Below are 57,671 nucleotides of genomic sequence, written 5' to 3'. Positions count from 1 at the left end.
ATTCATTTAATTTTGGTTCCTTAAGGTTTCTCCATTCGTTAACTAATAAAGCAACCTCATAAGGTTTTTCGGAGGCTATTCTAATATGTGACGATATTAATGACTTAAGTTTATCTTCAGCACTATAATTAGAATCTAGAACGTTGTCTATAGTTTTATGGAATTCGTTGGAGGTTCTAAATAAAAAACTTTCTAAAATTTCTTGTTTAGATTTAATGTAATTGTAGCTATTAGATACATCAAAATTTAAACGTTCTGCAATATCACGCATGGTGGTTGCTTTAAAACCCTTTTCATGAATTAATTTAAGGGATTCTTGTAAAAATTCTTCTTTTTTAGGGCTAACCTTCATTTTTCCTTTATATATGGTTAATCCGCTTAAGTAATAGCAGACTTATTGGATTGCAAATAACGCCAAAAAATACCTTTTGAGAAAGAAAATTTGGAAATACATGAACATTTGTTTATGTTTGTATGAACAAAAGTTTATAATTATGCCATTTTATCATCATTTAGGAAAAATTCCATCGAAGCGACACACCATATTTAAAAAGCCAAATGGAGATTTGTATTACGAACAGCTCTTTGGTACTATCGGCTTTGATGGTATGTCTTCTAATTTGTATCATGAGCACAGACCAACACAAGTAAAAGAAATAGGAAAACATTATAGTGTGGCGCCTAAAATTGCAAAGGCTAATAATATACAATCATATAAACTGCGTGGATTTGATGTAAAACCAGAGGAGGACTATTTAGAAAGTAGAAAAATTGTATTAACAAATAGTGATTGTAATATAATTTTAGCAGCTCCTAAACTTTCTCAGGAGCAATATTTTTATAAGAATACAGATGCAGATGAGGTATTGTTTATTCATAAAGGTACTGGTGTATTACGAACACATTTAGGAAATCTTACATTTAAATATGGAGATTATTTAGTAATTCCTAGAGGTGTAATTTATAAGATTGAATTTGATACTATGGATAACCGTTTATTCATTGTAGAATCATACCAACCTATTTATACTCCAAAACGATATAGAAATTGGTTTGGTCAACTATTGGAACATTCTCCATTTTGTGAAAGGGATATTCGCCGCCCTGAAGAATTAGAAACGCATAGCGAAAAAGGAGATTTCGTAATTAAAGTAAAAAAACAGAATGACATTTTTGAGATGGTGTATGCAACGCATCCTTTTGATGTGGTTGGTTATGATGGTTATAATTATCCTTATGCTTTTTCAATTCATGATTTTGAACCTATAACAGGTAGAATTCACCAACCACCACCAGTACATCAAACTTTTGAGACCAGTGCATTTGTAATCTGCAGTTTTGTACCTCGATTGTACGACTATCACCCAGAAAGTATTCCTGCTCCATACAATCATAGTAATATAGATAGTGACGAGGTTTTGTATTATGTAGATGGAGATTTTATGAGTAGAAATGATGTAGAAGCGGGTTATATTTCTTTGCATCCTGCAGGTATTCCACATGGCCCACATCCAGGTGCAGTGGAAAGGAGTATAGGAAAAACTAAAACGGAAGAATTGGCTGTTATGGTAGATACTTTTAAACCACTAGAAGTAACAGAAGAAGCTATACAAATAGGAGATGATAGCTATTACAAATCTTGGTTAGATTAAAAATATAAAAAAATGATATCACATAATACATCTTGGATTCCAATACCAGAAGACTCAGATTTTTCAATCTATAATATTCCTTTTGGCATTTTTTCAGACTCAGATACTACAAAAAGAGTAGGAGTAGCTATCGGAGAATTTATTATCGATTTATCCGTAGCATATGAATATGGAATATTCGACGATTTAAATATTGACAAGAGTGTTTTTAAAAGGGATTATTTGAATGATTTTATAAGCCTTGGAAAAAGAGTTACTTCTAAAGTTAGAATCATTATTCAAAAGGAGTTAATGAATGCTAACTCTGTTTTAAAAAACTACCCAACACCTTTAATTTCACAAGAGAATGCAATAATGCATTTGCCTGTTTACATTAGAGATTATACCGATTTTTATTCTAGCATAGAACACGCTACTAATGTTGGAAAAATGTTTCGCGACCCTGCTAATGCATTATTACCTAATTGGAAACATATTCCTGTAGGATATCATGGTAGAGCATCCTCAATTATTGTTAGTGGAGTAGATATTCATAGACCTAAAGGACAAGTATTACCTCCAGGAAAAAGCACTCCTATTTATACAGCTTCTAGTCGTATAGATTTTGAATTAGAAATGGGATATATCATTGGTAAGGAAACAGAGTTAGGTAAAAAACTAAATACTAAAAATGCAGAGAATTATATTTTCGGAAAAGTTCTCTTCAATGATTGGTCTGCCAGAGATATCCAAAAATGGGAATACATTCCATTAGGTCCTTTTTTGGCAAAAAACTTTGCCTCTTCTATATCCCCATGGGTAGTAACTATGGAAGCCTTAGAATATTTCAGAGTAGAAGGCCCCGAACAAGATGTTCCCGTACTACCTTATTTAGAATTTGAAGGCGCAAGAAATTATGACATTAAATTAGAAGTTGCTTTGCAACCCAAAGCGGAAGAAGAAACAATTATTAGTAAATCTAATTTTAAGTATATGTATTGGAATATGGCACAACAATTGGCACATCATACAATGAACGGCTGTAATTTAAATGTAGGAGATATGATGGGGTCGGGAACAATAAGTGGAAAGTCTCCAGATAGTTATGGTTCTATGTTAGAATTGTCTTGGGCAGGGGAAAAACCAATAAAGCTAAAAGGAGGAGATATACGAACTTTTATTAATGATAATGATACTGTAATTATGAGAGGCTATTGTATTAAAGATAATAAACGTATTGGTTTCGGAGAGGTAAGCACAAAATTATTACCAGCTAAAAGTAGATAAATAAAAGGCTATTAGGTTATAACTATTCATTTTTAAAAAGGAATTAATGATAAATAAAGAGGTAAAACATATAAAAGATGCGCTTAAAGGAATATCTAGCGGTATGACCTTTATGTTAGGTGGTTTTGGTCTTTGCGGAATTCCAGAAAATGCCATTGGAGCGTTAGCCAAAATGGATGTAAATGGACTTACATGTATCTCTAATAATGCAGGTGTCGATGATTTTGGCTTAGGTTTATTACTTCAGAAAAAGCAAATAAAAAAAATGGTTTCTTCTTATGTAGGAGAAAATGAGGAGTTCGAAAGGCAGATGTTAAGTGGAGAATTAGATGTAGAATTAATTCCTCAAGGAACATTAGCAGAAAGATGTAGAGCAGCGCAAGCGGGTTTTCCTGCAATTTTCACTCCAGCAGGGTATGGAACAGAGGTGGCAGAAGGAAAGGAAACTAGAGAATTTAATGGTAAGATGTATGTTTTAGAGCGTGGTTTTAAGGCAGATTTTTCTTTTGTAAAAGCCTGGAAAGGTGATGCTGCGGGTAATCTAATTTTTAAAGGAACAGCTCGCAATTTTAATCCATGTATGTGCGGTGCGGCAAAAATAACTGTGGCCGAAGTAGAAGAATTGGTTCCAGTAGGAACATTAGATCCTAATCAAATTCACATCCCAGGGATATTTGTACAGCGAATTTTTAAAGGTGAAAATTATGAAAAGAGAATTGAGCAACGAACTGTAAGAGAAAGAAATTAAAAATGGCACTAGATAAAAATGGAATAGCAAAACGAATAGCAAAGGAAGTCCAAAATGGATACTATGTTAATTTAGGCATAGGTATCCCAACTCTTGTTACAAATTATATACCTCAAGGAATAGAAGTGGAGTTTCAAAGTGAAAATGGTGTTCTAGGTATGGGGCCTTTTCCTATAGATGGAGAGGAAGATGCTGATATTATAAATGCGGGTAAACAAACCATTACTACACTTGCTGGTGCATCTTTTTTTGATTCAGCTACCAGTTTTTCGATGATAAGAGGACAGCATGTAGACTTAACCATTTTAGGGGCTATGGAAGTATCTCAAAGCGGAGATATTGCTAATTGGAAAATACCAGGAAAAATGGTAAAAGGAATGGGAGGTGCAATGGATTTGGTGGCGAGTGCTGAAAATATAATTGTAGCCATGATGCACACTAATAAAGCAGGACAATCTAAACTATTAAAAAAATGTAGTTTACCATTAACAGGAATTGGTTGTGTTAAAAAAGTAGTAACCAATCTTGCAGTATTAGAAATTGTAGAGGGTGGCTTTAAGCTATTAGAAAGAGCCCCAGGAATTAGTGTAGAAGTTATTAAAAGTGCTACAGAAGGAGATTTGATAGTAGAAGGGGAAATCCCAGAAATGAATTTATAATAATAGTTAAAAATAAGAAAATGGCAAAAGAATTCGCATCAAAAGCAGATTTAGGAGAAAAAGAAATCTCCTTTGTAGAATTAGGAAAAGGATGCTATGGATATACAGCAGAAGGAGATCCAAATAGTGGCGTAATTATAGGAGATGATTATGTAATGGTTATAGAAGCGCAAGCAACCCCTCGTATGGCGGAAGATGTAATGGCTAAAATACGTTCGGTGACAGATAAGCCTATAAAATATTTAGTTCTTACACATTACCATGCTGTACGTGTTTTAGGTGCGAGTGCTTATCCTGTAGACGAAATTATCATGTCTCAAAAAACCAAAGAAATGGTAGAAGAACGTGGAGCGCAAGACTGGAAAAGTGAGTTTGAACGTTTTCCAAGACTTTTTAGAGGGTTCGAGAGCATTCCAGGTCTTACCCATCCATCCATGATATTTGAAGACAAACTTACTATAGATCTAGGTAATAAGAAGGTAGAAATAATGCATGTTGGTGAAGGACATACAAGAGGAGATAGTATTGTTTGGGTTCCAGATGAAAAAGTAATGTTTGCAGGAGATTTAGTAGAATATGGAGCAACACCATATTGTGGAGATGCGCAACTTAAAAACTGGCCAACTACACTACAACGTTTAAGTGATTTTAAACCAAAAGCTATTGTACCTGGTAGAGGAGAAGCCTTAAAGAATGAAGTGGAATGCCTTGAAGCAATTCAAATGACATCTGAATATGTAACTATGCTCTATCAACAGGCATTGTTAAGTGTAGCTCGTGGCGAAACATTAAAAGAATGTTACGATACATTAATGAAAAATATGACCCCTCGTTTTGGAGATTGGGTAATTTTTGAACACTGTATGCCTTTTAATGTTACACGTGCTTATGATGAAGCTAGTGGTATTTCTCACCCAAGAATATGGACAGATGAAAGAGATGTTGCTATGTGGAATGAATTGAATTCTTAAAAATAAGATTATGAAGTGGATACTCCCAAAAACATATGTAAATCCAATATACCCGTTTAAAAGATCTACGGATCAAGATGCGAATTCGCCCATAAAACACTCTGTTGTAATTGTTGGTGCTGGTCCTACCGGATTAACTTCAGCTTTAGATTTAGCTAATAGAGGAATTCCATCCGTAATTATCAGTAGAGAAAAATCTGTAAGTATCGGTAGCAGGGCATTGTGTTTTTCAAAAAAAACTTTAGAAGTTGTAAATAGACTAAACCATAGTGCTTCTAAAAAAATGATTGAAAAGGGAGTAACATGGAATATAGGAAAGGTTTTTTATAAAGAGGATGAGGTATATAAGTTTAACTTATTGGCAGAAGAAGGGCATAAAATTCCAGCATTCATCAATCTACAACAGTATTATTTTGAAGAATATTTGGTAGATGAAATTCACAAAAACCCATTAATAGATATTAGATGGCAATCTAATCTAAAAGATGTATCGCAAGACAAAGACAAGGTTACTTTAGAAATTGAAACAGCAGAAGGTAATTATACTATAGAAGCAGATTACCTTCTTGCATGTGATGGCGTGCATAGTAAAACTCGTGATTGTTTAAACATCCCTTATGAAGGAGAATTATTTGAAGAAAACTTTCTTATTGCCGATGTTACTATGGAAAATGATTTCCCTACAGAACGTTGGTTTTGGTTTGACCCTCCTTTTAATAAAGGCTATTCTGCACTTTTACATAAAGAGCCAGATGGTGTATGGCGTATAGATTTACAATTAGGGCGCGATATTGACAAAGATGTAGAGCTTGACCCTGAAAAGATAAGAGCGCGTTTAAAGCAAATGTTGGGACCAGATTGTAAATTTGAATTGGAATGGACAAGCATCTATAATTTTAGATGTATGCGGATGAAAGAATTAGTACATAACCGTGTAATTTTTGCAGGAGATAGTGCGCACCAAGTATCTCCTTTTGGAGCTCGAGGAGCAAATGGAGGAATACAAGATGTGGACAATTTAATTTGGAAACTAGCTTATGTAATACAGGAAAAAGCTCCAAAATCATTATTAAATACATATCAAGAAGAAAGAAGCCCTGCAACAGATGAAAATATATATCATTCTTCTAATGCTACTGATTTTATTTCGCCTAAATCTGAAATAAGCACTCTATTTAGAAACCAAACGTTAAACCTTGCTAAAGAGCATAAATTTGCACAAAAATTAGTAAATAGTGGTAGACTATCTCATGCCTATAGATATTTAGATTCCTCTTTAATTACTTCAGATACAGAAGATTGGAATTGTAGTTTGCAACCTGGTTTTAATTTTAGCGATGTAAGCTTATCAAAAAATGGAAGTAAAATCAATCTTATTGATGTTCTAGGGTATGATTTTACATTATTGGTCTACGGAAACAAAAAAATTGACATCTCAAAAATTGATGGCGATTTTAGTATAAAAGTAATTTATATTACTAATGATGCGAACACCTCAGAGGCATATTTTGACGCTAATCAGGAATATAAAAAAAGGTATGATGCTAGTGAAGGGAGTTGGTATTTGTTACGCCCGGATCATTATATAGGAGGAAGAAGTAAGATTTTGGACTATTCTAAAATTAATGAAATAATTTTGAAGGCAACCCAAAATAGTTTGGATACCTCTAAGTCTGGTATTTCAGACAAAAGTCCTTTACATGTAAAAGATGAAATGTATAAGTCTTTAATAGAAGCACATGAAGGATTGTCTACAGAAGATAGCAATGCAATGAATGCTAGATTAATTCTCTTATTAATGCAAAATATAAATGATAAGGCACAATGGAATAAAACAATAGCTAATGCAGTATCTTCTATATAAAAACTAAAAAATTCTATTCTCATGGAATCAATTTCAAACACACCATCTACAAGTAATATTTTAATAAATAGTATTACTGGATTATTGTTAGTAATAGCAATAGCATTTATTATTGCAGCAATACCATCTGCAACAAATTATCAATGGATTGTTTTTTTCTTTTTGGCAGCGACTCCTTTCCAAGCAATAGTTGGTATTTTATGGCAAAACAATCTACCATTTATAAAGGGGTTAGATAAAATTCACCAAACTACAAAAGGTATAATACTAGTAATTTTTACTATGCTTTTTGGTCTACTAATAGGGGGGCTTACATTACTTATTATGGGAAAAGGTACTGGGATACTTACTCCACAACTAAATCATTTTTTAATTACCTCAATTATAATTACACTTTGGCTCATAATCATTGTTAACTTCTGGCCTTTTATTGGAAAAATAAAAAATATAACTATAGTTGGTTTTTGTACTTTAATCTTGGCTTTTGGAATAGCTTTTATCGTTTGGAAAATTTTCTTTAATTATGAAAGTATTTCCAATTTAGTACCTTGGTATGTAGAATCTTTAGATCCAAAAGGAGTTTTTGATTTTTCCACGACCATAGTATATATTATTACTTGCTGCCCTGTTCTGTTGTATTTAGCTTTATTCGATGATTGGTTTTTAGAAAAGTGGAGTGGTGCTATACAACCAGGAAAAGCTATCCTGAATACTAATATTATTTTGGGAATTTCTTATATATTTCAATTCTTTTTCACCAAGGTTATAGGTATGGACGTTATGGTATATATGGTAATGGTTCCAATAAGTATGGTATTTGGTGTTTTTTTGGTAAATAATAGTACACAATTTTTTCTTTTTAAAAATATTCGGCAACCATTAAAAGGAATTTATAAAATGATTGCAGCTACTATTTTTGGCTTATCCATGTATGTCCTTTATTTTAATATGGGTGCATGGATTACGGGCCAAGAAATGGCTTCTGGAGCAAACGGCAATTATCAATTAGATTTATGGGTTGCAGATACAATGTTGGGTATTTCTTTCCCGCTAATAATCGTTATTACTGGTTATTTTAACTATTGGCCTTTAAAATCAAAAATTAAATAACTATATTTAAGTATAAGGATATATGATGAAAGATCTTGATTTTCATATAAATACAAATATAGTTGCTTCCAAAGACGCTCTGTCTTATTGGAATGATCATGTGTGTAAAACCTTTATAATGTTAGATGTTTTTAATAATAACAACAAAGAAAATTTTTATGGTTCGTTAGATGTGCATCATTTGGATACCATTCAGGTATGTAAGATAAGTTCGCAGAACAATAGTGTGCAAAGAACGAAACAACAAATAGCAAAATCTACAGATGATTTTTTTATTGTAAACTTTCAGTTAAAAGGAGAATCTATAATTAGACAAGACAGGAGAGTTGTTCATTTAAGACCAAATGATTGGACTTTTACAGATAGTACTAGACCATATACTTTAGATTCAAAGCAAGATTTTGAGCAATTAGTTTTAAAAATTCCTAGAGCAATGATAACATATGGGACATCCTATATTACAGGAAACACAGCCATATTGCTTGATAATAAAGGGGGGTTAGGGAAAATAGTAAAAAACTTTATACTTACTTTAAATGATGAATTGTCAGAAATAAATGTGTTTACAAGAAAATATCTTGCGCACACTTTAATTCAATTATTAAATGATTTTTTAAATTCAAAATTTGTAACTAATAAAAATAACACCCCTTCTAAAGAAACCGCATTATTAAAAATTAAAGCCTTTGTAGAAGAAAATATTACTAATTCGGAGTTATCAATTCTGTTAATTGCGAAAACATTTAATTGCTCAAAGAGACAATTACACAATATATTTAGCGGACAAGATTTAACGCTAAATAATTTCATACGTGAATCTCGTTTACAAAAATGTAAAAACGATTTAGAAAATGTTAATTTATTAAAATTAACAATTAGTGAAATCTGTTATAAAAACGGATATAATGATATCAGTAATTTTGCAAAATCTTTTAAGCATAAGTTTGGTATTCCTCCAGGGGAATATAGAAACCTCTGTTTAGAGTCAAACAATCAAATTAAAACGCAATATATTTCTTAATTTATTTGTCTTTAATTAAAAATCCCGCTGTTTAGTTGCTAAATTCTTTTCTACTTCATTAATAACCAATATTTCGTGCACTATTAACCAATTCGCTATTGGTTTATTGTAGTTTCTTGTATATCAAATAATTAAAACATTTTTTTGATATGGAAAATACAAATTATAAAGTGGCTGTTGTGCAAGCTGCTCCCGTTTATCTTGATCTTAACGCAAGTGTAACAAAAGCAATTAAATTTATAGAAGAAGCAGCTGAAAATGGTGCAAAACTTATCACTTTTGGGGAGACTTGGCTACCAGGTTATCCATGGTGGATTTGGTTAGATGCTCCTGCAATGGGTATGCAATTTGTCCGTAGATATTTTGAGAGTTCTTTGGTTGTAGGGAGTGAACAGCATAAAAGAATAAATGAGGCTGCAAAAAAGAACAATATTTATGTTGGCTGTGGATTTAGTGAAAGAGATGGCGGTTCTCTTTATATATCTCAAATGCTAATTTCGGATGAAGGAGAAACTATTGCCATTCGAAGAAAATTAAAACCAACTCATGTAGAACGTACCGTCTTTGGTAGTGGAGATGGTAGTGATTTAAAAGTGCACGAAACCCAGATAGGTAGGTTAGGAGCATTAGCGTGTTGGGAACACCTTCAGCCACTTAGTAAATATGCCATGTATTCTCAAAATGAACAAGTACATTTTGCAGCTTGGCCAGGATTTTCATTATACTCAGGAAAAGCGCATGCATTAGGCCCAGAAGTAAATACAGCTGCAAGCCAAATATATGCGGTAGAGGGGTCTTGTTATGTATTGGCACCTACTGCAATAGTATCTCAAGAAATGCATGATATTTTATGTGACACCGATATTAAGAAAGAATTTTTGCCATTAGGAGGAGGTTATGCGAGGATTTTTGGCCCAGATGGATCACCATTAGCGGAACCTTTACCTCATGATCAGGAGGGAATCTTATATGCAGAAATTGATTTGGGAATGATTGCCCTTGCTAAAGGTGCAGCAGACCCAGCAGGTCATTATTCTAGACCAGATGTTACTCAATTACTTTTTAACCCTAAGCCGCAACGCCCTGTAGTTTATAGAGATGAATATAATGCGAACACATCTCATAAAACAGAAGAAAAAGAAATAGAACAAACTACTGAAAATCATGAAAAAGTATAAGAAAAATATGCCCAAAAATTGGGAACCTCCTGTTCCTGGTTGGAGTGCCGATATACAGTCAGATTGTAGTGAAGTTGTTATCGGATATTTTGGGTATCAAATAAAAAAGAATGAAAATTTACAGGCAACAAATTTTTTGGAATGGTATTCTAAACTCCTAAAAATAGACAATGCTCCTATACATACAGAAAGAGGGAGAGTAGTAGATAATGAAAATTATGTTAACGATTTTTTTATCTCTTACTGGGATTCTAAAGAAAGCTATGAAAAATGGAGAATATCATCTGCTTTTTTAGACTGGTGGGACTCACCTGATAGAGAAAAAGATGCTTATGGTTATTGGTGTGAACTCATGATTATACCATCAGAACGTTTTGAAACTTTATTTTCATCAGAAGACCAAGCAGGTGCGGCTAAAATGTTCAAAGGATTTAAAGGTCCCATAAAAGAACACAACTATTTTGGGGGTATGCGAGATAGATTGGAGATTTCTGAAGTAAATCTTTTAGAAGGTAATGAGAAAAATTTATCAAAAAAATCTAACATAGAAACTTTAGGAAAACGAGTGTATTTAAAAACACCAAAAAATCTTGCTATTATACGTTCTGCTCAAAACCTAACAGCTTGTAGTTCAGAAGAATTAAGTCGTTATAATACAGAGGTATACCCTCACTTACTTAAAGGAATGGATTTTATAGAAAATAACCCAGAAGAAACAGGTTGTTGCTCCTCAAGATTTTCACAAGAATTAACCATAGAAGGTAAGGAGACAATGAAAACATTCGGTTTTGCATATTTCCTAACCCTAGAGCATTTAGAAACTTGGTCTAGAACACACCCAACTCACTTAGCTATTTTCCATAGCTTTTTAAATATGGCGCAATCTATGGATAAAGTAGATATTAAATTATGGCATGAAGTGTCTGCCTTACCAGAGGGGCAAATATTTGAATATATAAACTGCCATCCTAAAACGGGACTACTTCCATGGTTTCAGTAGAATAACTAAAACTAATATAAAAACTAAAACAATGAAAACTCAATTAAAGAACCTTAATGTAAATAACATAGGATATATGATAGTCCTACTATTATTTTCTATACCAAACCTAAATGCGCAAGAACGAACAATAAATGGTACCGTAAAAGATTCTAAAAACAATCCTTTACCAGGGGTAAATATTCTAGTAAAAAATCAAACAATAGGTGTGATTTCAGATTTTGATGGTAAATATGCCATTACTATAAATGAAGAAGCAGAAACTTTAGTTTTTTCTTATATAGGATTTAAAACTAAGGAGGTTGTTATTGGTGATATTACTACTATAAATACTTCCTTAGAAGAAAAGAGTTTTGGTTTGGAAGAGGTAGTAGTTACTTCAAGAAAGCAATCTGAAAATGTACAAGAAGTACCTATTTCGGTAACGGCAATGTCAGCAAAGACATTAGAGACAAAAGGAATAGGTAATATAGCTCAAATTGCAGATTACATTCCAAATGTAGAGATAGATGTAAATGCGCCATTCAGTGGTAGTCAATCTATTTTATCTCCATATATAAGGGGTATTGGTCAGGTAGATTTTGCAATTACTTATGAACCAGCTGTAGGTTTATACGTGGACGGTGTTTATTTTGGACGTACTGTTGGCTCGGTTATAGATTTGTTAGATGTAGATAGGATAGAAGCTTTAAAAGGACCGCAAGGAACTTTATTTGGAAGGAATACTATTGGCGGAGCAATAAGTATAACAACGAAAGACCCTTCACGAACATTTTCTGTTGCAGGATCAATAACTGGGGGTAGTTATAATCGTTTAGATACTAAAGTATCTGTTGATATTCCGTTAATCAAAGATAAGTTATTATCCAGTTTTTCAGTATCATCCATAAATAGAGATGGCCATATGAAAAGGATTCCTTTTACCAGAGAAAAAAATGCGGATTTAGCAGATCCGCGTACAGGTGTTTTCTCTCAAGTAGACTTAGATGCAGATCAAGGTAATCAAAACAATGATACATGGAGAGCAAAATTTTTATGGTTGGCTTCAGGTAAATTTAAAGCAACTCTAAGCGCAGATTACGAGAGAGTTAGAGAGAATCAAAACGCAAGTAAACTTATTAATGTTTATAATGAATTTGGTGGAGCTCCGACAATAGTAGGAGCATATAATGCTTGTGCTTCGGGGCTTTTGCCACCTGAGTTATGTGCTGCAATTAATGGTGCGCCTGGTTTAGATTTAGCAGGAGCTACTCCGTTTGATAGTCGTTTTATTACAGATGATCCTTTTACAAATTATGCTACTGCAGATGCAGGAACAAAAATAGATACATGGGGAACAGCGCTTACCTTAGATTGGGAAATGACAGATAAAATTGATTTTAAGTCCATTTCTTCATATAGAGACTTAGAATCTAGGTTTGCGGAAGATCAGGATTTTTCTCCAATACCTTTTGGTACAGCTGGTTTTACAATGCCGCAAACACAATTTACTCAAGAATTTCAGTTTATAGGGAATAGCGATAAGTTAAAGTGGATTGGAGGACTTTATTACTTTACAGAAGATGGTTCCGTAACCGATGAGGTGGTTTTAGGAAATGGGTTAGTTCAAATATATGGGCAAAACTTTATTAACAATAAAAGTTATGCTGTATTTGGACAAGTAACTTACAACCTTACCGAAAAATGGAGCCTAACAGGTGGTTATAGATATACCAATGAGCAAAAAGAGTTAGATGGTAGACAAAGAGATCTAAATAGTTTTGTGCTAAAGACAGGAGTTGTAACACCTGCGGATTTTCCAACTTCAGATCTTACATTATATTATCCTCCAGGATTAAACGAGCAATCATTTAGTGTTTCTACAGTACGTTTAGGTACAGAGTATAAATTTTCTGAAAATGTATTTGCGTATGGGTATTTTGCTCAAGGTTTTAAATCTGGTGGTTGGACAACTAGAGTAACTACTCCTGTTTTAGAAGCACCTACCTTTGCTCCAGAAAAAGCAAATACTTATGAGATAGGATTAAAGACAGATATAGCAAACAATAGAGTTCGTTTTAATATAGCCGGTTTTTATACGGATTACCAAGATTTACAAGTTACGGTGCAAAGAGGTATTACTCCTTTCGTGGTTAATGCTGCACAAGCAGAAATAAAAGGGGTAGAAGTTGATGCGCAATGGAGAGCGTCAGAGAATTTAACTTTTTCTGGAAATCTAGGGTATATTGATGCCCAATACAAAAAAATAACTGATCCAGGAGCAGTAATAACGGAAAATTCTAGTTTTATAAATACACCAGATTTTTCGAGTTCTTTAGCCCTAGATTGGACAATTCCTTTTGGAGAAAACAAAGGGAGATTACTTTTCCATATAGATATGGCTAGTAAAAGTGAAATTTATAATGATGTAGAGAATACACCACTGCTTGTACAAGAAGGGATATCATTATTCAATACTTCTTTGTCTCTAGAAAGTGCTAGTCGAAATTGGAAAATTACATTAGGAGGAACTAACATTACAGATGAAACATATATTGTAGGGGGATATAATAATCCAGGAGTTGGTGTAACATATGCTACGTATGCAAGACCGGCTGAATTTAACTTAGGAGTAAGTTATAAATTTTTCTAAAATCATCTAACTAAATAAAGTTGTTTATTAGTGTCAGGGGTTTCTCTATTTATTTTCCATAGAGAGGCTTCTGGCAATTTTAAGAGTGACTTTAATATAAAAATATTTTTCATGGCACATTTAAACCCATTATCAAAAGGATTACACCCGGAATTAGAACCTAAATTCGACTATTATAAAAAAACAAGAGGTTTTATTCCAAATAGTATTTTAACAATGCAAAGAAGACCAGAAATAGCAAAGGCATTTATGCAATTAAATCACGTTATTTTATATGAAGGAACAGTTTCTGAAGAATTAAAAATGTTAATTAGTTTAATATCGAGTCAGGTAAGTGGTTGTAAATACTGCCAAGCACATATGGCTAATTTATCTAAGATTTATAAGGCTTCTAAAGAAAAAATTGTAGCGGTTTGGGAATTTCAAACCTCTCCTTTATTTACACCAGCAGAGCGAGCAGCACTTAATTTATCCTTTAAAGGAGCATTAGTCCCAAACGCAGCAACAATTGCCGATTTTGATGAAGCAAAAAAATATTTTGATGAATCTCAAATTGTAGAAATTGTAGCTTCTATTGCATTATTTGGGTATCTAAACCGTTGGAATGATACCATGGCTACAGACTTGGAAGAATATCCTAAAAAAATAGCAGAAAAACTCATAGGCTCTAAAGGGTGGAATGTAGGTAAGCATAAAGGGTAAGTGTATAATTGCCTTTTTTTACTAATCATTTGTCCCGTCCTAAAATAAGTTGACACAAATTCAACTTATTTATGAAGTATTCAGAGAAACCAAGGAAGAAGCGGAGTCAACGCGATTACAATTTAGGCTTTAAATTAGCGGTAATATCCCAAGTAGAAAAGGGCGATATGACCTATAAGCAAGCCCAAAAAGCATATGGTATTCAAGGAAGAAGTACAGTTTTGGTTTGGTTAAGAAAACATGGTACCTTAGACTGGAGCAAACCACGACCAAAGGTTGCCACTATCCAAAAGAAAGAAACACCTGCTCAAAAAATAAAAAGATTGGAGAGAGAACTCTCTGATGAGAAGCTTAAAAACAAGGTGCTTAATACGATGATTGATATTTCGGATCAGCAATATGGTACTTCTATCAGAAAAAAGTATTTACCCAATCAATCCAAGGAATCGGACAACAAGGAGTAAGTCTATCTCGTTGTTGTAGATTGTTTGGGATAAGTAGACAAGCTATTTATCAAGCGGAAAAACGTAAAATAAAAAGAACTATTGAATTGACTCAGGTTAAGTCATTAGTTTTACAGATGCGTCAAGAAATGCCTAGACTAGGTACACGAAAATTATATTATCTCCTTAAAGATGATTTTGATAAACAAGGAATTAAAATAGGTAGAGATGCTCTGTTTGATTATTTAAAAGCCGAATCCATGCTGATAAAACCAAGGAAAAACTATACAAAAACCACGAATTCGAAACATTGGTTAAGGAAATACCCCAACCTAATGAAAGGTATAACACCTATCAGGCCAGAGCAGTATTTTGTTAGTGATATCACTTATATAAAAAGTAGAGAAAGAACTCATTACCTATCGTTGGTAACGGATGCTTTTAGTAGAAAAATTATGGGGTACCATCTAAGCGATGATATGAGTGCTGAAAATGTAGTAAGGGCAATGAAAATGGCTGTCAAGAAAAGAGTAACAACTACAAAACTCATACATCATTCTGATAGAGGACTACAATATTGTTCTTCATTGTATCAAATGGAATTGGAAAAAAACAATACCATACCATCGATGACAGATGGGTATGATTGTTATCAAAATGCTTTAGCAGAGCGTATCAATGGTATATTAAAAGGAGAATTTCTTATCCATAAATGCAATACAGCTAAAGACCTTAAAAAACTAATAGAGGAATCTATAGTAACATACAATAACAAAAGACTACATTTGAGTCTTAATTACAAAACACCTAACTTTATACACAACAAAAAATCCAGCGAAGCTAGCTTCGCTGGATTAATTTAATTATTTAATAAATTGTCAACCTATTTTAGGACGACTCAATTAAATAAAGTTAGAGTAGTAGATTATTCTTTTTTTGTCAAATTTTTTACTCTACTTGCCGGCAGGGTTATTTTTATTAATACACCATCATATCTTTTATGATAGTTTTTGGTCTATGCTGGCTTCTTAAAGTAGTACATTATAACTATTAAAGTAAAATATTTTTTACAAGCACCCATACAACGCATGCTTTAAATGTTATACAATCTTTTTTTTTAAATTCATGATCAAAATTATTAAGTTATGAATTAAATCTCTCTCTTATTTTTAGATATTCCTGCTCATACTTGTATAATATAAAATGTCACTTATGTTTACTAGTATTAAATACGAAAGCGTTTTCGTTAGTTTCATTTTATATATAGAAAGACAATGACTACTTTATTTTAATAGCACTTGCGGTTTTATTTTGATTAATAAATTTTAAAATGTATTTTTTTTAATTGGGGTGGAAGTAAAATATATCAGGTATAAATTACTACATTAAATGGGTTAAATTAAATATTATGATAGTATGACTTCAATAATGGAAAATGCAGATTGGTGGGTCTTAGGAGCCTATTTTGCAGCATTAATAGGTGTTGCAATATGGGTAATACTTCAAAAGAATAAAGACACCGCTGATTATTTTTTAGCAGGAAGAAATGTAGGTTGGTTTGTTATTGGTGCATCTATTTTTGCATCCAATATTGGTTCAGAACATGTAGTAGGTTTAGCGGGTACAGGGGCAGAGTCTGGAATGCCAATGGCGCATTATGAACTTCATGCATGGATTGTGTTGCTTTTAGGTTGGTTGTTTTTACCCTTTTATTTTAGGAGTAATGCATTTACAATGCCCGAGTTTTTAGAAAAAAGATTTGACGCCCGTTCCAGATGGTTTTTATCGGTATTCTCATTGGCAGGTTATGTAATAACCAAAGTGTCTGTAACTATATATGCGGGCGGTATTGTTGTGTCAGAATTGCTTGGAATCCCTTTTTGGTATGGAGCTATTGGTATTGTAGTTTTTACTGGAGCATATACAGTAATAGGCGGTATGAAAGCCGTAATATATACAGAAACTTTACAAACGGTAGTATTAATTCTAGGCTCTGTAATTATAACCTATTTAGGATTGCAAGAAGTAGGTGGTTGGCATGTTCTTAAAGAAACAGTAGGACCAAGTCATTTTAATATGTGGCGACCAATAAGCGACCCAGATTTTCCTTGGACAGGAATGTTGTTTGGAGGTACAATAGTTGGTATATGGTATTGGTGTACAGACCAGTATATTGTACAAAGAACCTTAGCAGCAAATAATATAAAAATAGGAAGAAGAGGGGCAATATTTGGAGCATATTTAAAGATTTTACCAATTTTTATTTTTTTAATTCCAGGGATTATAGCTTATGCACTTTCTATACAAGGAGTATTAACTTATGAAAAAGCGGATCAGGTATTTCCAGTATTAGTAAAGACACTTTTACCTGTAGGATTAAAAGGTTTAGTAGCTGGCGGCTTAATGGCAGCTTTAATGAGTTCTTTGGCCTCGGTTTTTAATTCTTGTTCTACCATATTTACGATTGACATTTATAAGAAATTAAAACCTCAAACAGAGGAGGGAAAGTTGTTAACTATTGGTAAAGTAGCAACTAGTATTGTGGTAGTTTTGGGTATAATTTGGATTCCTATTATGGAAAAAATTGGTGGCGGAACATTATACCAATATTTGCAAAGTGTGCAATCTTATATTGCGCCACCTATAACAGCTGTTTTTTTATTAGGAGTTCTTTGGAAAAGAACAAATTCTATAGCAGCTATTGTAACCTTATTTTCTGGTTTAATTGTTGCAGCTATACGTATCATGGCAGAAATATACCAGAGTAGTCTTTCGGGCGCGATGTTAGAATTTGCAACTATAAATTTTGCGCATATGGCTATTTTCATGTTTTTACTTTCTATTGTTATTTGTATTGGGGTTAGTTTAGCTACTGATCCACCAAATTATACCGCTATTTCTGGACTCTCTTTTGGAACATTAACAGAGGATGATAAGCAAATAAATAAAGAAAGTATATCTACAATAGATATAGTATTATCTATCCTTTTAATAGGAATTGTAATAGCCATACTATCTTATTTCGTAGGGTAGTATACGCTATCTTTTACGAAAAGCTTTGCGAAATTTTTCGTACGCAACGAAAATTTTAATTAAGTTATTGTTTTTTAAGTGTTTACGTAGGTTTTATAGGTTTGTTTTAAGATGCTTTTTTACTGTTTTGTATATTGTAGAAAAGAGAAAAGTATAGTGTTTATTTAGCCTTTAAATTATATTTGAGAAAAGTAATAACCATTTAAAAGCATTATGTATTATATAGGTTTAGATATAGGAAGCTCTTCTGTAAAAGTAGCATTAGTTGCTATAGATACTGGTAAAAGTATTGGTGTTGTTCAAGAGCCAGAGACAGAAATGTCTATGTTAGCTATTAAAAATGGTTGGGCAGAACAAAATCCTGAAGATTGGTGGCAGTATGCTTGTAAAGGTATAAAAGCTATCAAGAAAAAATACAACGTTTCTAGAACCCAAATAAAAGGTATTGGTATTTCCTATCAGATGCACGGCTTAGTAGTTGTAGATAAAAAAGGAGAACCGTTAAGAAAGTCTATTATTTGGTGCGATAGTAGAGCAGTAGCTATTGGAGATAAAGCATTTAAAGATTTAGGAGAAGAAACTTGTTCTTCGCAATTATTAAATTCTCCAGCAAATTTTACTGCCTCAAAATTAAAATGGGTAAAGGAGAACGAACCAGATATATATAAGAACATTTATAAGTTTATGCTCCCTGGAGATTATATAGCGTATAAATTCTCTAATGTAATAAATACCACAATCTCTGGATTGTCCGAAGGAATATTATGGGATTTTAAGAAAGATAGCGTTGCAAATTTTCTTCTTGAACACTATGGTTTAGACGCGCATTTAGTTCCAGATATTGTAGATACATTTACAAAACAGTCTCAAGTAAATGGGCAAGGAGAAAAAGAAAGTGAATTAGCGGCAGGAACGCCCATATTTTATAGAGCAGGGGATCAACCCAATAATGCATTATCCTTAAATGTATTAAATCCAGGAGAAGTTGCAGCAACTGGAGGTACTTCAGGCGTTGTTTATGGAGTTACTAATAGCTTGTCTAGTAAAGAAAGTTCTAGAGTAAACAATTTTGCACACGTAAATTATAAAAAAGGAGAAGAACCAAGAATAGGTAAGCTGTTGTGTATAAATGGAGCTGGTATACAATATAGATGGTTATTAAATAATTTAGAGGCTTCTTCTTATGAAGAAATGAATGTTTTAGCATCAGATATTGCTGTAGGTTCAGACGGTGTTTGTGTTATCCCTTTTGGTAACGGAGCAGAAAGAATGCTAAACAATAAAGAAATAGGAACAAGGTTGGTAAACCTAAATTTAAATAACCATACCAAAGCACATATTTGTAGGGCAGCTTTGGAAGGCATTGCCTTTTCTTTTGTTTACGGAATGAATATTTTAAAGTCAGACGGAATGAAGGTAAACGTTATGCGTGCAGGAAACGATAACCTTTTTAGATCCGAAATATTTGCAAATACGATAGCTACTTTAATAGAACACGAGATTGAAATTTATAATACTACAGGAGCAATAGGAGCGGCAAGAGCAGCAGATTTACATTTAGGAGATTTTAAAAAGTTTAGTAAATCTATAATGGATAATGATCATGTAATGACGTTTATGCCATTTAAAGATAAGGAGCCCTATATACTAGCTTACGAAAATTGGAAAAAAGAACTAGAATTAATTACAAATAAATAATACAGGTAAAAAAATGGCAGTATTAGGAAATAAAGAATACTTTAAAGGAATTGATGCAATTAAATTTGAAGGAAAAGAATCAGATAATCCTCTAGCATTTAAATATTATAATCCGGAACAAATAGTAGCAGGAAAAACAATGCGCGAGCATTTTAAATTTGCAATAGCATATTGGCATACATTCTGTGGTCAAGGGTCGGATCCATTTGGGCCAGGAACGCAAAGTTTTGAATGGGATAAAGCTACAGACCCAATACAAGCTGCAAAAGATAAAGCAGATGCTGCTTTTGAATTCATAAGTAAAATGGGATTCGATTATTTTTGTTTTCATGATTTTGACTTAATTCAAGAAGCACCAACCTTTGCAGAGTCCGAAAAAAGGTTAACTACAATTACAGAGTATTTAAAAGAAAAAAAATCGGAATCTGGGATTAAATTACTTTGGGGAACAGCAAATTGTTTTTCTAATCCAAGGTATATGAATGGAGCTTCTACAAATCCAGATTTTAATGTTGTAGCTAGAGCAGGGGCGCAAATAAAATTAGCCTTAGATGCTACCATAGCTTTAGATGGAGAAAATTATGTTTTTTGGGGAGGTAGAGAAGGCTATATGTCTTTACTTAATACCGATATGGGACGTGAGTTAGATCATATGGGGCAGTTTTTAGCAATGGCTAGAGACTATGCACGTGCGCAAGGGTTTAAAGGAAATTTCTTTATAGAACCAAAACCAATGGAACCTATGAAGCATCAATATGATTTTGATTCTGCTACGGCTATTGGTTTCTTAAAAGAATATGGTTTAGAGAAGGACTTTAAAATGAATATAGAAGTAAACCATGCAACTTTAGCACAGCATACTTTTCAACATGAATTAGAGGTAGCGGCAAAAGCTGGTATGTTAGGTAGTTTAGATGCTAACCGTGGCGATTACCAAAATGGTTGGGATACAGACCAGTTTCCTAATAATATTCAGGAAACAACAGAGGCAATGTTGGTATTCTTAAAAGCTGGTGGTTTACAAGGAGGCGGAGTTAATTTTGATGCAAAAATTAGAAGAAACTCTACCGATTTAGAAGATGTTTTCTTAGCTCATATTGGTGGTGCAGATACTTTTGCAAGAGCATTATTAACTGCAGATAAGATTATTACTTCATCTGCTTATGATAAATTAAGAGAGGAACGTTATAGTTCTTTTGATTCTGGTAAAGGAAAAGATTTTGAAGCAGGTAAATTAAGTCTTCAAGATTTATATAAAATTGCACAGGAGAATGGAGAGTTAAAATTACAAAGTGGTAAGCAAGAATTGTTCGAGAATATAATCAATCAGTATATATAAAAAATATAAGCAGTTAAGGCTATGGTCTTAACTGCTTTTTTAAATTATAAGTTTAACGTATCTTTCTATCCTTCGTTAATTAGTTTTTATGAATTTATAAGACTATTATTAAAGTATTGTAATGAAAAAAATAACACTTAAAGATATTGGTAAGCATTTTGGGGTGTCTATTTCTACAGTATCTAAGGCAGTACGAGATAGTCATGAAATTAGTACAGAACTAAAATTAAAAATTCAAAAATATGCTAAGGAAAATAACTATAAGCCTAATAAGGTAGCTCTTAGTTTATTAAATAAGAGTACAAAAACAATAGGAGTAGTTATACCTAATATTCTTAATTATTTTTTTATTCAAGTTCTTTATGGGATAGAAAAAATTGCTAACGAAAAAGGATATAATATAATTAGTTGCATTAGTGATGAGTCTAATGAAAAAGAGGGTAAAACATTAGAAGTTTTAGATGCTGGTACAGTAGACGGACTAATAATGTCTTTAACCAATGATTCTGATATAAACAAAAACATTAGTTATTTACAAGAGATTGCAAGTAGCCAAATCCCCGTTGTTCTTTTTGATAGGGTTTCTGATGCTATAAACTGTGATAAAGTTATTGTAGATGATTATGAATCGGGTTTTAAAACTACAGAGTATTTTATAAATATTGGATGTAAAAATATAGCAGTAATAACGCCTATTAGTAATTCTAATATTGGAAAATTAAGAATAGACGGGTATAAAAAGGCGCTGCATAAAAATGGAATTTCTTTTGATGAAGGAATGATATTAAATATAGAACCTAAACATGATTTAGATTTAGAAATGTCTTTTTTATTAAATTATAAGAAAATAGATGCACTTCTTTGTTTGGATGAAATAACCGCAGTAAAAGTACAAAGTATAGTAAAAGAAAGAGGATATTCAGTTCCAGGAGATATATCTATAATAGGGTTCACAAACGGTCAACTATCTAAATATGTAACCCCTGCAATGACAATGGTTAGCCAACATGGTAAATATATTGGAGAAATGGCATCAAAAATGCTAATTAAAAGAATAGAAGAACCAGATAGTGGAGAACCTTTTGAAACTAAAGTTATAAAGACTAGTCTAATAGTTAGGGAATCTACCAAAAAAATAGATTAAAACCATTTTATAGTAGTGTAAATTAGTTTTATTTTTTTCTTTTAAAGATTAAAATATATTTGAATATCATAGAAATAAAACAAGGTAATTTATTTTATAATTTTAACTTCTCTTATAATTAAAAGCGTTTTTAAAAGTTGGCAACAGTTATAAAAAAGACTTTTTTAATCCATAAATAGTTGTAAATTGGAAAAATTAACTAATAGAAAAAAATGAAAATTAGTAAAAAGTATAGAACAGCATTAATATTAGCTTTAGGGTTTGGAACAATACAAAGTTCAGCTCAAGATATTGGTTTACAATTATGGAGTTTAAGAAACCAATTTAAAACAGATATACCAGGTACATTATCTACTATAAAGAGTTGGGGTATTACTAAGATAGAAGGGGGAGATAGTTACGGAATGTCTTTTGAAGAATTTAATGGGTTACTTAAAAAAAATGGTTTAGATATGGTAAGTATTGGAGCCTCTTTTAAAGAATTAGAAGATACCCCAGAAAAGGTTTTAAGTAATGCTAAAGCCTATGGAGCAAAATATGTTATGTGTGCTTGGGTGCCTCATAACGAAAATGATTTTGCGATAGCAGAAACCAAGCATGCAACAGAGGTTTTTAATAAAGCAGGTAAGTTGTTAAAAGAAAATGGTATAACATTAGCTTACCATGCTCACGGTTATGAGTTTAGACCATATAAAGACGGGACATTATTTGATTATATGATGCAGAATGCAGAAAATTTTACTTTTGAGATGGATTTGTTTTGGGTGCAACATGGAGGTGAAGACCCATTGGCTTTAATGAAAAAGTATCCAGAAAAAGTTACACTATTACATTTAAAAGATATGGCTAAAGGTGTTGTTGGTAATAATACAGGTAGTGAAGATAGAGAAACTAATGTAGTTCTAGGAACTGGGCAAATAGATATTGCAGGAGTAGTTGCAGAGGCTAAAAAGCTTGGAGTAGAATATATGTTTATAGAAGACGAATCTTCTAGAGTGGTAGAACAAGTGCCACAAAGTTTGGAGTATTTAAAAGGGTTAGACTAAAAAAAGTATAAATTAGTATAAGAAAAACCAATTTCTAAGTACTATTAGAAATTGGTTTTTCTTGTTTTATAAAGTTCTAAAAATATATAGTACCTTTCTGTTTTAATAGAAAATCTAAATAGTAAAATGAGAATATTAACCGTTCTATGTTTATGTATTTTTTTCTCCTGTAAAGAGAAAATAAAAGAAACAAAATCTTCAGAAAAATTAGAAACAGTTATAATAGATAGTATTAAAGAAGAAAAACCAGTTGCTATTATAATTCCAGAAGAGCAAAAATTAAAATTGTTTAATGCTGTAGCAGATTCTACTTTTATACGTTTGGAAGATTATAGTAATGATTTTGCATATGACATGCGTTATGCTACAGAAAATAATTTTTTAAAAGCAAAGGTGTATGATTGTGCAGAATGTTATACAAGAGCAAAGACGGCAAAAGCTTTAATAGCAGCAAATAAAGAATTTCTTAAAAAAGGCGTAAAAATAAAATTTTATGATTGTTATAGGCCAAATTCTGTGCAGTATAAAATGTGGAAAATTGTTCCAAATCCACAATATGTAGCAAACCCTAAAAAAGGTTCTATTCATAATAAAGGAGGTGCTGTAGATATTACTTTGGTAACTTTAGAAGGAGAAGAACTAGATATGGGAACAGATTTTGATTTTTTTGGAAAAAGAGCGTATCATGATAATTTAGATTTACCAAAAGAGATATTGGAGAATAGAAAATTGCTAAAAGAAACCATGGAAAAACATGGTTTTTGGTCTATTAGAACAGAGTGGTGGCATTATAATTTAGGGGCTGCAAGTAATGATAAAATAGCTGATTTTAAATGGGATTGTAATGAGGTTCATTAATATTAAAAGGTATTTAATTATTGTTATGTCTCTAAGTGCTTTTGGTTGCGCATCTAAAGAAAGAGTAATAGAACTTTGGCCAGAAGGAAAAATTCCTAACCATATAAAAACGGAAGAGAAAGAAGTTCATGAACAAACTAACATTCTAAGAATAAAAAACGTTCAAAAACCTACTATAGAAGTATTTTTACCAGATGAATCTATTGCCACAGGTAAAGCCTTATTAATTTTTCCAGGAGGCGGTTATGGTTTACTTGCTTACGATTGGGAAGGAACTGATATTGCTGAATTTTTGAATAAACATGGCATTGCAGGTATTGTGGTTAAGTACAGGTTACCATCAGATAAAACACAAACCAAAAAATATACCGTACCTTTAATAGATGCTCAAAGAGCAATTAGATTGGTTCGTAGTAAAGCCAAAAAATGGAATATTAACGAAAATGAAATTGGTATTATTGGTTTTTCTGCAGGAGGGCATGTAGCATCTACTTTAGGAACGCAGTATAACAAAAAAGTTTATACACCTATTGATGCAATAGATGCGTTAAGCGCGCGACCAGATTTTATGGCATTAATTTATCCTGTAATAACTATGGGAGAAAAAACGCATAAAGGGTCTAAAAAAAATCTGTTAGGAGAAAATCCATCCGAAGCCTTGGTTAACACGTATTCTAGTCATCTTCATGTTAATGAAAAGACACCCACAACATTTCTTGTCCATGCCATAGATGATAAAGCTGTACCAAGAGAAAATAGTGAGTTTTTTCATGCGATGTTATCTACGAAAGGGGAAGGGAAGTCTATTCTGCATCTTTACGAAAAAGGTGGACACGGGTTTAGTCTGGCAAAAGAAGAACCAAATTTAAATAAGTGGACTCAAAAATTAATCTCTTGGATTAATGAATTAGAATTAGATTAATTTTTTTTAATAATCACTGTTTAAGTATCTAAGAACTTTAATATTTTTGCTCATTATAATTTCGGGATGTAGCGCAGTCCGGTAGCGCACTCGGCTGGGGGTCGAGTGGTCGCAGGTTCAAATCCTGTCATCCCGACTGAATAAGAAAATGAACTGTATCTACAGTTCATTTTTTGTTTTTAAAAGTGTCAAAAACATAGTTTTTGTAAACGATTAAAAACAAAAAATGAGTAGGCAATAAATAGCCTTTATTTTGTTACTGGTTCTATGGATTACTTTTCCAAAACAGAGAGTACTAAATATTAATATCTTATTTTTGAGTAAAACCAATTGGTAATAATTTGGTTCTAAAATAACTTATGCAATTAGAAGAGTTAATTACACGTTTTCAACAAAAAGATACTTTCGCTTTTGAGAGGCTACATGCTATGTATGCAGAAAATATTTGCGGTGTAATTAATACAATAGTTAAAGATGACAATCTAGCACAGGAAATTTGTCAAGATGTTTTTGTAAAGGTCTGGAATAGTGCTATGAGTTATAATAGCTCTAAAGGTCGTTTTTTTACATGGATCGTAAATATTGCAAGGAATGCAGCTATAGATGTAATGCGATCTAAAAACTATAAAAATCAAAAAAAGAACCTTTCCGCAGATTACTTCGTAAGTATACTTGAAAATACAACAGAAGAAGAGGAAATAGATTTTAACACAAAGGGGTTACGTAATTTAGTATCTAAATTAAAAGAAAAGTGTATACAGGTAATAGAGCTTCTTTATTTTAAAGGATATACACAAAAAGAAGTAGCAGAAGAGTTAGATATACCTGTAGGAACCGTAAAAACTAGAAATAGAAGTTGTATTTCTCAATTAAGAGAAAATATGAAATAATAAATGAATACAAAAGAATACATAGAATCGGGTGTGTTAGAGCTATATGTAGCTGGCCAACTTTCAGAAGAAGAAAATCTGAAAGTAGCCGAGTATGCTAAACTGTATTCAGATATACAAAAAGAAATAGAAGCTATAGAGGCGTCTATTTTAGCGCTTTCAAAAACTGCAGCTCCTAAAGTAAATTTAAGCTTTAGTGATGTATATGAAAAAATTAAAAATTATAGAGATACTAAAGTTGTTCCAATTAATAAAAGCGCATTAAGCTGGAGTTCTTATATGGGTTGGGCAGCGTCTATCCTTTTACTAATAGGGGGAGTGTATTTGTTTAATCAAAATGAGAAATTACAATCTCAAATAGAAGTAGTAGAAGGGCAACGTATTAATTTAGAAGAGCAAATTAATGAAGCAAAAATTTCTCTTACAAAGTCCGAAGAGTTGTTAGCGACTATACGTGATAAAAATATAACAGTTATTCCTTTAGGAGGCCAAGAGGTTTCTCCCACTTCCTATGCTAAAGCTTATTGGAATAAGAAAGAAGAGAAACTTTATATAGATGCGCAAGGCTTACCGGAACCTCCAGATGGTATGGTGTACCAAGTATGGTCTTTAAAATTAAACCCGCTTACACCAACAAGTGTAGGTTTGTTAGAAGATTTTATAGAAGATGATAATCGTATTTTTAATTTAACAAACGCAAATACATCTGAGGCATTCGGAATTACTCTGGAGCCTTCTGGTGGTAGCAAATCTCCAAACTTGGAGCAATTGTATACCTTAGGAGTTGTATCTTCTAGTTAAATTAAAGGTCTTTTTTAACACGGTGAATTCGCATTAATTTTATAAGCCAATTTGGTAAGGGTTTATGTTGGTCCCTCTTTTTTAGATTTATAAATAAACCTAGTTTTTTTATAATAGGAACTTTGTGTGTTTCTACAAACTCTAATAGAATGCCATCTGGGTCTTCAATATAAGTAAAATGTCCTGCGGCTTCTCCCATATCAAAACTAGAACTGCTATCTACAGTAAAAGGGTGGTTAAGCTCCTTAGCTTTTTCTCCTAAAGCTTTCATGCCAGACACATCAAAACAAAGATGTATATACCCTAAATCGCCTCAATAGCGATTTGCATATATTTTTTTTGGAGAGCCATTTTTTTTCTGAATAAGCTCTATTTCACAAGGGCCTAAAAGAGTGCCAAAACCTCCAATTTTTGTTTCGCTTCTTCTTAGTAATGTTCTTCTGTAATTGTTTTCTTGATTGTCTATAAATGACAAATCTTCAAAGGTGTTGTTTTTATCATATACAACAGTATCAAAGCCTAAAAGATTTTTGTAAAAAGTAATAGACCTATCTATGTCCGAAACACCTAAAGTTACACCTAGAACACCACCACAATCTTCATTACCTTCTGTAAAAGTTGTATTGCAGGTTACTATTTGCACCAAATTACCCCATGGGTCTTTAAAGAAAAAATGTTCTTGATTTTCAAAAGTAGAAATAGGGGATAAGAGGTCTAAATTTAAGGTTTGTAATTTCTCATGGATACTATTAATATTCTTGCTTTTTAATTTTAATATATTAATGCCTAAATCTCCTAAATTAACAGATTCTAAAGGTGGAATAGGGTTTCTGTTAGTGTATTGCCAAATTTCTAAACCTCCGCCACCAGCAAGGTTTAAGGATAAAAGTGCTTTCCTATCCCAAGCTTTACCACCTGTGTATTTTGTCATTAAAGAAGCAGTTGCTTCATCTTTGAAAACTAATAGATTAAAACCAATATTATGTCTGTACCAATTAAATACTTTATTAGCATCTTGTACTCCAATTCCTATTTGTTGTATCCCGTTTAATGTAATTTCATTGGATAACTCAGCCATTATGATATTGCGTTTTGATAAGTTTAGAATGTATTTTTTTTAATTTTTTAGGGGAACAACCAAATTTAAATAAAACTATTAAAATAAGATTAGAAACATTAACTCTTATATAGGAGTTATGTTCATATTTTCTTACAGAAACTATTAAATTGTTATTTATAATAGTGTAGGGTATTTTATTTTTTTTAATTCTTTTAAAAAACTCAAAGTCTTCCATTAGAATTTGCGTTTCATTAAATCCTTTCAAGGTGTTAAATTTCTTTGCTTTTATAAAAAGACATTGGTCGCCACCTCCTGTAAAAATGCCATCTTTACGAGTAAAGGACGCATTTATTTTTAGGAAAAAGTTATCACTATCAAATTTATATGAAAAAAATCCTGCATCTATATTATTAGATAAGGCCTGTTTAATATCGGATAAAAATGATTTTGGAGGAAAAACATCTGCATGTAAAAAAACAAGAATAGTACCTTTAGCATGCTTAGCTGCATAATTCATTTGAGCAGCTCTTCCTTTTTTTGGGCTGTTTAAAAGTAGAACTTTTTTAGAATGTAAAATAGAATTTGTACCATCTGTAGTATTGGGGGAAATTGCTACTAATATTTCATAAGGAATTGTTGTTTTATAATTTTCTATATGCGGGAGTAGCTTTTCTAAATTCTTTTTTTCATTATGTGCAGGTACTATTATAGAAATCATTCTCATATATATTTAAAAGTACTGTTTATAAAAGAAAAGTGGTACACTTTTTAAAATTATATATACGTAGGTTTGTAATAAGAGTTTTCTTTTTTCGACTTAAAAAGCGATATATTTTCGCCTAAAAAATTTGTGTACTATGAATAAGTTACCATCTAAATTTTTACTTCTTTTTTTTACCATCTTTTGTTTTTCTACTAGTAAAGCATCAAAAGTAAATACAAGTATAGTTAAGGTAGATTATAATAAATTGTCTGAAGAGTTTCTTAGCTGTGTTAAAGAAAAAGGAAATACGGAAGATATAAGAAAAGAACTAGCAGAATTAAGTTTAGAAGATTTAGAAAATGGGTTGGTAACACACGAGCAAAAGCTTGCTTTTTGGCTAAATATTTATAATGGGTATATACAGGTTATTTTATCAGAAAAACCAGATTTATATGAGGATAGAAGTACTTTTTTTAAAATGGAACAAATACCAATAGCGGGGAGTATTTTGTCTTTTGAGAAAATAGAGCACGGTATTATAAGAAAATCGCAATGGCCTCTTGGATTAGGTTATGTACGAAAGTGGTTTCCTGGTAAAATAGAAAGAAAATTAAGAATTAAGAAAAGAGATTACCGTATTCATTTTGCATTAAACTGTGGTGCCAAAGACTGTCCGCCTGTAGCTATATATACAGCGGGTCGTTTAAATGAGCAGCTAAATGCTGGGACTAAACTTTTTTTAAAATCCATGTCTAATTATAATGAAGAATTAAAAACAGTATCTGTAACCTCTCTTTTTAGTTGGTTTAGAGGCGATTTTGGCGGAAAAAGTGGAACAAAAAAAATTCTTAAAGAGAATAATATAATCTCTACTACTAAAGACGTAGAGATTATATATAAGAATTATGATTGGTCTTTATATTTAAATAATTTTATAACCTTATAATTTAAAAAGTAAAACTAATATTTGCTTTAATAAAAAATGGGGTTCCAGGAGTAAAGTGTATTTCTTCTACAGGGGTAGTTTCATTTTGTAACCTGGTTGTAGTAGCAAATTGAGTTTCGTTCCATTCTACATCAAAAACATTATCGATAGTTATTCCTGTGCTAATAAAAGAACTCCACTGGTAGTTTGCATTTAAATTAAATACGGTATACCCTTTTGCAACAATGCTATTATCTTCGTTTGCAGGTCTGTTATTTAGGTGTTTATATTGTAAGCCTCCAGAAAACTTACCTAAGTTAGTTACATTTAATCCGCCAACTAAAGTAAAGTCGGGAGCTAGTGGAATATAATCTTCTCCACTATTTTCATCTACAGAACGAGCTATGGTATACGTAAGGTCTGTATTAAAAAACAACCAATTTGTAAATTGGTAACGAGCGCCAAAATCTAGACCAAAGCGTTTAGATGCACCGCTAGGTTCTACAATGCCAGCATCGCCTACATAAACAAACTCTTGTTCGGAATATAAGTACCAAGCTGCAGCATTTAAAAATAAGTTTTTTGTTGGTTTTAAGATAGTTCCAAGGTCTACACCATAGGCTTTAGGAAGTATTTTATAGCCATTTTGAGCAACGCTAACCCGAGTATCGTTAGAATGAAAACCAATACCAGATTTAAGATAGTATTGTGTGTTTTTATTTGGATGATATACCAAATTTAATTTTGGAGAAAATGCTGTTTTAGATACGGAATTATTATCATAAACTTCAGAAAGAGCATCAGCATACCTAAAATTAAAATTATCTAATCTTAGGGCAGGAGATAAAGTGAAATTTCCTAAATTAAAATTAGCATTTAAGTACCCAAAAATATTAGTTTCTTTAATATCTCCTAGTTGTATATTATTTAAAGTTGTTTTTCTATTTGCGGTATGAGAAAGTTCATTACCTGTACTATTATCTGTTCTAAAACCAGAACCAAGTTCTAAATTTACTTTTGTTTCTCCCCAGTTAAGATTCTTTTTTAATTGGGTGTTTAAACCAAATAAATTACGAGATTCTTCTTGTTTAATCTGGTCACCATTTTGTGGGTCGTCTAAGAAAAAAGTAAAATTAGAAAATAATAAAAAATTGTAGTTGCTATAGTATGTATTTGCTTTAAAAAAAGTGTTTTTATCTATATTCTTTTGTAAACCAATATTAACATTTGTTCTACTTGTTTTACCACCTTCGGTATCATCTATAGCGCCAAATCTTGTTATTAAGCCACTATTTACAGCACGTTCAGGTATTTGCCCAGAGGCATCCCATGTACTGGTAAAATGAGAAACACTTGTAGAAATTTTACTATTAGCGTCTAAACGAGAAGAATATTTAGCCATTACATTAAATCTTTCAAAATTCTGAGAACTTTTAAAAGGGCCGTCAAATCCTATTAACTCCGTTGCTATATATGCTTTTTCTTTTTTAGTGTTTAGGACGTTAAATAATCCAAGGTTTCTTTTGTAGCCATAATCGCCATAAGTGAATGTAACGGTATTTTTTGTAAAAGCTTCTTTAGAGGTAAAACCTACATGACCAGCGGTTGCAAAGTTTCCATATTGTGCATTATAAGGACCTTTTCCAAAATCAATTTTTTCTATAGTTTCTGGAATAACAAAATGTAGATCTGCATACCCTTGCCCATGCGCATGCGATACCATATTTACAGGCATATTATCAACATTTATAGAAATATCTGTGCCATGGTCAATATCAAAACCTCTAAGAAAAAGTTGTTCTGCTTTACCACCACCTGCATGTTGACCAATAATTAGCCCAGGTACCTTTTGTAAAATTTCTTGAGAAGAGCCTACTGGGTTTGTCTGTAAATCTATTTTTGCTACAACAGATAAAGCATCTATTTTAGGACTTATAACTACCTCATTTAATTCAAAAGGAGCTTCTTTTAAAATATAAGTATTCCTTTTGTTAACTGTGTTTTTAATAACTGTAATGCTGTTTTTGTATCCTAAGCTCCCAATTTGCAAACTATCTCCTATGTTTGTTTTTTCAATAGAAAAGTATCCGCTTTCATTACTGTGTGCATGTTTTTGAGAGTTTTTGTTAAAAATATAAGCACCTTCAATAGGAGTTCCGTTACTTGTTTCTATATACCCTTGAAACTCTTGGGCAGATATATATAAGGAGCTATATAGGAATAGAATTAATAAAATATATTTCATAGGTGAATTATAAATGGGATGGATGTTTTTTTATTTTAAGGGTGGCAAAATTAATTAAAGCTTTTCAATTTTTAAAGTAGTTACAGGGCCAAGCTCATAGCTAGCACCTAATAGTTCTTCTTTTAGTTTTAATGCCTTTTTTTCTTGCCCAGACTTTTTATAAACTTCAGCAGCTTGTAGTAGTATATTAGGTTCAAAAGTTTTATTTTCTATATGGTTTGTTACAATTTGCAACGCTTTTTTATTTTCGCCATTTTTAAGGTAACTATACGCTAAATAACCGTAAGATTCTGGCGTGGGTCTATTTTCTACTTCTTTTTTGGCAAGGGTAATCGCTTTTTTATATTGTTGTGTGTCTTCTAGATAAAGGTTAATGGTGTAACTGTTGTACATGACACCATACGCGGGGTTTTCAATTTCATTAAAAAATTCATCTAAATTATTTAGACGTTCTCTTTCATTACCTAAATAGTCAGCAATTTCACTTTTTAAAATATAATAATCTGGAGCTTTGTAGTTTTGAGTTACAGAATCTAAGATTCTAAGAGCTTCTTTAGGGTTTTTTTCGTGAGAAAAAACAATCCATGCAATTCCTTTTTTTGCATAAGCATTATTTGGGTCTAATTCTAAAGATTTTAGATAATGGTTGTAAGATTTTTTTAATTCTCCTGCATGGCCATAATAATCGGCAAGATTGGTATAAGACCAAAGGATTAAATTTTTATCTTTTTTAGCAACTGCAATGGCAGTAGCTTTTTCCATCATTTGTATAGTTTTATCTAAATTACCAAGATGGTCATTCCATTTAGCTAACCTAATTAGATAACCAAAATTAGAAAAATTTTTAATCTTTTTAAGGTAGTTGTTGGCTTCTTCATAATTACCTAGTTCCATGTGAACATCAAACAATAAACTATGAGTGTCTTCTAATCCATTTCCAATTTCTAGGGCTTTATTAGCAAGGACTAAAGCTTCTTTAAATCTGTGTTGCGATATGTAGTTTCTTGCAAGAGCTCTATTATAGCCAGCTCTTCCTGTAGCAGCAATAGCTACTGCTTTTTTTAAAGATTGCTCTGCTTTTTTTAAGAATTTTATATCTCCTGTGTTTTTAAAATATCTATTGTATTCGCTCCCTACAATTCCAAAACTTAGTAGTTGCATACTGTCTGGTTGTATTTTTGAATTCCATAATTTAAAATACTTAGAAGTTGTTTTAGAAGTATTAGAGGTTAAATACGAATTATAATCTTCTTGATTAGTAATAGTATTTGTTTTTTTATTACAAGAATAAATACTTAGGATTAATAAAAATAGAGATATATATTTCATGATACTAAAGTTTTAATTTTACTCGATAATCTAGATGTAAATGCTCCGACGCTTGTGTCGAAATGAATGCTAATTTTCCTTCTAATGCCTCGTGGACTTAGCTCCGAGGTTATTTACTAAAAATTTAATTGGGAGAACAAAATTTATTCTCCCAAAGAAATTCTTTTTACAAAGGGTTTATAGTGTTACTCAGGAGCGCCTAAATAAGGGAAATTTTCTGTTGGGGTTGCTGTAAGAGATACGCCATCTGAAGTAAGTCTAGGTAAATCTGCAGTGCCATCACCATCTGTGTCTTGGCCACTAAAACGATCTCCAGTTTCTCCTCCAAATAAAAGAATTAAAGAAACATCAATAATATCATCTTGTAACGTTCTACCGGTTAAAGCAACTTCATCGCCATCTGGCACTAAAACACTACCATCCATATCTACATCTTCTCCTGGATTAAAATATGTTGTTGGTAAATCTGGAGCAATTTCTAAAACATCGGCAGCTAAATAACCAGTTAAAGTAGGTGCATCTAAACCAAGAATATTGTTTTCATAATTTACATCTGCTGGATCTGCACCTAAAAGGCCAGCGTAAACATCATGATATTGTTCTAATCTAGCTTCAAAACGCGCCTGAAAAGAAGCAGCCATTTCAGAAGGTATTGCTAAATTATGTTCGTCTTTAGTAGCGTCATCTGCACTTAATACAGTATTAATTCCTGGCCTTCCCATAAAATCTACTTGTGTGTAGGTGCCAGTAAAATCTGGCATCATCTCCTTTTCTTTAGGCATTGTAGAATCGTCATCATTATTACATGCTACAAATAGGGTAGTAGCAGATAAAAGCATTGTAAAATAAAAGATACTCTTTTTCATGTTATATGTTTTTAATAAAAATTATTATTGTTTTTTGTTTGTAGTTACCCACGTTTTGTAAACACTAAGGCCTAAAGCATTTTGCCCAGTTGTAGCTCCCAATAAGCTATTTGGCACTTCTACAACAATAGACATTGTGTTAGCGCCATCAAAAGTATCTTGCGCTTCGTCTGCAGTCTTAAAACCACCTGGAGCCATACCCCCTATAACCGCATTAAATTGAAAAAAGTCGAAGAAGAAAGCATCTTGTCTTGGTCCTGCAAAAAGTTTAACACCACTAGCTGTGGTTTCTGTAACAGCATCTGTTTCTGAAATTGCTACAGAACCTAAAGGAGAATCTACAAGAATAGTTCCGCTTATACCAGTTGTAGAAGGTGCTGCGGGGCCAAAAAAGTACATTTTGCCATCTCTAGGAATGGCTTGTATTACCATATCTTCAACCAAATCGTTATTGGTATCAATATTAATTTCGGTTAAAATACTTTCGTCAAATGTTCCGTATGCTAAATCTGGTAATACACTAGACTGTAAGTCTACCACAAATACGGTATTGTCAGAACCAGTACTTGGTTCAAATCCATAAAAATCAGCAATGTCTGCTGTTGTACCCATAGAAGAAGGCGCATCAATGTGATCCGCTGCGATTAATACACCGCCAATTAAGGCTAGTGCTCCCAGACCTGCAAAAAGTTTTGTTTTTTTCATTATTACGTTTTTAAATGATTATTAATTCACCCTTACCTACGAAGTTAAATTTGGAGGGTTTGGTTTTAAATGTTAAAAAAATGTTAAAGAAAAAATATACAAAACCAAGAAAAGGGAATGGCATTATTACAATAATCAATTTATGGGATAGCTTTACAACAAAACAATATATTTATTTAGGATACGTTTTTGTAGGTACTAATAAATCCCCTTATAAAATGAAAAAAATACTTGTTTTGTTTAGTGCGTTTATAGCCTTTACTAGTTGTGATAAGCTTGATGATCTTACAAAATTTGATATGGAGTTTGATACCAGTGTGGTTATAGAGTCTGCTGTAAATGTAAACTTACCATTTAGCGTACAATCTCCAGATGTAGAAACTAATTCCGAATCTGAATTTGAATTTAATGATACGCGTAAAGATTTAATTGAAGATATACGATTAAAAGAATTGAAGTTAATTATTACTACACCAGACGATGGCGACTTTACTTTTTTAGAGTCTTTAGAGGTATTTATATCTGCAGAAGGTTTGGAAGATGTTAAAATTGCATCTATAACGGATGTTCCAGATACGGTAGATAATACTATAGATTTAGAAACTTTTGATGTAGATATAAAAGATTACATAAAGAAAGATACGTTTAGTTTAAAACTAGAAACGGTTACCGATAAAGTAATTACAGAAGACCATCATATAGATGTGGAAACTGTTTTCTTTGTAGATGCTAAAATTTTAGGTATTTAATATCTAAAGAAAAAAATATAAAAACCACTCTATTTTTAGGGTGGTTTTTTGTTTGTGTAAAGTATGTAATTTTTAGGCGGCAAAAAAAGAGTAACTTTAAATTGTGAATTGCTATTAATGGTTTAAATTTTGATAGTCTAAAAAATTAAAGATTAGATATGAAGAGGATAATTTTAGTTTTGTGTTTATTTTTATGGTCATCTAGCGTAGTTTTTGCTCAAGAATGGCAAACAGATTTTACACTTGCAAAGGAGCTTTCTTCTAAAAATAATATTCCTATTGTATTAGTATTTCAGGGTTCGGACTGGTGCGCGCCATGTATTAAGCTAGATAAAGAAATTTGGAGTACAGAAGAGTTTACGGACTATGCAAAAGAAAATTTTGTAATGTTACAGGCCGATTTTCCTAAAAAGAAAAAAAATAGTTTGTCCGAAGAGCAGGTAGAAAAAAATAAAGCACTAGCTGAGCAGTATAATCCTAAAGGATATTTTCCTTTTGTGGTAGTGTTAGATAAAGACGGTAATGTCTTAGGGCAAACCAGTTATAAGAAAATAACTCCAACAGCATATATTAAATTGTTAGAATCCTTTAAAGGGTAATTTTGATAAAAAAAGCACTTTATTTTTTCATTTTTTTTGCCTGTATCATTGTATACGGGCAAGAACCCTATAAGCAAACAATGAAGCTTATGGGCAGCCGTTTTGATATTACGGTAGTAGCTAAAGATTCTCTTGAAGCTAGTTATTTTATAACTCTGGCAGTTAATGAAATAACAAGAATAGAAAAACTTATTTCTTCTTGGGATAAAAATTCAGAAACTACATTAGTAAATAAAAACGCAGGTATAGCACCTATAAAAGTTAGTAACGAGCTTTATGAGTTAATAGAAAGAAGCCTAAAAATAAGCAAATTAACGGATGGTGCTTTTGATATTTCATATGCTTCTATGGACAAAATTTGGCAATTTAATGGGACTATGACACAAATGCCAAAAGCCAAACAAATAAAACAATCCGTAGCTAAAGTAGGATACAAAAACATTATTTTAAATAAAGAAGAAAGTACCGTTTACCTAAAACAAAAAGGGATGAAAATTGGCTTTGGCGCTATAGGCAAAGGCTATGCAGCAGATAAAGCCAAAGCATTACTTGTAAAAAAAGGAGTTATTTCGGGTATCATAAATGCTTCTGGAGATATGAATACATGGGGAAAACAACCTAATGGAGAAGAGTGGAAGGTTGCTATTACTAACCCTATGGATAAAAACAAAGCCTTTGCATTATTACCAATAACTAATGGCGCTGTTGTAACTTCTGGTAATTATGAGAAGTTTGTAATGCTTAATGGTAAAAGATACACTCATATTATAGACCCAAGAACAGGATATCCGTCTAGTGGTATTATTAGTGTTACCATTTTTGCACCAAAAGCTGAGCTTGCAGATGCGCTGGCAACTTCTGTTTTTGTAATGGGTAAAGAAGTAGGACTAAATAGAATAAATCAATTGCCAAATATTGAGTGCGTAATTGTAGATGATATAGGAGAAGTAACTACATCAAAAAATATTAAAATAAATAGATTATGATAAAGGGTTTTCTAATTGCATGTGGCCTTCTTATTTGTTGCACATCTTGTGTTGCTGTTAAAGAGTATGATAAGGTAAGTTTAAATGATCCAGATATGGTTTTATCCGACAAAAAATCAGATAGAAACATTTCTACTTTTCATTCTTATAGAGAGGCAGCGGTAGGTGCTAATGGAGGAAAAACTGGTGGAGGTTGTGGTTGTAACTAATAGTATAAAGTAAATAGAAATATAATGAGTAAAAATAGTAAAGGAATAAGTCTTTGTATGTTTTTGTTTGCCACTCTTTTTTATGGGTATGCGCAAGAAAAAGATTCTATTGTTACCTATAAGAAACGCGTTTTAGAAACTTCTGAAATAGATTTTTTAACTAGCTATTATTCTCAAGAAGGAAATAACGCAGCTGTAAGTGGAGGACTAGGAACAGAAGATTTACAAGATGCAACAGCGGCAGTAGTAATTTCTATTCCCTTAAATGAGGATGATGTATTAACTATTGATGCTGGAATATCTGCTTACACTTCTGCATCATCTAGCAATGTAGATCCTTTTGATGGCAGTTCTCCTGCAGACCCTTTTGTGGCAAGTTCAGGAGCTTCAAAACAAGATGTTTGGTCAAATTTACTTTTAGGATACAGCCATAGTTCAGATAGTAGAAATGATATTGTTTCAGCTAAAATATCGGTAGCAAAAGAGTACGATTATTTTTCTCTGGGTTTTGGTGGTGCCTATACCAAATTATTTAATGAAAAAAATACAGAGGTAACTATGAATACTAATGTATATCTAGACAGTTGGAGCGCTATTTACCCAGTAGAACTAAGACCTTTTACTGCTAATGGGAATGGTATTGCTAACGGACTTTTTTTAAATAATACTATTACAGGAAACACCAATTATGATCCAATATTTACTCCTTTTAAGGATGAAAAAAGGAACTCTTATGCAGTAGGTTTTGGTTTCTCACAAATACTTTCTAAAAAATTGCAAGCTTCTTTATTGGTAGATTTTGTAAGGCAAGAAGGGTTATTGTCCACCCCTTTTCAAAGAGTATACTTTAGTGATGTGGCAAATTCTTTTATAGATAATTTTCATTTAGCAGATGCTATAGAACAATTACCAGATTCTAGATTTAAAATAGCCGTAGGAGGGAGGTTAAATTATTATATAAATGAAGTTTTTGTAGTAAGAACTTATTATCGTTACTATACAGATGATTGGGGAATAGATTCACATACAGCAAGTATAGAAGTGCCAATAAAAATAACAGATAAGTTTACGGTGTATCCATCTTACCGATTTTATAATCAAACCGCAGCAGATTATTTTGCTCCATACAATGAGCACTTATCTACCAGTGTGTTCTATACGTCAGACTATGATTTGTCTAGGTATACTGCTAATCAATACGGAATAGGAGTATCTTATACGGATATTTTTACAAATTTTCATGTATGGAAATTTGGTTTAAAAAGTATCGATTTAAAGTATAATAATTACCAAAGGGACTCTGGTTTAAAGGCTAGTATAATTTCTGCAGGCTTTAATTTTATAGTAGATTAATCCTTTTAGTAAACAACTGCGAAGAAAACCTAAGAGACAACCATTAAAACTAAAGGCAAACCTAGGAGCATCTAAATCACGATTATCAAGTGAAAAGTTAGGTTTTTAATTCCAATCTAAATTTTTCGTTATTTAAGTTAATTCTACACCTAATTTTATTTTTAAAGAACTTCAAATCAGGTATATTTGCCGCAATTAGTATATAGTATCTATAAAAATTAATCTTAAAAGAGGAAATGAACAAAGAATTAGATCAGTTATCGGCAGACAATATTAGAGCATTGGCAATTGCTATGGTTGAGAAAGCACAATCAGGTCATCCAGGTGGGCCAATGGGAGGAGCAGACTTTATGCATATTTTGTATTCAGAGTTTTTTAATTATGACCCTACCGATATGTCTTGGCCTTTTAGAGACCGTTTTTTTATGGATGCAGGGCATTTATCTACATTAATGTATGCACAATACTATTTGTTAGGAAACTATAAGAAAGAAGATGTTTCTAATTTTAGACAATGGGGTTCTGTAACTCCAGGTCACCCAGAGGTAGATGTAAAAAGAGGTATAGAAAATACATCTGGACCATTAGGGCAAGGACATACTATGGGGGTAGGAGCTGCAATTGCTGCAAAATTCTTAGGAGCACGTTTTGGAAATTGGATGGATCATAAAATTTATGGTTTTATTTCTGATGGAGGTGTACAAGAAGAAATTTCCCAAGGAGCAGGTAGAATAGCAGGGCATTTAGGGTTAAATAACTTTATAATGTTTTATGATGCTAATGATGTACAATTATCTTCTATGACAGACGAAGTTACTTCAGAAGATACAGCAATGAAGTATGAGTCTTGGGGATGGAAAGTTGTTACTATAGATGGGCATGATCATGAGCAAATAAGAAAAGCATTAAAAGATGCTAATGCAGAAACAGAAAAGCCAACCTTAATTATAGGTAAAACTATAATGGGTAAAGGTTCTGTTACTGAGGATGGTAGCATGTATGAAGGTCATTGTGAGTTACACGGAAAGCCAATAGGAGCTACTGGTGCAGATTACACAAAAACACTTTTAAATCTAAAAGCAGACCCAGAAAATCCTTTTAATATATATGAAGATGTACAAGAGTATTATAAAACTATTGTAGCATCTAAAACAAAGAATGCGGCTTCTAAAAAAGAAGAAATAGCAAACTGGAGAAAAGAAAATGAAGCTCTTGCTACAAAATTAGATTTCTTCTTATCTGGAGAAATACCAAAATTAGATTTTGAATCTATTACACATAAAGACGGTCTTGCAACAAGAGCAGCATCTTCTAATGTGTTAGCATATATGGCAGAGAATGTAGAAAACATGATAGTTTCTTCTGCAGATTTATCTAATAGTGATAAAACAGACGGATTCTTAAAAAAATCATCTGTACTACAAAAAGGAGATTTCTCTGGAGCATTTTTACAAGCAGGTGTTGCAGAGTTAACTATGGCAACAATAGCAAATGGTATAGCACTACACGGAGGTATTATTCCTGTAGTTGCTACGTTCTTTGTGTTTTCTGATTATATGAAACCAGCTATTCGTTTAAGTTGTATTCAAGAATTACCAGTAAAGTTTGTTTGGACGCATGATGCTTTTAGAGTAGGGGAAGATGGACCAACACACCAGCCAGTAGAGCAAGAAGCGCAAATACGTTTATTAGAGAAATTAAAGAACCACAGCCACGAACAAAGTTTTGTAGCATTACGTCCTGCAGATTCTCAAGAAACTAGTGTTGCTTGGAAAATGGCAATGGAAAATACAAAAACACCAACAGGATTAATTCTTTCTAGACAAGGAATAAAAGATGTAGCACCACAAGGAGATTCTAGATATACCGAAGCTTTAGGTGCAGAAAAAGGAGGATACTTAGTAAAAGAAACTACAAATGCAGATGTTGTTTTAATAGCTAATGGCTCTGAAGTTGCAACTTTACTAGAAGCAGCAGTTTTATTAGAAGAAAAAGAAGGATTAAAAGTTAGTATAGCTTCCATCCCTTCAGAAGGAATTTTTAGACAGCAAGACGAGGAATATCAAGAAAGTATAATTCCTGCCAACAAACCAATTTTTGGTCTTACAGCAGGCCTTCCAGTAAACTTAGAAGGTTTAGCAGGACCAAATGGAAAAGTATTTGGTTTGGATCATTTTGGATATTCTGCACCAGCAAAAGTACTAGACGATAAATTTGGCTTTACTGGAGAAAAAGTATATCAAGAAGTAGTAAATTTTTTAAATTAATACGTAAATAAAAGAAATATGAAATTTTTTATAGATACAGCTAATTTAGCAGATATTAAAGATGCACAAGATTTAGGTGTTTTAGATGGTGTTACTACAAACCCTTCTTTAATGGCTAAAGAAGGAATTACAGGAGCAGATAACATTTTGGCACATTATAAAAAAATATGTGAGTTAGTAGATGGTGATGTAAGTGCTGAGGTTATTTCTACAGATTTTGACGGAATGGTTAAAGAAGGAGAAGCTTTAGCAGCTCTTAACCCTCAGATTGTTGTAAAATTACCAATGATTGCTGATGGTGTAAAAGCATGTAAATATTTTTCTGATAAAGGAATAAGAACTAATGTTACTTTAGTTTTCTCTGCAGGACAAGCATTGTTAGCTGCTAAAGCAGGGGCAACATATGTATCTCCTTTTATTGGTCGTTTAGATGATATTTCTACAGATGGTTTAGGTCTTATTGCAGATATTCGTCTTATATATGATAACTATGGTTTTGATACGCAAATCTTAGCTGCATCAGTACGTCATACAATGCATGTGTTAGATTGTGCTAAAATTGGTTCCGATGTAATGACTGGGCCTTTAAGTTCTATAAAAGGATTATTAAAGCACCCACTTACAGATAGTGGTTTAGCTAAATTCTTAGCAGATTATAAAAAAGGAAATTAAGTCCTTTTAAATTTTATTTTAAAGCCTTCTATCTTGGGATAGAAGGCTTTTTTTATTACAAAAAGCTCTTAATTTTAACATCTCTTATGTTTAATAACAGTAAAAAATAAAATAATAGAATTAAATTTGAAGATATAAATTTATATAAATGATTAATAAGAAGATAGTTGTTTTAGGACTTGCATTAGTAGCACTTTGTGTACAATGCAAAAATGTAGATTCTAAAAAAGTAGATAAAACAGATAAAAAAGAAGAAATTGCTTTAAAAGAAGATAAAGTTGTAACACCAGATTCTATTCTAACAAAAATTCCTAAAGGAACTTCTATACCAGAAGGAATGGTGTGGATTAGCGGAGCAGAATTTTTACAAGGAGCAGTACCACAAGATAAAATGGCAATGAAACATGAAAAACCTGCACATAAAGTTGCTGTAGATGGTTTTTTTATGTCTACAACAGAAGTTACAAATGACCAGTTTGCAAAATTTGTAAAAGAAACAGGTTATATTACAGTTGCAGAAAGAGAAATAGATTGGGAAGATATGAAAAAGCAACTTCCTGAAGGGACTCAAAAACCGCACGATTCTATCTTACAACCTGGGTCTTTAACTTTTAAGAAAACAAAAAGTTCTTTGCCAAATTTATATGATTTTTCGCAATGGTGGAGATGGACAATAGGAGCTAGTTGGAAGCACCCCAACGGACCAGGGAGTTCTATAAAAGGAAAAGGTAATTACCCTGTAGTACAAGTTTCTTATGAAGATGCAGTTGCCTATTGTAATTGGGATGGTAGCCGTTTGCCAACCGAGGCCGAGTGGGAGTTAGCCGCTAGAGGAGAAAATTTAGAGGCTATTTACTTTTGGGGAGATGATGTTACAGATTTAAAGAAAAGAGCAAATACATGGGAAGGAGAGTTTCCGGTTGTGAATACAAAAATGGATGGTTATGAAAGAAGAGCACCAGTAAAAAGTTATCCTGCTAATAGCAATGGATTGTTTGATATGGCTGGTAATGTTTGGGAATGGACAACAGATTGGTATAACACAAATTATTATAAAGAACAAGGAGCTTTAAACCAAGTTACGTATAATCCAACAGGGGCAAGTAACCCTTTTACAGAAAACAATCCATATGCAAAAGAAAAAGTCATGAAAGGCGGTTCTTTTCTATGTAGCGATTCTTATTGTGCAAGTTATAGGGTTTCTTCAAGAATGGGCTCTAGTCCAGATTCTTCCTTAGAGCACTTAGGGTTTAGAACCGTAAAAGATATTAAATAAAATTAGGGGTAGAGATATAGATTAAAACTCTTATTTATAAAGTTTTAATACTTTAATTGTAAGGTTTTAAGTCAAAAAGCTACTTTTGTATAACTCAAATAAATTTAAAAAAACTATGTCTGATACTATAGAAAGAATTAAAACATTAATTATAGGCTCTGGCCCAGCAGGATATACCGCAGCAATATATGCTTCTAGGGCAGATTTAAAACCTGTACTTTATACAGGCATGGAGCCAGGTGGGCAATTAACAACTACTACAGAGGTAGATAATTTTCCAGGGTACCCAGAAGGTATTGATGGGCCTACAATGATGGTGCAGTTACAACAGCAAGCAGAACGTTTTGGTACAGAAGTTCGTATTGGGATGATTACTGCAACAGAATTAAGTGATAAAGTTGGTGGAATTCATAGAGTAACTGTAGATAATGATAAAGTTATAGAAGCAGAAACTATTATTATTTCTACTGGAGCAACAGCAAAATATTTAGGCTTACCTAGTGAGCAAAAATTACGTGGAGGTGGGGTATCTGCTTGTGCGGTTTGTGACGGTTTCTTTTATAAAAAACAAGATGTTGCTATAGTTGGAGCAGGAGATACTGCAGCAGAAGAAGCTTCTTACTTATCTAACATATGTAATAAAGTTACAATGTTAGTGCGTAAAGATTATATGCGTGCTTCTAAAGCAATGCAACACCGTGTAGAGAGTATTCCAAATATTGAAATTAAATACAATACAGAAGTTGATGAGGTCTTGGGAGACCAAGTTGTAGAAGGATTACGTATGGTTAATAACCAAACGCAAGAAAAGGAAGATATTGCTATTACTGGATTGTTTATTGCAATTGGTCATAAGCCAAATACAGATATATTTGCAGGACAGTTAGATATGGACGAAACGGGGTATTTAATAACAGAAGGTAAAACAACAAAAACGAACTTACCTGGTGTTTTTGCTTGTGGAGATGCACAAGATAAAGATTACAGGCAAGCGGTTACAGCTGCTGGTACAGGGTGTATGGCAGCTTTAGATGCAGAACGTTATTTAGCAGCTATAGAAACTCCAGAGGAGGTAGCATAATATACTAAAAGAGTTATGAAAAAATCCAGTATGTAAATACTGGATTTTTTTGCTTTTTTTTAGTCTATACGTTTATAATTTTCAGAAAATGTTGGGTGTCCATGTTCATCCAAAGTAATTTGGTTGTAATGGTCATCGTATAAATGTAATTCAAATTTAAATGTTTGTATGGTATCTAGAACTTTCATCATGGCTTTAGATCCATATTCTAATCTTTCAGACAAACTAGTATCGGTTTTACTATATGTTCCATACCCATACCATTCTTTAGGGTCATCTGGAGAGTATCTTGTCCACATAACTTTACCTTTGCTGTAAATTTTTACCTGTCTATATCCGTTAATATTCAGAAGAGTGTCTGATACGTTAATCCCATCATAATGATAACGATTTACGAGTTCCCAAGTTCCTTCTATAGAAGGTTTAACATACGATTTTGATGATGTAAAATTGGTTGCAGAAACCAAAAGGAACATCAAGAAAACCAATCCTAATAATTTTTTCATGGTTATCTATTTTTAAGTTGTTAATTACTAATAAGTTACGTTATTTTTTTGAGATAATAACGAGAAATAGTAGTTTTCTTTAAAAGGAAAATAAATGAGATAACGTATTAATAGTAATTATAGGAGGCTAACGCCATTTCCATTTTGTATAGGAAATAATACAGTACCATCTTCTTTTATTTCTACACCTTTTGCTATATCCTCTTTAAGTAGCATAGCTCCATCCATATCTACATAATCTAATTGGGGTAGTAATTGCGCTATAGCAGAAATACCTACAGACGATTCTGTCATGCAACCAACCATAACTTTAAGTCCTAATTCTTTTCCTTTTTTAATCATGCGTAGGGCAGGGGTAAGACCGCCACATTTGGTAAGTTTTATGTTTACCCCCGAAAAGTGTAATGCACACTTTTCTACATCAGATTCTACAATACAGCTTTCATCGGCAATAATGGGTAATACACTATTGTGCATTACTTTTTCCATGCCTTCCCAATTATCTGCTATTAAAGGTTGTTCTAAAAACTCTACTCCTAAGTCCTTTAAAATTGGAGCGTTATGTATAGTTTCTTCAGGGCTCCAGGCACAATTAGCATCTATCCTAAAAATAGCATCGGTATGCTTTCTTAACTCTTTAACAATGGCAACATCCTTATCTGTTCCTAATTTAATTTTATAAATGGGCCAAGGTTTTTCTTTCATTTTGGTTACCATCTTATCAATACTAGCAATACCTATGGTGTAATTGGTTGTAGGGTATTTTTTAATATTTGTTTTCCAGATCTCATAAAGAGGTTTCTTTTTTAACTTGCCATATAAATCATGCGCAGCTAAGTCTAAAGCACAAATAGCAAAATTGGTAAGCCCTTTATCTACAAGAAATTGATGAAATATATCTGGAGTTGTAAATTTAAAAGCGGTTATTTCTTTTTCAATTTTTTTAATTTCTTGCATCATGCTTTCTACCGTAATTTTGTAGTAAGAGTTTGCAGTAGCTTCTCCGTAACCAGTTTCTCCATTTAAAGATAAGCTAGTAATTAAAGAGTCTTGAGAATCATGAGATTTTCTAGAAATACTAAACGTATGCTTTAAACTAAGGCTATATTTTTTTAATTGTATTTCCATGGCGTTAATATAGAAATTAAAACAAAAAAAATCCGCTAAAATTTAACGGATTTTTTTAGTTAATTATAGGGGTAACTTTTAGCTAATTCAATTTTTAGTATTTATGTACACTACCAGAAACCGATTTCTTTTTTTGAACACTGGCGTCACCTGAATACGATATATTACCACCACTACTAGCGTTTGCATGCAAAGACTCAGAAACATGAATTTTTATATTAGAGCCACTACTAGCCTCTGCAGAACAAATAGCTGTAGTAAGGTCTTTAGCTTTTATGTTGGCGCCACTACTACTATCTATATCCGATACTTTTGCTTTACCAGAAATAGAAATATTAGCACCACTACTGCCATCTACCTCTAAATCATTACAAGAAATTTCTGCATTTAAAATAGAACCACTACTAGCATCTAATTCTAAATCATCACTTTTAATAGTATTTTCTGTAACCAAATGAGAGCCGCTAGAACTTTTTAGAGCATCAATATTAGGTAAGGAAACATAAACTTTTTTAGTTGCTCTACCAATATTTTTAATAGCATGAATATGTAGTTTTCCGTTTTTAATATCTGTACCAATAAGGTCTATGATATTTTCGTCTCCTTTTACAGATATTTTATAGTCCTCTGCTTGTGTTACATAAACTTGTATACCTTCTGATGCAGATACTACAGTAAAGTTTTCATTAACATTTCTGTTTTCATCTACTACGATGTTATTTCCTTTAATACCGGAGCCCATGTCTCCAAGATTAATATCAAATCCGCAGGAGGATAAGAAGAGCGTAATAATAATTGCGATGGTAATTTTTACTAGGGTTGTCATGATTGTTGTTTTTTTGATTGCTGTAAAATTGATGTATTTGTTGGTACGTTACTAGTTTTTGTTACTGAGTTGTTAGATTTGTTATCCGAGTTGTTTTTTAATTGTTTTCGTTTGTGTTAATATCTATTCCGTTTTCGTCTATTTTCATTTTAAAAGACTCGCCATTATCTTTAACATCAATGTCTATTCCATCTTCATTAATAAGAATTTTGTTGTTTTCGCCGTTTTCATTCACATTAATTTTAATGCCATTTTCATTAATAATAACCTTGTTTTCTTCCTCACGTTCTTTTTCTTTTGGACAATCTAAACATACTAATTGATTGTCTTTAGCAATTTTCCAGGAGTATTTGGTAAGTTCACAGCCATTCATATCATGGTCATTATTAGTGTGGGTGCTCCAACATCTACTATTACTCTTACTATAATTTAAAATAGTATTTTCTGGTAGATAAAGCGTAGCTTTTACTTCTAGGTCATTAAATTTGTTATTTCCTTTTAGGGTTAAAAAGTCATCTAGAATTATAGTGTTGCCCTCTACTTTATAACTATAATTTATTTGGTCTGCAGTTTCGCGTGCTGCATTAAAAGACGCTCCGTTTGCTTCTTTTCTAACCTCTAACCTAATTACAGAATCTTTAGATTTTTTGATGTTAATACGAACGTCTTCAGATAGCATTACTTCTTCACCGTTGTCATCATAACTCATAATTAACCCATCCATATGAATGTTACCTCTATTCTCATGTAATTTAGAAGATACAGATGAAATAAATACAGTGTCTCTAGGAGTATCTATATATAATTCATGTTCTGTTGTAACGTTACCAGAGTATGCATGCGCTGCAGCCTCTCTAACCCCAATAATTATTAAACTTATAATAGAAATAATCCAAAGTCCTAATAAAGAGAATTTAGCTATGTTTCCTATAGATTTTAAATTTTTTATTAAAATCTTTAATCCTAAATAAAGCAAAAAGAAAAATGGTATTCCTATAGCAAAGAATAAAAGTAAAGAAAGCAACCATACCGGAGCTTGTGAGGAATTGGTTATAAAATTATTAAACCCAGGTAAATGTACCCAGTCTAAAGTACCAACGGCTATAAAACCAATAAAGAGTCCTAAAATAGTACTAGCACCAATTATTATTAGAATAATGCCTATGAATTTTCCAAATATTTTGAAAAAGAACATGATAATTTCGCCAATAACATCAAAAAAGGTTTTACCACTGTTTTTAACTTGGTTTCCTACTTTTTCATAGTCCACACTTTTAACTTTTTCAGCTACCTCATCAAAACCCTCTTTAACTTTACGTTCTATATTGCTAATATTTACGGCTTCGCCACGCATATCTAATTTTTGAGACGTACTAGAAGCTTCTGGGATAAGAATCCATAATAAGCCATAAATAAGAATAAACCCTCCACCAGAACCAATGGTAAAGAAAACCCATAATAAACGAATCCACAATGGGTCTATGCCTATGTAATGTGCTAATCCAGAGGAAACACCAGCAACATATTTAAGTTCTGTATCTCTATATAATTTTTTTACTTTCTTCTTCTCTTTCTTTGGCGCTGGTTCATCCTCAAAAATATCTTCATCTACCATGTAGTCTTCTGGCTGCCCCATAATGGTAATTACCTCGTCTACTTCTTTATTTGTAATTACTTGTCTTTCATTTTCAAGCTTTTCATGAAAGAGTTCCGCAATACGAGCTTCAATATCTGCAAGAATTTCATCACTACCAGCAGTATTTGCAAAAGAGCGTTTTATAGCTTCTAAATAGCGTCGCATTTTGTTGTAAGCTTCTTCATCTATATGAAAAAGAACATTAGCTAAGTTTATGTTTACAGTCTTGTTCATTATGCGTTATTTTTTGTGTTGGTTACTACATTAGTAGCGTTTCTTAATTCGTCCCAAGTACTATCTAATTCTTTTAAAAATACTTTTCCGGTTTCGGTAAGTGTGTAATATTTTCGTGGCGGTCCAGAGGTAGATTCTTCCCATCTATAATTTAGTAAGCCAGCATTTTTAAGTCTTGTTAACAAAGGATATATAGTACCCTCTACAACAAGCATCTTAGCGTCTTTTAGAGTTGCTAGAATTTCAGAAGCATATTTATCCTTACCATTCAGGATAGATAAAATGCAATATTCTAGCACACCTTTACGCATTTGTGCTTTTGTATTTTCTACATTCATAATTTCATAATCTATTTAATTAACTGTTCGTTTTCATATGCCGTACTTAAAGTTTTTTTATGTCTGTGATTAAGAGACTATAGCTCTAAGTACGGAATATGGGATTGATTGATGCATAAACTCTTGATTGATTTTATTTTATAAATTTTATAGTAATTGGGTAGCTAAAAGTTTCCCCCTCGTTAGTTTTTAAAGTTGCCATTATAGTATATACTACATTAACAATAAAAAGTGCAGCCTGTGCCAAACCTGTAACTCCTAAAGGAATCATCCACTTACTAAATGAAAAATCATCTAAGTCAAAATGCAGGTTTAAATTGTTATAATTACTTAAGTCTGATAATCCAAAAAGATTAAAATCCATAATATTAGGGAGCATTCCAATAATAAAAGGAACACTTATTATTCCTAAAAGAATAGAATAAAGAAGTAGGCTTATTTGAAAGTTAATTGCCTGCTTTCCATTATAATCTACAAAGCTATATTCTTTTTTATTTGCTGTCCACAATACTAATGGAATAATAAAATTTCCAAAAGGGATAAAGAATTTAGAAAAGGTAGATGCATGTATTAATGCAGACAAATTTTTCTCGTGTTTTGTTATGGTTTCTGTCATGACCTATTAGTTTCTTATACAAATATATGTCTAAAAAAAGGTACTATGCAAAACAAAGTACTAAAATTTAACATAAAATTAACATTTTAAGATTCGTAATATATCAAGTATATTTATAGAAAAAATAATATACTTATGCCAGTTTCTCCCAGTAAATTAAACATGTTTACCTTTATTAAGTTACCTTCTGCATGGTGGTGTGGCGTACGTTTGCAATCTATAGATAAAAATAGGGCAGTGGTTACTGTGAAGCATAGATGGTTTAACCAAAACCCATTTAGATCTATGTTTTGGGCTGTGCAAGGCATGGCTGCAGAGCTTAGTACAGGGGCTATGATGATAGACCAAATAGAGGGCAGTGGTAAAAAAATTTCTATGTTGGTGGCTAATAATAATGCTAATTTCTCTAAAAAAGCTACGGGTAAAATTACTTTTATATGCGAAGATGGCAATAAAATTAAAGAGGCTTTAGATAAAACCATTAGTACGGGAGAAGGGCAAACCCTTTGGATGCAATCTATAGGGACTAATGAAGATGGGGTAGTAGTATCTACCTTTAATTTTGAGTGGACTGTTAGGTTAAAAAAATAATAGTACTCAATTTTATTTTTAAAATATAGCTAGCAAATGCATAAGAAAGTTCTATTTCATGAAATTCAAAAATTAAGACAATGGTGGATTTGGTTAATAATTTTAGCCGCTTTTATATTCAATTTATATTTTATAATTAAACCATTACTTTCTTCAGACCATGCCTCTTCTGTAAATATGTCTTTCTCTTTAATTATGCCATACACCACTTGGCTTTTTATTTTGCTCACATTAGCAGTAGTAGTATTGTTATTTTTTATGAAAATGACTACTGTAATTACAGAAGATAAAATAGCAATAAAGCACATGTATGTTGTAAAGAAAGATTTTTTATGGGAAGATATAGCATCTGCAGAAATTATTACCTATGGTTTTGTTGGTTACGGAAAGCGTTACAGTATAAAGCATGGTATTGTATATAATATGCGAGGGAATAAAGGTTTGGCTATTAAATTAAAAAATGGAAAAAAATACCTTATTGGTACTCAAAAAGAAGAGAATTTAAGAGAAGTTGTACGTAACATTCAAAACCATACTTAGAAAAAAATAAATTAAAACCATATAAAAATGAAAAAGGTAAGTTTAACTTTAGTACTGTCCTTAATTTTAACAACAACACTTTTTGCGCAAAAAACATTTACATTATCTAGTAACGATTTAGGAGGAGAAGCTACAAAAACACAAGAATTTAATGGATTTGGTTGTTCTGGAGAGAATCAATCACCACAATTATTATGGAAAAATGCCCCTGAAGGAACAAAAAGTTTTGCTATTACAATGTATGATCCAGATGCACCAACAGGAAGTGGTTTTTGGCATTGGGTTGTTTTTGATATTCCAGCTAATGTAAATGAATTAGTAACTAATGCAGGAAATGTAGAACTAAATTTAGCACCTAAAGGAGCCATACAAAGCATAACAGATTATGGAATTAAAGGATTTGGAGGGCCTTGTCCGCCAGTAGGTCATGGGTTTCATCAATATGTAATTACTGTTTATGCTTTAAAAACGGATAAATTAGGGCTTGATGAAAGAATAAACCCAGCCGTTGTTGGTTTTAATCTATGGAACCAAACCTTAGCAAAAGCAAGTATTATTGCTTATTATAAGAGATAAAAAAGCAATTTTTGTAAAATTTCACTTTTTCTGTAACAAACACCCCTTATTTGTCTACATATAGATATCAATCTAAAAAAATATAAAAAATGAATGCACACGAAATAGATTATCAGATTTTTGGGGAAGAAATGCAATATGTAGAAATAGAACTAGATCCGCAAGAAGCTGTTGTGGCAGAAGCTGGTAGCTTTATGATGATGGATTCTGACATTAAAATGGATACCATTTTTGGAGATGGTTCTAACCAAGAAAAAGGTGTTTTAGGGAAATTATTTTCTGCAGGAAAAAGAATGCTTACGGGAGAGAGTCTTTTTATGACTGCTTTTTTAAATATAGGACAGGGAAAAAAGCAAGTAAGTTTTGCATCGCCTTATCCTGGAAAAATTGTACCAATAGATTTATCTGAAAAACAAGGAAAATTTATTTGCCAAAAAGATGCTTTTTTATGTGCTGCAAAAGGAGTTTCTGTAGGAGTTGAATTTTCTAAAAAATTAGGTCGCGGTCTTTTTGGGGGAGAAGGGTTTATCATGCAAAAGTTAGAAGGCGATGGTATGGCATTTGTACATGCTGGCGGTACTTTGGCAAAGAAAGAACTTGCTGCTGGTGAAGTTTTAAAAGTAGATACCGGTTGTATTGTAGGTTTTAGTCAAACTGTAGATTATGATATAGAGTTTATTGGTGGTATTAAGAATACAGTTTTTGGTGGCGAAGGCTTATTTTTTGCAACCCTAAGAGGCCCTGGTACAGTATATGTACAATCCTTACCTTTTAGTAGATTAGCTGGTAGAGTTTTATCGGCACTACCTAGAAACGGAAATAGTAAAGGAGAAGGTAGCCTTTTAGGTGGTATTGGAGACTTATTAGATGGCGATAATAGATTTTAATTGTGTATTAAATTAACATCTTCTAAAGAGATACCCAATAACTTTTTAGCAATAACATCTAATTCTTTTTCATTCCCAGAAAAATGGTATACCCTGTGGTAGTGACTTAGAGTATCATTAATCTCTAATTCTCGCATGGCAGAGGTAGACTCTAACTCAAAAAAACTAGGAATAGTAGTAGGAGAATAATCCATTGTTCCATTATTATAAATAGGAATAACTTCCCCTTTATATGGGTATTCTTGGTTAGAGGCATTAGAATTAAAATAAAGGCTATCTTTTGTTCTTTTATATTGTACAATAGTTAGTCTTTCTTTTTTTGCAGAATAGCACCCATAAATAGAAGGCGCTACATGTGGAGGGACTCCTATTTTAGATCTGTATGTACCATCTGCTTTATATAAAACTACATTCTTTTTTATTTGTAGACGGTCTTTTCCTAAAGGCCCCATATAGGTATATAAATCTTCAAGGTTTCCCTTTTTAGTTAATGGTACTATAACAATACTTTCTGTAGCTCCATTAAACATTCCTGCACTCCATAAAGAAATTAACCCTTTTTCTTTTGTTATTTTTTCTGTCCCTATATTTTGTAAAGTATTAGCGCTCTCATAAGCAGTATAGTTTAGGTGCTCTGGGATTAAAATTTTAAGATTTTTAGTTATATCTAGTGCATCTAAAATTGTAATAGTTCTAGAAATATCTAAAATAAAATCTGTACCAATATGGTTTGTAAGCGTCATTTTTTTACGCATACTAACTTCTTTGGTAGTTTGTTTCGTAAGTTGGTAGGCTTCATTTTCCATAGTATTAGGAACTAACCAATTAGTTTCGCTAATCGGTTTTATTTGTTGGTAATAAAAAGAAAATTGGCTACCTAGAGGTCCAATCCAAAGTCTGTCTTCACCACCAATACCACCCTTAAGTTTGTTTGTAATACTATTTTTATTAAACCATCCATTAGCATCTCCTAATATGCCATCATAAGTGCTAGTAATTATTCTACCCTGAAGCTCTGGGGTTATTATAAGCCTAGATTTACCGTTATTAGTAGTAAGCTCAATAACATTAGTATATTCTTTTAATTGGGATAGTACAGTGTTATATTTTTCTAGTGTTTGAGAATTACAATACGTAATACCAACTAGAAATAAAAAAGCGAAATAATTTTTCATGAGAAAACTCTTAGTGCTTAAAATTAGTAATTTTATCTGCCGTTAAGAGTTATAATAAGAACATAAATTAAAATACTTTCATTGAATAAATTTTTAAAGAATATAGAAAAAGTACTTCTCTCAGATAATTGGTATACATTAAACAAATTTAGTTTTGAATATTTAAGAGAAGACAAAGTTTGGGAAAAGCAAGAACGTGAGGTCTATGATTGCGGAGATGCAGCAGCAATACTCTTATATAACAAAAAAAAGCAAACGGTAATTTTAACAAAGCAGTTTAGGATGCCAGTTTTTCAAAATAAAACAGAATCTGGAGATGGAATGATGGTAGAGGTTTGTGCCGGACTATTAGACGGTGATACACCAGAAGTTTGTATTAAAAAAGAAGCTTTAGAAGAAACAGGATATAAAATAAATGTAGTTACTAAAGTTTTCGAGAGTTTTATGGTACCCGGAACGGTTATGCAAAAAGTACATTTTTTTGTTGGAGAGTATGAAGAGGAGAATAAAATAAGTGTTGGAGGAGGAGCAGATTATGAGACGGAGAATATTGAAGTTTTAGAGGTTTCTTTAAAAGAAGCAATTAGTTGGGTGCAAATGGGTAAAATTAAAGACGGAAAAACGATAATGCTTTTACAGCACGCGCAAATACAAAATCTTGTATAGCTTTAATAGGTATCTCTTATGTGTTCAAAAAAATGGTGTATTTCTTTTTTAATACCAGATGAAGACGTCATAAAATGATTATTCATAAAACTAAAAATAACTGTTTTTCCAGAGTTGGTAATAAGGTAACCGCTTAAGCAATAATTGTTACCCAAACTACCAGACTTGGCATACAAATATGGTTCTTGCACAGGATCTTCTTTTTTTGTTTTAGGAGCGTTAACTACTGGAAATAAAGTATATAACCTTTCTTTAGGTAACTTTTTATAAAGTTCATGAAGCACGTGTACCATAGATTCTGGTGTAAAAAGATTATACCTAGATAAACCAGAGCCATCTACCCATCTTGGTTTTTGTCTTAGATTAGATAATTTTGTTTTTAAAATATGTTCTTTAGCTATTTTAAAGCTTAGAGTATCTGTAAGAACACCAGAACTTACAAGCATTAATTGTTCTGCTAAAAAATTATCGCTTTTATGCATCATTCTTTTATAAACAGAATCTGATGCTATACCATATAAAATGTTTTTATCCCCCTCTGGAAACGTAGAAGAAATTGTGACATTCTTTTGTAGTATATCTTCTAGAAGGTTTTTAGTTAAATTATTGTCTGTAATAAAAGGAGTAATAATAGTGTCTTTAGAGGTGCTATTATAATAAAACGTATTGGCATGCTCTTCTCTTCTTTTTAGCAAATCAGAAAATGTTATACTGTCTTTAAAATAATTAGGTTTAGATATTAAATTACCCTTATTGTATATAGTAAGAACATTACCATATATGGGGAAACCACTTTTTTCTGGAGAATAATAGGTGTCGTAATCTTCCCAAGCCCAACCAGGACCATATTTATGATCTTTAAAATTAGAAGTGTTTACAACTATATTAGAATATTTTTTTAAGAATAAAATAGCTGTACTATCCTTAAAATAAGGATGTAATAGGGTTGGGTCTCCAGTTCCTTCCGTATAAAGTGTGTCTTTTGTAATATGATATTTTAAAGAAGGAATTTTATCTGGTATAGTGTTTAAGGCGGTAAATAGAGTAACTATTTTAATATTACTAGCTGGCGTAAAATATTTAGTGCTATTATAATTATATAAGGTGTCTCTGGTAGTTGGGTTTATTACTAGTACACCAGTAAAGCTGTTCTGGTAAAGTTTAGAATCTAAAATTACTTTAGAATTTTTACAATTAACAAGAGTAAGAAGTAGACCAATGTATAAGGCAATTTTTTTCATGTAAAAAACAAGTTATCCTAGAATGAATTTAAAATTAACTAAAAACTTGTGAATGCAATTATATATAGAGTTTTTATATTTCTCTTTGGTTTGGTTATTATTTCTTTTTTTAATTATGAATTTGTAACTTGTTGTGAATTAGTTTTTTGGTTAGATAAATTCTCTCTCTGAAAAATAAATAAATGTTAAAATACAATATGTAAGAAAATACATCGTTTTAACAAGAAATTATCTAATTTTTAACGTAGTAGAGACAATATATAAAATCTATTATAGTTAAATTTACTAGAGAGTATTATTTTAATTTAAACAACTAAAAATATGCCAAAGGCAATGCTTGAATACACAAAAACAATCTTAAAAAAAGTTAGTTTTGATAGTGTTCTTTTCTGTAAAGAATTAAAAAAAAGCTTAGGAATACTATTACCAGAAGAAATAGAAGAGTTAAAAAAATGGTTACAACAGTTTATTAATGATAAACCAGAATTACAAACCAGTATGGTTTTTTTAACTGCATAACATAAAAACGGTCACTATTTAGTGACCGTTTTCTTTTATAGAATAGTAAGTACTTATTACTATTCTTAGTCTTTAGGCTATTAGCTTATTTAGAAATAGGACTAATTATTTTTACATCCTGAAAAGCAATAGCTCCTCTAACAATTCCAGAAATTACATCTCTTAACGCTTCTGTTATTTGTATTTTTAGTTCGCTCTTATGATAAATAAGACTTACTTCTCTTGCTGGAGAAGGTGCATCAAAATACTTTAGATTCATTTTTTTAACTGCATCTAGACTCAAAGTATTTAAATAGGGTAGTAGTGTCATTCCAAGACCTTCATCAGAAAGATTAACTAGAGTTTCAAAACTACCGCTTTGTAATTGAAAATGCTCATCATCATAATTTTTAGAAGCTTTACATAAGTTAATTACGCCTTCTCTAAAACAATGTCCATCTTGTAATAAAAGAATATCATTAATACTTAAATCCTCTGGCTTTAAATTATCTAAGTTTTTAAGTCTGTGGTTGTTTGGAACATAACCAACAAAAGGTTCATAATACAAAGGGCGTTCTTTTATAAACTCGACCTCTAGCGGAGTTGCAGCAATAGCAGCATCTATATGGCCATCTTGTATATTTCGTATTAAATTTTCTGTACTTTGTTCTTTTATAATAAGGTTTACTTTAGGGTACTTATTAATAAAAGTTTTTAAAAACATTGGTAGTAAGGTTGGCATAATAGTGGGTATTATTCCTAAAGTATAATCGCCCCCAATAAATCCCTTTTCTTGATCTACAATATCTTTAATACGTTCCGCTTCGTTTACAATATTTTTAGCTTGTTCTACAATTTTTTTACCAACTTCGGTTATTGTAATTGGTTTTTTACTTCGGTCAAAAATAAGTATATCTAACTCATCTTCAAGTTTTTGCACTTGCATGCTTAAAGTTGGTTGGGTAACAAAACTCTTTTGTGCAGCAAGCGTAAAGTTTTGGTGCTCAGCAACTGCTAAAACATACTGTAATTGTGTAATAGTCATGCATCATAATTTTAAGCTATAAAGGTATTAAAACTATCAATAAAACTTATTATAAAACGATTTTTTATGCAATACCTTTATACTGTAAAAAGAAAATAATTTTTTAGAAAATAGAATTATGAAACTAAATAGTATAGGATTAGACGCAAAAAAGTCAGAAAATTTAAGCAAGAATTTGAACGTTCTTTTAGCTAATTTTCAAAGATATTATCAAAATTTAAGAGGCATACATTGGAACATTAAAGGAAAACGTTTTTTTGATTTGCATGTAAAATTTGAGGAGTTATATAATGATGCTAATTTAAAGGTAGATGAAATTGCAGAACGTATTTTAACTTTAGGAGGAGTGCCATTACACACTTTTAATGATTACATGGCTAAAGGAACTGTTCCAGTTGGTAAAAATATTACAAAAGACGAAGAAGCAATTCGTTTAATAGTAGCGTCTTTATCAGAGTTGTTATTATTAGAGAGACAAATATTAAACCATGCTGCAGATGCTAGTGATGAAGGTACAAGTGCTATGATGAGCGATTTTATCTCAGAGCAAGAAAAAACTGTTTGGATGATGAAAGCTTGGTTAACCGAAGAGATTTAGAAGAAACCAATATTATGTTATGAAAAAGCGCCCTGCTATGTAGGAGGGCGCTTTTTGTTATAGTGCGCTTAATAATTATTTTAAAATAAACGCTACCAATTCTTTGTGTTCTTGTTCTAAAGAAACGGTAGGGAAATTTTTTCCTGCTTGGCGGTACCAATAGCTTGCATTAAATTTATCGCCTTCTTGTCTATGTAGGTAAGCATGTATCCAGATTCCTATATTATTATGCATATCTTGAGCAATGTTATGAGAAGCTTCCCAATTTCCATTGGCATCAAACCAAAGTGATTTTAACGCCTCTGGCCAATCTTTTTCTGGCGATTCATTTTTAAGCGTATCCTTAAAGTCTAAATAGGTTTTTATTTTAGCCATTCATATTTTTTTTTGAACTGTTTGCTTCAAATCAAAGATAAAAGAATATATAAATTTTAATAGTAAGTGTTTTTTACAAAAGTATTACTAGTTTTTTCATAACAAATATTAACTAGTAATGATTGTTGCCCCATCTCATTTATAACATTTCAGTAGCCATAATTCCCAACTGGGTAATCTTATTTCGTTTTGG

At 32.0% G+C, this 57,671-nt stretch carries 55 protein-coding genes, 1 tRNA gene and 1 pseudogene (1 of these 57 only partly in view); 40 read left to right on the top strand and 17 right to left on the bottom strand.

Going from position 1 to position 57,671, the window contains the following annotated elements; genetic code table 11:
* Nucleotides 1–352, bottom strand: partial view of a TetR/AcrR family transcriptional regulator gene (locus Q0820_RS08405; protein ID WP_298486928.1) — the 5' portion only. Its footprint begins 230 nt before the window's first position; the window shows 352 of its 582 coding nt (coding positions 1–352); its start codon is at nt 350–352; the stop codon falls past the left edge of the window.
* A 142-nt stretch (nt 353–494) separates the two neighbouring features.
* Between Q0820_RS08405 and Q0820_RS08400 the strand changes: the two genes are divergently transcribed.
* The 23 genes from Q0820_RS08400 to Q0820_RS08290 all read left to right on the top strand — a co-directional run bounded on the left by Q0820_RS08400 (nt 495) and on the right by Q0820_RS08290 (nt 26,977).
* Nucleotides 495–1,652 (top strand): homogentisate 1,2-dioxygenase, encoded by a 1,158-nt coding sequence (locus tag Q0820_RS08400; RefSeq protein ID WP_298486926.1) that lies wholly within the window; start codon nt 495–497, stop codon nt 1,650–1,652.
* A gap of 12 nt (nt 1,653–1,664) precedes the next feature.
* Complete coding sequence (fahA, locus tag Q0820_RS08395; protein WP_298486924.1) at nt 1,665–2,918, top strand: fumarylacetoacetase; 1,254 nt, start codon at nt 1,665–1,667, stop codon at nt 2,916–2,918.
* Nucleotides 2,919–2,964: 46 nt separating this feature from the next.
* The gene (locus Q0820_RS08390; protein WP_298486922.1) at nt 2,965–3,666 is read left to right on the top strand and encodes a CoA transferase subunit A; all 702 of its coding nucleotides are present in this window, start codon (nt 2,965–2,967) and stop codon (nt 3,664–3,666) included.
* Between the two features lie 2 nt (nt 3,667–3,668).
* Entirely contained in the window at nt 3,669–4,325 is a 657-nt protein-coding gene (locus tag Q0820_RS08385) for a 3-oxoacid CoA-transferase subunit B (RefSeq protein WP_298486920.1), read from the top strand.
* A 20-nt stretch (nt 4,326–4,345) separates the two neighbouring features.
* Nucleotides 4,346–5,296 carry an MBL fold metallo-hydrolase gene (locus tag Q0820_RS08380; RefSeq protein ID WP_298486918.1) on the top strand — a complete coding sequence of 317 codons (951 nt, stop codon included), beginning with the start codon at nt 4,346–4,348 and terminating at the stop codon, nt 5,294–5,296.
* Nucleotides 5,297–5,306: 10 nt separating this feature from the next.
* Nucleotides 5,307–7,160, top strand: coding sequence for an FAD-dependent monooxygenase (locus tag Q0820_RS08375; protein WP_298486916.1), 1,854 nt, complete (start codon nt 5,307–5,309; stop codon nt 7,158–7,160).
* A gap of 21 nt (nt 7,161–7,181) precedes the next feature.
* Nucleotides 7,182–8,270, top strand: a complete 1,089-nt coding sequence (locus Q0820_RS08370) for a hypothetical protein (RefSeq protein ID WP_298486914.1) — start codon at nt 7,182–7,184, stop codon at nt 8,268–8,270.
* A gap of 22 nt (nt 8,271–8,292) precedes the next feature.
* Nucleotides 8,293–9,291, top strand: coding sequence for a helix-turn-helix domain-containing protein (locus Q0820_RS08365; protein ID WP_298486912.1), 999 nt, complete (start codon nt 8,293–8,295; stop codon nt 9,289–9,291).
* 149 nt (nt 9,292–9,440) lie between these two features.
* Entirely contained in the window at nt 9,441–10,469 is a 1,029-nt protein-coding gene (locus Q0820_RS08360; protein WP_298486909.1) for a carbon-nitrogen hydrolase family protein, read from the top strand.
* Nucleotides 10,456–11,469: a phenylacetaldoxime dehydratase family protein gene (locus Q0820_RS08355; RefSeq protein WP_298486907.1), complete on the top strand. Its 1,014-nt coding sequence runs from the start codon at nt 10,456–10,458 to the stop codon at nt 11,467–11,469. Before Q0820_RS08360 ends, Q0820_RS08355 begins: the two co-directional genes overlap by 14 nt.
* Nucleotides 11,470–11,500: 31 nt before the next feature.
* Complete coding sequence (locus tag Q0820_RS08350; RefSeq protein WP_298486906.1) at nt 11,501–14,101, top strand: TonB-dependent receptor; 2,601 nt, start codon at nt 11,501–11,503, stop codon at nt 14,099–14,101.
* A 111-nt stretch (nt 14,102–14,212) separates the two neighbouring features.
* Nucleotides 14,213–14,803 (top strand): carboxymuconolactone decarboxylase family protein, encoded by a 591-nt coding sequence (locus Q0820_RS08345; RefSeq protein WP_298486905.1) that lies wholly within the window; start codon nt 14,213–14,215, stop codon nt 14,801–14,803.
* Between the two features lie 71 nt (nt 14,804–14,874).
* Nucleotides 14,875–16,109 (top strand): IS3 family transposase gene (locus Q0820_RS08340; RefSeq protein ID WP_298486904.1). Its coding sequence is split into 2 segments (ribosomal slippage): nt 14,875–15,232 and nt 15,232–16,109, totalling 1,236 coding nucleotides; the frame shifts between segments, so codons are not numbered across the junction.
* Nucleotides 16,110–16,662: 553 nt separating this feature from the next.
* Nucleotides 16,663–18,279, top strand: a complete 1,617-nt coding sequence (locus Q0820_RS08335; protein WP_298486902.1) for a sodium:solute symporter — start codon at nt 16,663–16,665, stop codon at nt 18,277–18,279.
* 213 nt (nt 18,280–18,492) lie between these two features.
* Nucleotides 18,493–19,977, top strand: coding sequence for an FGGY family carbohydrate kinase (locus Q0820_RS08330; RefSeq protein WP_298486900.1), 1,485 nt, complete (start codon nt 18,493–18,495; stop codon nt 19,975–19,977).
* A 13-nt stretch (nt 19,978–19,990) separates the two neighbouring features.
* Entirely contained in the window at nt 19,991–21,316 is a 1,326-nt protein-coding gene (xylA, locus tag Q0820_RS08325; protein ID WP_298486898.1) for a xylose isomerase, read from the top strand.
* 121 nt (nt 21,317–21,437) lie between these two features.
* Entirely contained in the window at nt 21,438–22,460 is a 1,023-nt protein-coding gene (locus Q0820_RS08320; RefSeq protein ID WP_298486896.1) for a LacI family DNA-binding transcriptional regulator, read from the top strand.
* Between the two features lie 212 nt (nt 22,461–22,672).
* A complete protein-coding gene (locus Q0820_RS08315; protein WP_298486894.1) occupies nt 22,673–23,506 on the top strand; it encodes a sugar phosphate isomerase/epimerase in 834 nt (277 codons plus the stop codon).
* Nucleotides 23,507–23,632: 126 nt separating this feature from the next.
* Nucleotides 23,633–24,364: a M15 family metallopeptidase gene (locus Q0820_RS08310; RefSeq protein ID WP_298486892.1), complete on the top strand. Its 732-nt coding sequence runs from the start codon at nt 23,633–23,635 to the stop codon at nt 24,362–24,364.
* Nucleotides 24,351–25,286: an alpha/beta hydrolase gene (locus Q0820_RS08305; RefSeq protein ID WP_298486890.1), complete on the top strand. Its 936-nt coding sequence runs from the start codon at nt 24,351–24,353 to the stop codon at nt 25,284–25,286. Before Q0820_RS08310 ends, Q0820_RS08305 begins: the two co-directional genes overlap by 14 nt.
* A 62-nt stretch (nt 25,287–25,348) precedes the next feature.
* Nucleotides 25,349–25,422 (top strand) — tRNA-Pro (locus tag Q0820_RS08300).
* Nucleotides 25,423–25,645: 223 nt separating this feature from the next.
* Complete coding sequence (locus Q0820_RS08295; protein WP_298486888.1) at nt 25,646–26,176, top strand: sigma-70 family RNA polymerase sigma factor; 531 nt, start codon at nt 25,646–25,648, stop codon at nt 26,174–26,176.
* 3 nt (nt 26,177–26,179) lie between these two features.
* Nucleotides 26,180–26,977 carry an anti-sigma factor gene (locus Q0820_RS08290; RefSeq protein ID WP_298486886.1) on the top strand — a complete coding sequence of 266 codons (798 nt, stop codon included), beginning with the start codon at nt 26,180–26,182 and terminating at the stop codon, nt 26,975–26,977.
* A gap of 1 nt (nt 26,978) precedes the next feature.
* On the opposite strand, the gene Q0820_RS08285 is transcribed toward Q0820_RS08290, so the two are convergent.
* Genes Q0820_RS08285 through Q0820_RS08275 form a run of 3 tightly spaced genes read right to left on the bottom strand, consistent with a single transcriptional unit; the run spans nt 26,979 to nt 28,755 of the window.
* Nucleotides 26,979–27,248, bottom strand: a complete 270-nt coding sequence (locus tag Q0820_RS08285; RefSeq protein WP_298486884.1) for a hypothetical protein — start codon at nt 27,246–27,248, stop codon at nt 26,979–26,981.
* 42 nt (nt 27,249–27,290) lie between these two features.
* Entirely contained in the window at nt 27,291–28,055 is a 765-nt protein-coding gene (locus tag Q0820_RS08280; RefSeq protein ID WP_298486882.1) for a VOC family protein, read from the bottom strand.
* Complete coding sequence (locus tag Q0820_RS08275; RefSeq protein ID WP_298486880.1) at nt 28,048–28,755, bottom strand: TIGR04283 family arsenosugar biosynthesis glycosyltransferase; 708 nt, start codon at nt 28,753–28,755, stop codon at nt 28,048–28,050. Before Q0820_RS08275 ends, Q0820_RS08280 begins: the two co-directional genes overlap by 8 nt.
* A gap of 139 nt (nt 28,756–28,894) precedes the next feature.
* Between Q0820_RS08275 and Q0820_RS08270 the strand changes: the two genes are divergently transcribed.
* Nucleotides 28,895–29,686, top strand: a complete 792-nt coding sequence (locus tag Q0820_RS08270) for a DUF547 domain-containing protein (protein WP_298486877.1) — start codon at nt 28,895–28,897, stop codon at nt 29,684–29,686.
* A gap of 1 nt (nt 29,687) precedes the next feature.
* On the opposite strand, the gene Q0820_RS08265 is transcribed toward Q0820_RS08270, so the two are convergent.
* The 3 genes and pseudogenes from Q0820_RS08265 to Q0820_RS08255 form a co-directional block, all read right to left on the bottom strand.
* Nucleotides 29,688–31,910: a TonB-dependent receptor gene (locus Q0820_RS08265; RefSeq protein WP_298486875.1), complete on the bottom strand. Its 2,223-nt coding sequence runs from the start codon at nt 31,908–31,910 to the stop codon at nt 29,688–29,690.
* A 54-nt stretch (nt 31,911–31,964) separates the two neighbouring features.
* Nucleotides 31,965–33,239 carry a lipopolysaccharide assembly protein LapB gene (locus Q0820_RS08260; RefSeq protein WP_298486874.1) on the bottom strand — a complete coding sequence of 425 codons (1,275 nt, stop codon included), beginning with the start codon at nt 33,237–33,239 and terminating at the stop codon, nt 31,965–31,967.
* A 185-nt stretch (nt 33,240–33,424) separates the two neighbouring features.
* A pseudogene (locus tag Q0820_RS08255) lies at nt 33,425–34,810 on the bottom strand (DUF4331 family protein).
* Nucleotides 34,811–34,890: 80 nt separating this feature from the next.
* Here Q0820_RS08255 and Q0820_RS08250 point away from each other — a divergent pair.
* The 9 genes from Q0820_RS08250 (at nt 34,891) to trxB (ending at nt 44,002) form a co-directional block, all read left to right on the top strand.
* Nucleotides 34,891–35,559 carry a hypothetical protein gene (locus tag Q0820_RS08250; RefSeq protein WP_298486872.1) on the top strand — a complete coding sequence of 223 codons (669 nt, stop codon included), beginning with the start codon at nt 34,891–34,893 and terminating at the stop codon, nt 35,557–35,559.
* Between the two features lie 158 nt (nt 35,560–35,717).
* Nucleotides 35,718–36,158 carry a thioredoxin family protein gene (locus Q0820_RS08245; protein ID WP_298486871.1) on the top strand — a complete coding sequence of 147 codons (441 nt, stop codon included), beginning with the start codon at nt 35,718–35,720 and terminating at the stop codon, nt 36,156–36,158.
* Nucleotides 36,159–36,163: 5 nt separating this feature from the next.
* Entirely contained in the window at nt 36,164–37,144 is a 981-nt protein-coding gene (locus Q0820_RS08240; RefSeq protein WP_298487284.1) for an FAD:protein FMN transferase, read from the top strand.
* Entirely contained in the window at nt 37,141–37,353 is a 213-nt protein-coding gene (locus tag Q0820_RS08235) for a DUF4266 domain-containing protein (RefSeq protein ID WP_298486869.1), read from the top strand. Before Q0820_RS08240 ends, Q0820_RS08235 begins: the two co-directional genes overlap by 4 nt.
* Before the next feature lie 57 nt (nt 37,354–37,410).
* Entirely contained in the window at nt 37,411–38,706 is a 1,296-nt protein-coding gene (locus Q0820_RS08230) for a DUF3570 domain-containing protein (protein ID WP_298487283.1), read from the top strand.
* 236 nt (nt 38,707–38,942) lie between these two features.
* Nucleotides 38,943–40,973, top strand: coding sequence for a transketolase (locus tag Q0820_RS08225; protein ID WP_298486863.1), 2,031 nt, complete (start codon nt 38,943–38,945; stop codon nt 40,971–40,973).
* A gap of 18 nt (nt 40,974–40,991) precedes the next feature.
* Nucleotides 40,992–41,645 (top strand): fructose-6-phosphate aldolase, encoded by a 654-nt coding sequence (gene fsa / locus Q0820_RS08220; protein ID WP_298486861.1) that lies wholly within the window; start codon nt 40,992–40,994, stop codon nt 41,643–41,645.
* 148 nt (nt 41,646–41,793) lie between these two features.
* The gene (locus Q0820_RS08215; RefSeq protein WP_298486860.1) at nt 41,794–42,921 is read left to right on the top strand and encodes a formylglycine-generating enzyme family protein; all 1,128 of its coding nucleotides are present in this window, start codon (nt 41,794–41,796) and stop codon (nt 42,919–42,921) included.
* Nucleotides 42,922–43,036: 115 nt separating this feature from the next.
* Nucleotides 43,037–44,002: a thioredoxin-disulfide reductase gene (trxB, locus tag Q0820_RS08210; RefSeq protein ID WP_298486858.1), complete on the top strand. Its 966-nt coding sequence runs from the start codon at nt 43,037–43,039 to the stop codon at nt 44,000–44,002.
* Nucleotides 44,003–44,061: 59 nt separating this feature from the next.
* On the opposite strand, the gene Q0820_RS08205 is transcribed toward trxB, so the two are convergent.
* The 6 genes from Q0820_RS08205 to Q0820_RS08180 form a co-directional block, all read right to left on the bottom strand.
* Entirely contained in the window at nt 44,062–44,508 is a 447-nt protein-coding gene (locus Q0820_RS08205) for a hypothetical protein (protein ID WP_298486856.1), read from the bottom strand.
* A gap of 117 nt (nt 44,509–44,625) precedes the next feature.
* A complete protein-coding gene (locus Q0820_RS08200) occupies nt 44,626–45,636 on the bottom strand; it encodes a dipeptide epimerase (RefSeq protein WP_298486854.1) in 1,011 nt (336 codons plus the stop codon).
* 94 nt (nt 45,637–45,730) lie between these two features.
* Nucleotides 45,731–46,462, bottom strand: coding sequence for a head GIN domain-containing protein (locus tag Q0820_RS08195; protein WP_298486852.1), 732 nt, complete (start codon nt 46,460–46,462; stop codon nt 45,731–45,733).
* A gap of 97 nt (nt 46,463–46,559) precedes the next feature.
* Entirely contained in the window at nt 46,560–48,332 is a 1,773-nt protein-coding gene (locus Q0820_RS08190; RefSeq protein ID WP_298486850.1) for a PspC domain-containing protein, read from the bottom strand.
* Nucleotides 48,332–48,670: a PadR family transcriptional regulator gene (locus Q0820_RS08185; protein WP_121068691.1), complete on the bottom strand. Its 339-nt coding sequence runs from the start codon at nt 48,668–48,670 to the stop codon at nt 48,332–48,334. The genes Q0820_RS08190 and Q0820_RS08185 overlap by 1 nt, the downstream gene beginning before the upstream one ends.
* A gap of 133 nt (nt 48,671–48,803) precedes the next feature.
* Complete coding sequence (locus Q0820_RS08180; RefSeq protein WP_298486847.1) at nt 48,804–49,286, bottom strand: DUF4870 domain-containing protein; 483 nt, start codon at nt 49,284–49,286, stop codon at nt 48,804–48,806.
* A gap of 135 nt (nt 49,287–49,421) precedes the next feature.
* Here Q0820_RS08180 and Q0820_RS08175 point away from each other — a divergent pair, with 135 nt between their 5' ends.
* From Q0820_RS08175 to Q0820_RS08160, 4 genes are all read left to right on the top strand, one after another.
* On the top strand, nt 49,422–49,877 hold the full coding sequence (locus Q0820_RS08175; RefSeq protein WP_298486845.1) for a DUF4442 domain-containing protein: 456 nt from the start codon (nt 49,422–49,424) through the stop codon (nt 49,875–49,877).
* A 36-nt stretch (nt 49,878–49,913) separates the two neighbouring features.
* On the top strand, nt 49,914–50,417 hold the full coding sequence (locus Q0820_RS08170) for a hypothetical protein (RefSeq protein ID WP_298486843.1): 504 nt from the start codon (nt 49,914–49,916) through the stop codon (nt 50,415–50,417).
* Between the two features lie 27 nt (nt 50,418–50,444).
* The gene (locus Q0820_RS08165) at nt 50,445–50,993 is read left to right on the top strand and encodes a YbhB/YbcL family Raf kinase inhibitor-like protein (RefSeq protein ID WP_298486840.1); all 549 of its coding nucleotides are present in this window, start codon (nt 50,445–50,447) and stop codon (nt 50,991–50,993) included.
* Between the two features lie 89 nt (nt 50,994–51,082).
* Complete coding sequence (locus Q0820_RS08160) at nt 51,083–51,880, top strand: TIGR00266 family protein (RefSeq protein ID WP_298486838.1); 798 nt, start codon at nt 51,083–51,085, stop codon at nt 51,878–51,880.
* Here Q0820_RS08160 and Q0820_RS08155 read toward each other — a convergent pair.
* Nucleotides 51,877–53,055, bottom strand: coding sequence for a DUF6786 family protein (locus tag Q0820_RS08155; protein WP_298486837.1), 1,179 nt, complete (start codon nt 53,053–53,055; stop codon nt 51,877–51,879). The two genes, Q0820_RS08160 and Q0820_RS08155, sit on opposite strands and share 4 nt — an antisense overlap.
* Nucleotides 53,056–53,136: 81 nt before the next feature.
* Here Q0820_RS08155 and Q0820_RS08150 point away from each other — a divergent pair, with 81 nt between their 5' ends.
* A complete protein-coding gene (locus Q0820_RS08150) occupies nt 53,137–53,721 on the top strand; it encodes an NUDIX domain-containing protein (RefSeq protein WP_298486835.1) in 585 nt (194 codons plus the stop codon).
* A 2-nt stretch (nt 53,722–53,723) separates the two neighbouring features.
* Here the strand turns inward: Q0820_RS08150 and Q0820_RS08145 are convergent, their stop codons facing one another.
* Nucleotides 53,724–54,962, bottom strand: coding sequence for a D-alanyl-D-alanine carboxypeptidase (locus tag Q0820_RS08145; RefSeq protein ID WP_298486833.1), 1,239 nt, complete (start codon nt 54,960–54,962; stop codon nt 53,724–53,726).
* 321 nt (nt 54,963–55,283) lie between these two features.
* On the opposite strand from Q0820_RS08145, the gene Q0820_RS08140 reads away from it, so the two are divergent.
* The gene (locus tag Q0820_RS08140; protein WP_298486832.1) at nt 55,284–55,481 is read left to right on the top strand and encodes a hypothetical protein; all 198 of its coding nucleotides are present in this window, start codon (nt 55,284–55,286) and stop codon (nt 55,479–55,481) included.
* A gap of 85 nt (nt 55,482–55,566) precedes the next feature.
* Here Q0820_RS08140 and Q0820_RS08135 read toward each other — a convergent pair whose 3' ends face one another.
* The gene (locus tag Q0820_RS08135; protein ID WP_298486831.1) at nt 55,567–56,505 is read right to left on the bottom strand and encodes a LysR substrate-binding domain-containing protein; all 939 of its coding nucleotides are present in this window, start codon (nt 56,503–56,505) and stop codon (nt 55,567–55,569) included.
* A gap of 118 nt (nt 56,506–56,623) precedes the next feature.
* Between Q0820_RS08135 and Q0820_RS08130 the strand changes: the two genes are divergently transcribed.
* Entirely contained in the window at nt 56,624–57,103 is a 480-nt protein-coding gene (locus Q0820_RS08130; protein WP_298486829.1) for a Dps family protein, read from the top strand.
* A 75-nt stretch (nt 57,104–57,178) separates the two neighbouring features.
* Here the strand turns inward: Q0820_RS08130 and Q0820_RS08125 are convergent, their stop codons facing one another.
* On the bottom strand, nt 57,179–57,478 hold the full coding sequence (locus Q0820_RS08125) for a hypothetical protein (RefSeq protein ID WP_298486827.1): 300 nt from the start codon (nt 57,476–57,478) through the stop codon (nt 57,179–57,181).
* Nucleotides 57,479–57,671: the final 193 nt, after the last annotated feature.

This window comes from uncultured Maribacter sp. (assembly GCF_947495965.1).
Taxonomy (GTDB): Bacteria; Bacteroidota; Bacteroidia; order Flavobacteriales; family Flavobacteriaceae; genus Maribacter_B.
The sequence above is the reverse complement of the archived record's forward strand: the minus strand, read 5'-3'. Positions and strand labels throughout refer to the sequence as shown.

Coding starts and splice junctions, on each gene's coding strand:
- Q0820_RS08400 (WP_298486926.1), top strand. CDS start 495: ATGCCATTTTATCATCATTTAGGAAAAATTCCATCGAAGCGACACACC.
- fahA (WP_298486924.1), top strand. CDS start 1,665: ATGATATCACATAATACATCTTGGATTCCAATACCAGAAGACTCAGAT.
- Q0820_RS08390 (WP_298486922.1), top strand. CDS start 2,965: ATGATAAATAAAGAGGTAAAACATATAAAAGATGCGCTTAAAGGAATA.
- Q0820_RS08385 (WP_298486920.1), top strand. CDS start 3,669: ATGGCACTAGATAAAAATGGAATAGCAAAACGAATAGCAAAGGAAGTC.
- Q0820_RS08380 (WP_298486918.1), top strand. CDS start 4,346: ATGGCAAAAGAATTCGCATCAAAAGCAGATTTAGGAGAAAAAGAAATC.
- Q0820_RS08375 (WP_298486916.1), top strand. CDS start 5,307: ATGAAGTGGATACTCCCAAAAACATATGTAAATCCAATATACCCGTTT.
- Q0820_RS08370 (WP_298486914.1), top strand. CDS start 7,182: ATGGAATCAATTTCAAACACACCATCTACAAGTAATATTTTAATAAAT.
- Q0820_RS08365 (WP_298486912.1), top strand. CDS start 8,293: ATGATGAAAGATCTTGATTTTCATATAAATACAAATATAGTTGCTTCC.
- Q0820_RS08360 (WP_298486909.1), top strand. CDS start 9,441: ATGGAAAATACAAATTATAAAGTGGCTGTTGTGCAAGCTGCTCCCGTT.
- Q0820_RS08355 (WP_298486907.1), top strand. CDS start 10,456: ATGAAAAAGTATAAGAAAAATATGCCCAAAAATTGGGAACCTCCTGTT.
- Q0820_RS08350 (WP_298486906.1), top strand. CDS start 11,501: ATGAAAACTCAATTAAAGAACCTTAATGTAAATAACATAGGATATATG.
- Q0820_RS08345 (WP_298486905.1), top strand. CDS start 14,213: ATGGCACATTTAAACCCATTATCAAAAGGATTACACCCGGAATTAGAA.
- Q0820_RS08335 (WP_298486902.1), top strand. CDS start 16,663: ATGACTTCAATAATGGAAAATGCAGATTGGTGGGTCTTAGGAGCCTAT.
- Q0820_RS08330 (WP_298486900.1), top strand. CDS start 18,493: ATGTATTATATAGGTTTAGATATAGGAAGCTCTTCTGTAAAAGTAGCA.
- xylA (WP_298486898.1), top strand. CDS start 19,991: ATGGCAGTATTAGGAAATAAAGAATACTTTAAAGGAATTGATGCAATT.
- Q0820_RS08320 (WP_298486896.1), top strand. CDS start 21,438: ATGAAAAAAATAACACTTAAAGATATTGGTAAGCATTTTGGGGTGTCT.
- Q0820_RS08315 (WP_298486894.1), top strand. CDS start 22,673: ATGAAAATTAGTAAAAAGTATAGAACAGCATTAATATTAGCTTTAGGG.
- Q0820_RS08310 (WP_298486892.1), top strand. CDS start 23,633: ATGAGAATATTAACCGTTCTATGTTTATGTATTTTTTTCTCCTGTAAA.
- Q0820_RS08305 (WP_298486890.1), top strand. CDS start 24,351: ATGAGGTTCATTAATATTAAAAGGTATTTAATTATTGTTATGTCTCTA.
- Q0820_RS08295 (WP_298486888.1), top strand. CDS start 25,646: ATGCAATTAGAAGAGTTAATTACACGTTTTCAACAAAAAGATACTTTC.
- Q0820_RS08290 (WP_298486886.1), top strand. CDS start 26,180: ATGAATACAAAAGAATACATAGAATCGGGTGTGTTAGAGCTATATGTA.
- Q0820_RS08285 (WP_298486884.1), bottom strand. CDS start 27,248: ATGAAAGCTTTAGGAGAAAAAGCTAAGGAGCTTAACCACCCTTTTACT.
- Q0820_RS08280 (WP_298486882.1), bottom strand. CDS start 28,055: ATGGCTGAGTTATCCAATGAAATTACATTAAACGGGATACAACAAATA.
- Q0820_RS08275 (WP_298486880.1), bottom strand. CDS start 28,755: ATGATTTCTATAATAGTACCTGCACATAATGAAAAAAAGAATTTAGAA.
- Q0820_RS08270 (WP_298486877.1), top strand. CDS start 28,895: ATGAATAAGTTACCATCTAAATTTTTACTTCTTTTTTTTACCATCTTT.
- Q0820_RS08265 (WP_298486875.1), bottom strand. CDS start 31,910: ATGAAATATATTTTATTAATTCTATTCCTATATAGCTCCTTATATATA.
- Q0820_RS08260 (WP_298486874.1), bottom strand. CDS start 33,239: ATGAAATATATATCTCTATTTTTATTAATCCTAAGTATTTATTCTTGT.
- Q0820_RS08250 (WP_298486872.1), top strand. CDS start 34,891: ATGTTAAAGAAAAAATATACAAAACCAAGAAAAGGGAATGGCATTATT.
- Q0820_RS08245 (WP_298486871.1), top strand. CDS start 35,718: ATGAAGAGGATAATTTTAGTTTTGTGTTTATTTTTATGGTCATCTAGC.
- Q0820_RS08235 (WP_298486869.1), top strand. CDS start 37,141: ATGATAAAGGGTTTTCTAATTGCATGTGGCCTTCTTATTTGTTGCACA.
- Q0820_RS08230 (WP_298487283.1), top strand. CDS start 37,411: ATGTTTTTGTTTGCCACTCTTTTTTATGGGTATGCGCAAGAAAAAGAT.
- Q0820_RS08225 (WP_298486863.1), top strand. CDS start 38,943: ATGAACAAAGAATTAGATCAGTTATCGGCAGACAATATTAGAGCATTG.
- fsa (WP_298486861.1), top strand. CDS start 40,992: ATGAAATTTTTTATAGATACAGCTAATTTAGCAGATATTAAAGATGCA.
- Q0820_RS08215 (WP_298486860.1), top strand. CDS start 41,794: ATGATTAATAAGAAGATAGTTGTTTTAGGACTTGCATTAGTAGCACTT.
- trxB (WP_298486858.1), top strand. CDS start 43,037: ATGTCTGATACTATAGAAAGAATTAAAACATTAATTATAGGCTCTGGC.
- Q0820_RS08205 (WP_298486856.1), bottom strand. CDS start 44,508: ATGAAAAAATTATTAGGATTGGTTTTCTTGATGTTCCTTTTGGTTTCT.
- Q0820_RS08200 (WP_298486854.1), bottom strand. CDS start 45,636: ATGGAAATACAATTAAAAAAATATAGCCTTAGTTTAAAGCATACGTTT.
- Q0820_RS08195 (WP_298486852.1), bottom strand. CDS start 46,462: ATGACAACCCTAGTAAAAATTACCATCGCAATTATTATTACGCTCTTC.
- Q0820_RS08190 (WP_298486850.1), bottom strand. CDS start 48,332: ATGAACAAGACTGTAAACATAAACTTAGCTAATGTTCTTTTTCATATA.
- Q0820_RS08185 (WP_121068691.1), bottom strand. CDS start 48,670: ATGAATGTAGAAAATACAAAAGCACAAATGCGTAAAGGTGTGCTAGAA.
- Q0820_RS08180 (WP_298486847.1), bottom strand. CDS start 49,286: ATGACAGAAACCATAACAAAACACGAGAAAAATTTGTCTGCATTAATA.
- Q0820_RS08175 (WP_298486845.1), top strand. CDS start 49,422: ATGCCAGTTTCTCCCAGTAAATTAAACATGTTTACCTTTATTAAGTTA.
- Q0820_RS08170 (WP_298486843.1), top strand. CDS start 49,914: ATGCATAAGAAAGTTCTATTTCATGAAATTCAAAAATTAAGACAATGG.
- Q0820_RS08165 (WP_298486840.1), top strand. CDS start 50,445: ATGAAAAAGGTAAGTTTAACTTTAGTACTGTCCTTAATTTTAACAACA.
- Q0820_RS08160 (WP_298486838.1), top strand. CDS start 51,083: ATGAATGCACACGAAATAGATTATCAGATTTTTGGGGAAGAAATGCAA.
- Q0820_RS08155 (WP_298486837.1), bottom strand. CDS start 53,055: ATGAAAAATTATTTCGCTTTTTTATTTCTAGTTGGTATTACGTATTGT.
- Q0820_RS08145 (WP_298486833.1), bottom strand. CDS start 54,962: ATGAAAAAAATTGCCTTATACATTGGTCTACTTCTTACTCTTGTTAAT.
- Q0820_RS08140 (WP_298486832.1), top strand. CDS start 55,284: ATGCCAAAGGCAATGCTTGAATACACAAAAACAATCTTAAAAAAAGTT.
- Q0820_RS08135 (WP_298486831.1), bottom strand. CDS start 56,505: ATGACTATTACACAATTACAGTATGTTTTAGCAGTTGCTGAGCACCAA.
- Q0820_RS08130 (WP_298486829.1), top strand. CDS start 56,624: ATGAAACTAAATAGTATAGGATTAGACGCAAAAAAGTCAGAAAATTTA.
- Q0820_RS08125 (WP_298486827.1), bottom strand. CDS start 57,478: ATGGCTAAAATAAAAACCTATTTAGACTTTAAGGATACGCTTAAAAAT.